At 46.8% G+C, this 57,671-nt stretch carries 62 protein-coding genes and 1 other RNA gene (2 of these 63 cut by a window edge); 36 read left to right on the forward strand and 27 right to left on the reverse strand.

The features are described 5' to 3' along the window. A protein-coding gene (locus VJ249_10780) for a hypothetical protein (protein ID HKZ95044.1) crosses the window boundary here: on the forward strand, positions 1–126 show its 3' portion. The gene continues 93 nt to the left of window position 1, outside the view; the window shows 126 of its 219 coding nt (coding positions 94–219); the start codon falls outside the window, past its left edge; it ends in the stop codon at positions 124–126. Positions 127–185: 59 nt separating this feature from the next. Here the strand turns inward: VJ249_10780 and VJ249_10785 are convergent, their stop codons facing one another. Both VJ249_10785 and VJ249_10790 read right to left on the reverse strand, forming a co-directional pair. Then, positions 186–506 carry a hypothetical protein gene (locus VJ249_10785; protein HKZ95045.1) on the reverse strand — a complete coding sequence of 107 codons (321 nt, stop codon included), beginning with the start codon at positions 504–506 and terminating at the stop codon, positions 186–188. Between the two features lie 538 nt (positions 507–1,044). Further along, positions 1,045–1,842, reverse strand: coding sequence for a class I SAM-dependent methyltransferase (locus VJ249_10790; protein HKZ95046.1), 798 nt, complete (start codon positions 1,840–1,842; stop codon positions 1,045–1,047). Between the two features lie 142 nt (positions 1,843–1,984). Between VJ249_10790 and VJ249_10795 the strand changes: the two genes are divergently transcribed. The 4 genes from VJ249_10795 to VJ249_10810 all read left to right on the forward strand — a co-directional run bounded on the left by VJ249_10795 (position 1,985) and on the right by VJ249_10810 (position 8,005). Continuing rightward, positions 1,985–2,971 (forward strand): hypothetical protein, encoded by a 987-nt coding sequence (locus tag VJ249_10795; GenBank protein ID HKZ95047.1) that lies wholly within the window; start codon positions 1,985–1,987, stop codon positions 2,969–2,971. A 277-nt stretch (positions 2,972–3,248) separates the two neighbouring features. Further along, positions 3,249–6,167: a DEAD/DEAH box helicase gene (locus VJ249_10800; GenBank protein HKZ95048.1), complete on the forward strand. Its 2,919-nt coding sequence runs from the start codon at positions 3,249–3,251 to the stop codon at positions 6,165–6,167. 29 nt (positions 6,168–6,196) lie between these two features. Then, the gene (locus VJ249_10805; protein ID HKZ95049.1) at positions 6,197–7,363 is read left to right on the forward strand and encodes an MFS transporter; all 1,167 of its coding nucleotides are present in this window, start codon (positions 6,197–6,199) and stop codon (positions 7,361–7,363) included. A 24-nt stretch (positions 7,364–7,387) separates the two neighbouring features. Then, positions 7,388–8,005, forward strand: a complete 618-nt coding sequence (locus VJ249_10810) for a DUF1028 domain-containing protein (protein HKZ95050.1) — start codon at positions 7,388–7,390, stop codon at positions 8,003–8,005. On the opposite strand, the gene VJ249_10815 is transcribed toward VJ249_10810, so the two are convergent. Further along, on the reverse strand, positions 7,976–8,455 hold the full coding sequence (locus VJ249_10815) for a winged helix-turn-helix transcriptional regulator (protein HKZ95051.1): 480 nt from the start codon (positions 8,453–8,455) through the stop codon (positions 7,976–7,978). The genes VJ249_10810 and VJ249_10815 overlap by 30 nt on opposite strands. A 148-nt stretch (positions 8,456–8,603) precedes the next feature. Here VJ249_10815 and VJ249_10820 point away from each other — a divergent pair, with 148 nt between their 5' ends. Both VJ249_10820 and VJ249_10825 read left to right on the forward strand, forming a co-directional pair. Then, positions 8,604–8,909, forward strand: coding sequence for a winged helix-turn-helix domain-containing protein (locus VJ249_10820; GenBank protein ID HKZ95052.1), 306 nt, complete (start codon positions 8,604–8,606; stop codon positions 8,907–8,909). A gap of 211 nt (positions 8,910–9,120) precedes the next feature. Then, positions 9,121–9,807: a hypothetical protein gene (locus VJ249_10825; GenBank protein ID HKZ95053.1), complete on the forward strand. Its 687-nt coding sequence runs from the start codon at positions 9,121–9,123 to the stop codon at positions 9,805–9,807. 10 nt (positions 9,808–9,817) lie between these two features. Here the strand turns inward: VJ249_10825 and VJ249_10830 are convergent, their stop codons facing one another. Further along, the gene (locus tag VJ249_10830; protein HKZ95054.1) at positions 9,818–10,417 is read right to left on the reverse strand and encodes a hypothetical protein; all 600 of its coding nucleotides are present in this window, start codon (positions 10,415–10,417) and stop codon (positions 9,818–9,820) included. Further along, the gene (locus VJ249_10835; protein ID HKZ95055.1) at positions 10,393–11,211 is read right to left on the reverse strand and encodes a hypothetical protein; all 819 of its coding nucleotides are present in this window, start codon (positions 11,209–11,211) and stop codon (positions 10,393–10,395) included. Before VJ249_10835 ends, VJ249_10830 begins: the two co-directional genes overlap by 25 nt. A 288-nt stretch (positions 11,212–11,499) precedes the next feature. Here VJ249_10835 and VJ249_10840 point away from each other — a divergent pair, with 288 nt between their 5' ends. From VJ249_10840 to VJ249_10865, 6 genes are all read left to right on the forward strand, one after another. Further along, positions 11,500–11,688 carry a ribbon-helix-helix domain-containing protein gene (locus tag VJ249_10840; GenBank protein HKZ95056.1) on the forward strand — a complete coding sequence of 63 codons (189 nt, stop codon included), beginning with the start codon at positions 11,500–11,502 and terminating at the stop codon, positions 11,686–11,688. A 1-nt stretch (position 11,689) separates the two neighbouring features. Continuing rightward, complete coding sequence (locus tag VJ249_10845) at positions 11,690–12,412, forward strand: polyprenol monophosphomannose synthase (protein ID HKZ95057.1); 723 nt, start codon at positions 11,690–11,692, stop codon at positions 12,410–12,412. A 151-nt stretch (positions 12,413–12,563) separates the two neighbouring features. Then, the gene (locus tag VJ249_10850) at positions 12,564–15,731 is read left to right on the forward strand and encodes a 6-pyruvoyl-tetrahydropterin synthase-related protein (GenBank protein HKZ95058.1); all 3,168 of its coding nucleotides are present in this window, start codon (positions 12,564–12,566) and stop codon (positions 15,729–15,731) included. An 86-nt stretch (positions 15,732–15,817) separates the two neighbouring features. Then, positions 15,818–16,594 carry a glycosyltransferase gene (locus VJ249_10855; protein HKZ95059.1) on the forward strand — a complete coding sequence of 259 codons (777 nt, stop codon included), beginning with the start codon at positions 15,818–15,820 and terminating at the stop codon, positions 16,592–16,594. A 31-nt stretch (positions 16,595–16,625) separates the two neighbouring features. Continuing rightward, the gene (locus tag VJ249_10860) at positions 16,626–17,309 is read left to right on the forward strand and encodes a hypothetical protein (protein HKZ95060.1); all 684 of its coding nucleotides are present in this window, start codon (positions 16,626–16,628) and stop codon (positions 17,307–17,309) included. A 2-nt stretch (positions 17,310–17,311) separates the two neighbouring features. After that, a complete protein-coding gene (locus tag VJ249_10865) occupies positions 17,312–18,166 on the forward strand; it encodes a DUF362 domain-containing protein (protein ID HKZ95061.1) in 855 nt (284 codons plus the stop codon). Positions 18,167–18,201: 35 nt separating this feature from the next. Here VJ249_10865 and VJ249_10870 read toward each other — a convergent pair whose 3' ends face one another. Together VJ249_10870 and VJ249_10875 are read right to left on the reverse strand one after the other, a co-directional pair. After that, positions 18,202–19,326 (reverse strand): radical SAM protein, encoded by a 1,125-nt coding sequence (locus VJ249_10870; protein ID HKZ95062.1) that lies wholly within the window; start codon positions 19,324–19,326, stop codon positions 18,202–18,204. Continuing rightward, entirely contained in the window at positions 19,323–20,261 is a 939-nt protein-coding gene (locus tag VJ249_10875; GenBank protein HKZ95063.1) for a glycosyltransferase, read from the reverse strand. Before VJ249_10875 ends, VJ249_10870 begins: the two co-directional genes overlap by 4 nt. A 252-nt stretch (positions 20,262–20,513) precedes the next feature. On the opposite strand from VJ249_10875, the gene gmd reads away from it, so the two are divergent. Next, the gene (gmd, locus tag VJ249_10880) at positions 20,514–21,557 is read left to right on the forward strand and encodes a GDP-mannose 4,6-dehydratase (GenBank protein HKZ95064.1); all 1,044 of its coding nucleotides are present in this window, start codon (positions 20,514–20,516) and stop codon (positions 21,555–21,557) included. A 1-nt stretch (position 21,558) separates the two neighbouring features. Then, complete coding sequence (locus VJ249_10885; GenBank protein HKZ95065.1) at positions 21,559–22,551, forward strand: GDP-L-fucose synthase; 993 nt, start codon at positions 21,559–21,561, stop codon at positions 22,549–22,551. A gap of 70 nt (positions 22,552–22,621) precedes the next feature. On the opposite strand, the gene VJ249_10890 is transcribed toward VJ249_10885, so the two are convergent. After that, complete coding sequence (locus tag VJ249_10890) at positions 22,622–23,299, reverse strand: hypothetical protein (protein HKZ95066.1); 678 nt, start codon at positions 23,297–23,299, stop codon at positions 22,622–22,624. 648 nt (positions 23,300–23,947) lie between these two features. Here VJ249_10890 and VJ249_10895 point away from each other — a divergent pair. The 3 genes from VJ249_10895 (at position 23,948) to VJ249_10905 (ending at position 27,141) form a co-directional block, all read left to right on the forward strand. Then, positions 23,948–25,162: an acyl-CoA dehydrogenase family protein gene (locus VJ249_10895; protein HKZ95067.1), complete on the forward strand. Its 1,215-nt coding sequence runs from the start codon at positions 23,948–23,950 to the stop codon at positions 25,160–25,162. Positions 25,163–25,286: 124 nt separating this feature from the next. Then, positions 25,287–26,624, forward strand: a complete 1,338-nt coding sequence (locus tag VJ249_10900) for a dihydroorotase family protein (protein ID HKZ95068.1) — start codon at positions 25,287–25,289, stop codon at positions 26,622–26,624. 1 nt (position 26,625) lies between these two features. Then, on the forward strand, positions 26,626–27,141 hold the full coding sequence (locus VJ249_10905; protein ID HKZ95069.1) for a Mut7-C RNAse domain-containing protein: 516 nt from the start codon (positions 26,626–26,628) through the stop codon (positions 27,139–27,141). Here the strand turns inward: VJ249_10905 and VJ249_10910 are convergent. From VJ249_10910 to thsB, 3 genes are read right to left on the reverse strand one after another with little or no spacing between them, the layout of a single operon-like run. Further along, positions 27,133–27,336, reverse strand: coding sequence for a hypothetical protein (locus VJ249_10910; GenBank protein ID HKZ95070.1), 204 nt, complete (start codon positions 27,334–27,336; stop codon positions 27,133–27,135). The genes VJ249_10905 and VJ249_10910 overlap by 9 nt on opposite strands. A 41-nt stretch (positions 27,337–27,377) precedes the next feature. Beyond that, positions 27,378–27,650 (reverse strand): DNA-directed RNA polymerase subunit K, encoded by a 273-nt coding sequence (locus VJ249_10915; protein HKZ95071.1) that lies wholly within the window; start codon positions 27,648–27,650, stop codon positions 27,378–27,380. Further along, complete coding sequence (thsB, locus tag VJ249_10920) at positions 27,634–29,292, reverse strand: thermosome subunit beta (GenBank protein ID HKZ95072.1); 1,659 nt, start codon at positions 29,290–29,292, stop codon at positions 27,634–27,636. Before thsB ends, VJ249_10915 begins: the two co-directional genes overlap by 17 nt. Positions 29,293–29,446: 154 nt before the next feature. On the opposite strand from thsB, the gene VJ249_10925 reads away from it, so the two are divergent. Continuing rightward, positions 29,447–29,887 carry a zinc ribbon domain-containing protein gene (locus VJ249_10925; protein ID HKZ95073.1) on the forward strand — a complete coding sequence of 147 codons (441 nt, stop codon included), beginning with the start codon at positions 29,447–29,449 and terminating at the stop codon, positions 29,885–29,887. Here VJ249_10925 and VJ249_10930 read toward each other — a convergent pair. Continuing rightward, a complete protein-coding gene (locus tag VJ249_10930; protein HKZ95074.1) occupies positions 29,884–30,999 on the reverse strand; it encodes a GH3 auxin-responsive promoter family protein in 1,116 nt (371 codons plus the stop codon). The two genes, VJ249_10925 and VJ249_10930, sit on opposite strands and share 4 nt — an antisense overlap. 138 nt (positions 31,000–31,137) lie before the next feature. Between VJ249_10930 and VJ249_10935 the strand changes: the two genes are divergently transcribed. The 4 genes from VJ249_10935 to VJ249_10950 all read left to right on the forward strand — a co-directional run bounded on the left by VJ249_10935 (position 31,138) and on the right by VJ249_10950 (position 34,261). Further along, positions 31,138–31,941 (forward strand): electron transfer flavoprotein subunit beta/FixA family protein, encoded by an 804-nt coding sequence (locus VJ249_10935; protein HKZ95075.1) that lies wholly within the window; start codon positions 31,138–31,140, stop codon positions 31,939–31,941. Further along, complete coding sequence (locus VJ249_10940) at positions 31,941–32,918, forward strand: electron transfer flavoprotein subunit alpha/FixB family protein (protein ID HKZ95076.1); 978 nt, start codon at positions 31,941–31,943, stop codon at positions 32,916–32,918. The genes VJ249_10935 and VJ249_10940 overlap by 1 nt, the downstream gene beginning before the upstream one ends. A gap of 297 nt (positions 32,919–33,215) precedes the next feature. After that, on the forward strand, positions 33,216–33,836 hold the full coding sequence (locus VJ249_10945; protein ID HKZ95077.1) for an HD domain-containing protein: 621 nt from the start codon (positions 33,216–33,218) through the stop codon (positions 33,834–33,836). A 26-nt stretch (positions 33,837–33,862) separates the two neighbouring features. Beyond that, a complete protein-coding gene (locus VJ249_10950; protein ID HKZ95078.1) occupies positions 33,863–34,261 on the forward strand; it encodes a low molecular weight phosphatase family protein in 399 nt (132 codons plus the stop codon). Here the strand turns inward: VJ249_10950 and VJ249_10955 are convergent. The 3 genes from VJ249_10955 to VJ249_10965 form a co-directional block, all read right to left on the reverse strand. Continuing rightward, positions 34,248–34,643, reverse strand: a complete 396-nt coding sequence (locus VJ249_10955) for a hypothetical protein (protein HKZ95079.1) — start codon at positions 34,641–34,643, stop codon at positions 34,248–34,250. The two genes, VJ249_10950 and VJ249_10955, sit on opposite strands and share 14 nt — an antisense overlap. 244 nt (positions 34,644–34,887) lie before the next feature. Continuing rightward, on the reverse strand, positions 34,888–35,103 hold the full coding sequence (locus VJ249_10960) for a hypothetical protein (protein HKZ95080.1): 216 nt from the start codon (positions 35,101–35,103) through the stop codon (positions 34,888–34,890). Positions 35,104–35,187: 84 nt separating this feature from the next. Continuing rightward, the gene (locus VJ249_10965; protein ID HKZ95081.1) at positions 35,188–35,613 is read right to left on the reverse strand and encodes a DUF2284 domain-containing protein; all 426 of its coding nucleotides are present in this window, start codon (positions 35,611–35,613) and stop codon (positions 35,188–35,190) included. 638 nt (positions 35,614–36,251) lie between these two features. Between VJ249_10965 and albA the strand changes: the two genes are divergently transcribed. The 5 genes from albA (at position 36,252) to VJ249_10990 (ending at position 39,259) form a co-directional block, all read left to right on the forward strand. Next, on the forward strand, positions 36,252–36,539 hold the full coding sequence (gene albA / locus VJ249_10970; protein HKZ95082.1) for a DNA-binding protein Alba: 288 nt from the start codon (positions 36,252–36,254) through the stop codon (positions 36,537–36,539). A gap of 12 nt (positions 36,540–36,551) precedes the next feature. Then, positions 36,552–37,208: a hypothetical protein gene (locus tag VJ249_10975; protein ID HKZ95083.1), complete on the forward strand. Its 657-nt coding sequence runs from the start codon at positions 36,552–36,554 to the stop codon at positions 37,206–37,208. 58 nt (positions 37,209–37,266) lie between these two features. Then, the gene (locus VJ249_10980; protein ID HKZ95084.1) at positions 37,267–37,497 is read left to right on the forward strand and encodes a hypothetical protein; all 231 of its coding nucleotides are present in this window, start codon (positions 37,267–37,269) and stop codon (positions 37,495–37,497) included. Between the two features lie 921 nt (positions 37,498–38,418). Then, entirely contained in the window at positions 38,419–38,565 is a 147-nt protein-coding gene (locus VJ249_10985; GenBank protein ID HKZ95085.1) for a CxxC-x17-CxxC domain-containing protein, read from the forward strand. A 322-nt stretch (positions 38,566–38,887) separates the two neighbouring features. Next, positions 38,888–39,259, forward strand: a complete 372-nt coding sequence (locus VJ249_10990; protein ID HKZ95086.1) for a YkgJ family cysteine cluster protein — start codon at positions 38,888–38,890, stop codon at positions 39,257–39,259. Positions 39,260–39,460: 201 nt separating this feature from the next. On the opposite strand, the gene VJ249_10995 is transcribed toward VJ249_10990, so the two are convergent. From VJ249_10995 to VJ249_11020, 6 genes are all read right to left on the reverse strand, one after another. Then, positions 39,461–39,688 (reverse strand): TRAM domain-containing protein, encoded by a 228-nt coding sequence (locus tag VJ249_10995; GenBank protein HKZ95087.1) that lies wholly within the window; start codon positions 39,686–39,688, stop codon positions 39,461–39,463. A gap of 198 nt (positions 39,689–39,886) precedes the next feature. Next, on the reverse strand, positions 39,887–40,156 hold the full coding sequence (locus VJ249_11000) for a 50S ribosomal protein L35ae (protein ID HKZ95088.1): 270 nt from the start codon (positions 40,154–40,156) through the stop codon (positions 39,887–39,889). 88 nt (positions 40,157–40,244) lie between these two features. Further along, positions 40,245–41,099, reverse strand: coding sequence for a UbiA family prenyltransferase (locus VJ249_11005; GenBank protein ID HKZ95089.1), 855 nt, complete (start codon positions 41,097–41,099; stop codon positions 40,245–40,247). Positions 41,100–41,222: 123 nt separating this feature from the next. After that, entirely contained in the window at positions 41,223–42,446 is a 1,224-nt protein-coding gene (locus VJ249_11010; GenBank protein ID HKZ95090.1) for a 2-hydroxyacyl-CoA dehydratase family protein, read from the reverse strand. After that, positions 42,446–43,567: a 2-hydroxyacyl-CoA dehydratase family protein gene (locus VJ249_11015; protein ID HKZ95091.1), complete on the reverse strand. Its 1,122-nt coding sequence runs from the start codon at positions 43,565–43,567 to the stop codon at positions 42,446–42,448. Before VJ249_11015 ends, VJ249_11010 begins: the two co-directional genes overlap by 1 nt. 6 nt (positions 43,568–43,573) lie before the next feature. Next, positions 43,574–44,530 (reverse strand): 2-dehydropantoate 2-reductase, encoded by a 957-nt coding sequence (locus VJ249_11020; GenBank protein ID HKZ95092.1) that lies wholly within the window; start codon positions 44,528–44,530, stop codon positions 43,574–43,576. A 132-nt stretch (positions 44,531–44,662) separates the two neighbouring features. Here VJ249_11020 and VJ249_11025 point away from each other — a divergent pair, with 132 nt between their 5' ends. Then, positions 44,663–45,805: an acyl-CoA dehydrogenase family protein gene (locus VJ249_11025; GenBank protein ID HKZ95093.1), complete on the forward strand. Its 1,143-nt coding sequence runs from the start codon at positions 44,663–44,665 to the stop codon at positions 45,803–45,805. A gap of 17 nt (positions 45,806–45,822) precedes the next feature. Here the strand turns inward: VJ249_11025 and VJ249_11030 are convergent, their stop codons facing one another. Continuing rightward, positions 45,823–46,824, reverse strand: coding sequence for a DUF72 domain-containing protein (locus VJ249_11030; GenBank protein HKZ95094.1), 1,002 nt, complete (start codon positions 46,822–46,824; stop codon positions 45,823–45,825). 124 nt (positions 46,825–46,948) lie between these two features. Here VJ249_11030 and VJ249_11035 point away from each other — a divergent pair, with 124 nt between their 5' ends. From VJ249_11035 to VJ249_11045, 3 genes are all read left to right on the forward strand, one after another. Continuing rightward, positions 46,949–49,021: an ABC transporter substrate-binding protein gene (locus VJ249_11035; protein ID HKZ95095.1), complete on the forward strand. Its 2,073-nt coding sequence runs from the start codon at positions 46,949–46,951 to the stop codon at positions 49,019–49,021. A 208-nt stretch (positions 49,022–49,229) separates the two neighbouring features. Next, positions 49,230–49,577: a hypothetical protein gene (locus VJ249_11040; protein HKZ95096.1), complete on the forward strand. Its 348-nt coding sequence runs from the start codon at positions 49,230–49,232 to the stop codon at positions 49,575–49,577. 156 nt (positions 49,578–49,733) lie between these two features. Further along, positions 49,734–50,237 carry a hypothetical protein gene (locus VJ249_11045; protein HKZ95097.1) on the forward strand — a complete coding sequence of 168 codons (504 nt, stop codon included), beginning with the start codon at positions 49,734–49,736 and terminating at the stop codon, positions 50,235–50,237. A 122-nt stretch (positions 50,238–50,359) separates the two neighbouring features. On the opposite strand, the gene VJ249_11050 is transcribed toward VJ249_11045, so the two are convergent. Together VJ249_11050 and VJ249_11055 are read right to left on the reverse strand one after the other, a co-directional pair. Then, a complete protein-coding gene (locus tag VJ249_11050; GenBank protein HKZ95098.1) occupies positions 50,360–50,881 on the reverse strand; it encodes an Lrp/AsnC family transcriptional regulator in 522 nt (173 codons plus the stop codon). Positions 50,882–51,107: 226 nt separating this feature from the next. Further along, a complete protein-coding gene (locus tag VJ249_11055; GenBank protein HKZ95099.1) occupies positions 51,108–51,281 on the reverse strand; it encodes a hypothetical protein in 174 nt (57 codons plus the stop codon). A gap of 302 nt (positions 51,282–51,583) precedes the next feature. Between VJ249_11055 and VJ249_11060 the strand changes: the two genes are divergently transcribed. Continuing rightward, entirely contained in the window at positions 51,584–52,885 is a 1,302-nt protein-coding gene (locus tag VJ249_11060; protein ID HKZ95100.1) for a hypothetical protein, read from the forward strand. A 148-nt stretch (positions 52,886–53,033) separates the two neighbouring features. Here the strand turns inward: VJ249_11060 and VJ249_11065 are convergent, their stop codons facing one another. Next, a complete protein-coding gene (locus VJ249_11065) occupies positions 53,034–53,258 on the reverse strand; it encodes a hypothetical protein (protein ID HKZ95101.1) in 225 nt (74 codons plus the stop codon). A gap of 403 nt (positions 53,259–53,661) precedes the next feature. Here VJ249_11065 and VJ249_11070 point away from each other — a divergent pair, with 403 nt between their 5' ends. Beyond that, positions 53,662–54,417 carry a hypothetical protein gene (locus tag VJ249_11070; protein ID HKZ95102.1) on the forward strand — a complete coding sequence of 252 codons (756 nt, stop codon included), beginning with the start codon at positions 53,662–53,664 and terminating at the stop codon, positions 54,415–54,417. Between the two features lie 161 nt (positions 54,418–54,578). Here VJ249_11070 and VJ249_11075 read toward each other — a convergent pair whose 3' ends face one another. Beyond that, positions 54,579–55,235, reverse strand: a complete 657-nt coding sequence (locus VJ249_11075; protein ID HKZ95103.1) for a hypothetical protein — start codon at positions 55,233–55,235, stop codon at positions 54,579–54,581. A gap of 259 nt (positions 55,236–55,494) precedes the next feature. Between VJ249_11075 and VJ249_11080 the strand changes: the two genes are divergently transcribed. Then, positions 55,495–55,749 (forward strand): hypothetical protein, encoded by a 255-nt coding sequence (locus tag VJ249_11080; protein HKZ95104.1) that lies wholly within the window; start codon positions 55,495–55,497, stop codon positions 55,747–55,749. Between the two features lie 627 nt (positions 55,750–56,376). On the opposite strand, the gene rnpB is transcribed toward VJ249_11080, so the two are convergent. After that, positions 56,377–56,681: RNase P RNA component (rnpB, locus tag VJ249_11085), an RNA gene on the reverse strand. 137 nt (positions 56,682–56,818) lie between these two features. On the opposite strand from rnpB, the gene VJ249_11090 reads away from it, so the two are divergent. Continuing rightward, a protein-coding gene (locus VJ249_11090; GenBank protein HKZ95105.1) for an FtsX-like permease family protein crosses the window boundary here: on the forward strand, positions 56,819–57,671 show its start. It continues 1,991 nt past the right edge of the window; the window shows 853 of its 2,844 coding nt (coding positions 1–853); it begins with the start codon at positions 56,819–56,821; its stop codon lies beyond the right edge, outside the window.

Consider the following 57,671-nt stretch of genomic DNA (forward strand, 5'->3'; position numbering starts at 1 on the left):
TGGCTTAGTGCTGTGGTGTTTCCTACGCTTGGGCTGGAGTGGATTTTCAGTGGCATTGCTGGTGCGTTCATTACTTTGGGTCTCGTGACTGCTTGGGCGTACATTAGTGGTCCTGGCGATACGTAAGAGCTAGGGTTCCTGTAATTTCACCATATTTTCTTTTCTCTTTGTTTAGCTGTGGCTCGTTAGTATGAGTGCAGAAAATTTTTTTGCGGTGGAAGTTCTACTTTTCTGTTTGCTTTGTAGTTTCTGTTTTGGTTTTTGATTGGTGTTTTGGGCTCAGTGGAACTTGCGGCTGGGTCTAATAGTTGCTGCTTGAGGTCGTTGACTGGTAAGTTGCTCGTTGTTTTGCCCACCTTAGCAAGTATGAATGTGTGTTTCTGGTTTAGGTAGGCTATGCCTGCTCCGTGTCCGCCCACAGGCGTGGGTTCACCAGGTTCCTGTTCGCTTTCAAGTATGTTTAGGACTTGTATGACTTGCGTGATAGGGATGGGTTGGTTTCCCATGTAGGCGAATATACCGCACATACGGGTAAGGTTGCATGATGATTCTTTTAACTCTGTGGCTGAAGGCTGAATGTGGTGTTTGTATGCGTTGCGGGAAGAGTAATTTCAAAAGAAGAAGGGAACAATCGCTTAGCGCCTTCTTCTACTTTGTGTCTAGTTGTTGTTGACCATGCGAGCGTAGACTGTTTGTGGCGGGTTTCTGTTCAGATGTTGTTAACTTCGGCTTAGAACAAGTAATAATACCGTGCTGGTTTCTGTTCAGAAGTAGTAGTCTGCGTCGCCTGTCTGTTGACTACTTCTTTGTTGGGAGGCGGCGGGGCTGTGTGCTTGTTGAAGTTGACTTGCGCTATAGTGTCATCATCAACTTATGTTTGCAGGTTTGCAGGTTGTGCGGCTGTGTGGATGTTAGTGTTGACGATGCGTTGGAAACGCTGTACAAGGATTTGGCTGAAAGCAGGTTTCAAACAGGTCAAGGGGGGTCGAAGAAAGGGAATATGCCGCGACGTGGCAGTGAAGTGAGTGCCCAGGTTGTCATTGGCTATTGTGCATATCGTGGTTTTCTTGTCTTGAAGATGATGGTGTATGGAACCTTGCTCCATATGTCGTAATATTTCGAGTAATATTCTGCTGCGTATGGAATCTTTTTTCGCTCCTTTTCGCTCATTATGTCAACATTGTAGGGTTCGGGCTCTAGAATTCTCTCGACACTGAAGCCAGTGTTAACGAGCAGGTCGAAATAGTCTTGGAGGGTTCTTTGGCCTGTGTTGAATTTGGCTGTCCTCTTCTCAGCTCGCCATTTCCATTGGCGTTTTCTTCGGTCAAAATAGTTGCCGACCGCCCACATTCTTTTTCTCCCGTAGCGGACAACTCGACCTCTGTGAGCAATGGGATGAACAACAGCGAAAATGAACAAACCCGATTTCCTCAGCACTCTAAATGTTTCTTGAAATGCCCTCAGAAAATCGTCGATGTAATCGATGGCAAATGAGGAGAGGACAATGTCAAAGCTTTCATCCATGAACGCACTGAGATCTTCCATGTTGCCTACGTAGAAGGCAACGTTAACTCGTTCTTTCTTCGCAAGTTTTCGAGCGTGTTTGATCTGCTCTTCTGAGATGTCGAGACCGACGGGTTTCGCGCCCCACTTGGCGAGAACTATTGAATTCTGTCCTCCACCGCAACCGATCTCCAAGATGTTCTTGCCCTTAACGTTTCCAAGCAATTTAAGCTCAGACTCGCCGGGAGAAATCGGTCCGTAATGCACATCTTCAAGCGACATCGTGGTCTTCGCCTGATAACTTTGGGAGATGATGTTCCAGCCGTTTCGAGCTGACATTTTTGTTTCGCCTGATGAACACCTAATGTTCAGTGGTGACTTTCTTCTCTGTTAAGCGTTTTTCGACTGATTGAAGTATGGTTGCGGGTTCCCTTTAAGTGAGAGCTGAGAGTACATTTCGAACCGGTTGGGTGAGGCTACGATGAAGGAGCTTAAGTTGATTGAGGATTTGGCTTGTCGTATTCTGCGGGATGATTGTGATCCTGTGGTTCGTTTTCGTTTGCTGCGTGATGTTTTGAAGGTGTCTCGTGGCTCGGGTGAGCTTGTTGATGCTCGCCGAGGGATGTTGAGGAGTCGGTGGGTTCTTGAGCTTAAGGGTGAGCAGAGGGCGGATGGAAGCTGGGGTAGGTTTCATTCTGCGATGAAGAGTAAGGGGAAAATCGTGACTACTGAAGCCGCGGTTGAGCGAGGTTTAGCTTTGGGTTTGGGAGCGTCTGATTCCGTTCTTTGTGCCACTGTAGGTTATCTTTCGCGTTTGCTTGAGGGTTCGGTTGATTTTCCTGATCCTGCTGAGCGCAATAGCCGATGGGCTACGGGTACGCAGTTGTTTGCTTCTTCAACCTTTGCTAGGATATGTCCGACTTTGGCTATACTTGATGAACCGTGGGATTTGTGGGCTGAAATTGCGGAGCGCACGTTTACTTCAGGAAAGTATGATGCAGAAGCGGAGATTCGGGCACATCAGATGTTGACTGGAGCGTCTGTTAAAGACAGCTATCTAGTGCTTAATAATCGGTATCAATTGGCTCTGCTTGGATCAAGAGCGAGTAAGTTGTTAAAATCGCTTGAGAAAGCGTTGGTTGATTGGGTATGGCACAAAGAGGATGGCGTTGGCTACTTGGAGATTCCCTTGTCAAACCTTCCTCAACGGTTTACAGCGGGAATGCTGGATAGGCTTTTCACATCACTTGAAACACTTTCCTATTTTCCAAGCTGGCGTAAACATGCGGGGAACGTGATTGATTGGTTGTGGACAAACAGAAACAAAGAAGGTCTCTGGGACTTTGGACCCCGAGCAAGCATGTCAGTCCACCTTCCGCTTTCAGAAAGCTGGCGAAAGAGCAAAAAGCGACAACATGACTGGTCAACACGCGTTCTCGCATTACTCAGAAACTACTATGGTGCCTAGAGCGTTTCCCAGTTCATAGGAAATGCCAGAGATGCCACGGATATGGACAGCCAGAGTCATTCACAGATAGGAGGTAAGATGCTCCAATATCCTTGATCATTCATGTGGGGTCGTAGTCTAGCTTGGTCGAGGATCCCAGCTTGGGTCATTGAAGCGCGCAACTCGAACCGTAATCAGCATCACCAGTTGAAAGTTGCAGAGCTTACCAAGGACCTCCAGTAACTGTTTAATAGATTGCTTTAAAGTTATTTGAAGACTGTTTGAGTGAGTCCCTGAATTGATTAATGGGATGGAAGACTCCAGCGCCTATGAGTTGCTTTTGAAACCCGTACGTGAGGCTTTAGAAGAATTAGGTTTCGCTCAGCCCACTGAGCCTCAGGTTAAAGCCATCCCAGCTATTCTAAACGGCGAAAACGTCCTATTGATCGCGCCTACAGGCAGCGGCAAAACCGAAGCTGTTCTTCTACCCATATTCTCCAATTTCATGCAGCAAGAGGACAAGCATGGCATATCAATCGTCTACGTGACGCCACTAAGGGCTTTAAACCGCGACATGGTCAAGCGACTATCCTACTGGGCAACCAAGCTCGGCATAACAATCGAAGTGCGCCACGGCGACACCGAAATCAAAATCCGAAGACGCCAAGCCTTGTGCCCACCCAACATGCTGGTCACTGCACCTGAAACAATGCAAGCCATTCTCCCCGGCGAACGAATGCAGCAACACCTCAGCCACGTCCGCTACGTAGTCGTCGACGAAGTCCACGAACTTGCAGAAGACAAACGAGGAGTCCAGCTAACTATTGCCTTAGAACGTTTATTCGAACTGACCAAACACGAGTTTCAACGCGTCGGCTTATCCGCAACCGTGGGCAACCCAGAAAAAGTAGCTCAATTCATCGCCGGCGCCAACAGACCCATCAAAGTAATCGAAGTTCCCCTACCAAAAGGCTACCACTATAGTGTCGAGTATCCACTTCCAGAAGACGCAGACTACGATTTGGCTCAAAAACTTCACACGGCACCAGAGGCAGCAGCTCGCATCAGACGCATACTCGACCTCGTGAAACAGCACAACTCCACGCTTATCTTCGTAAACAGTCGAGCAAACGCCGAAGTCTTAGGACACAAGTTCACTCAGCTGGAACGCAACGACATCGCCGTGCATCATGGTTCACTGTCAAAAGAAATCCGAGCCTCAATCGAAGACGAATTCAAGGCGAAGGCGCTCAAAGCCATCGTCTGCACCAGTACATTGGAGTTGGGCATAGACATAGGACACGTCGACCTAGTCATACAATACTTGTCGCCGCGGCAAGTCAGCAGCCTCATCCAACGCGTGGGACGCAGCGGACACAAACTTGACCTAGTTTCCAAAGGCATCATCATTACAGCGTTTCCAGACGACACACTAGAGGCAGTCACAGCCGTGAAAAGAGCCTACAAAGGACAACTCGAGCCCCTAATCATTCACGAAGGAGCCTTGGAAGTGCTCGCCCATCAAATCGTAGGCATCGTAATGGACAAAAGGCAAGTCACAGTCGACGAAGCACTCGACATCATAAGACGTGCCTATCCATACCAAAACCTCACGCGCGAGAAATTTTTAGAAGTCGCCCAATACCTACATAGGCTAAGAGAGGTCTGGCTAGAAGGCAACACATTGAAGCGCAGCCGCAGAACACGCGAATACTACCACCAAAACCTATCTATGATACCCGACGAGAGACGCTACCCCATCGTAGACGTGCTCTCAGACCGCACCATAGGCACAGTCGGAGACGAATTCATGGCATTGAGAGCACGCCTAGGCTTAAACATAATCATACGCGGCAAAGTATGGCGCATAGTCCAAATAGAAGACGAAACAGGCACAGTCTACGTCGTACCCGCAGAAGACCCATTCGCAGCATTGCCAGGATGGGACGGAGAAATCCTACCCGTACCATACAGCTTGGCGCAAGAAGCAGGAAAACTACGAGAAGAAATAACACAAGAACTCAAGAAAGGAAACAAACCAGAAAAGGTCGCAGAAAAACTCGCCAAAGAACTCTCAACAAACAAATCCACCATGCTCAAACCTGCCGAAGAAATACAGGACCAGTTGAAGGAAGGCGCTCCAGTCCCAACTCACAATCACATTCTTATCGAAGCCTTCGATAAATGGATCATAGTTCACGCTTGCTACGGTGAGATTGTTAACCGAACCTTAGGCGCCATATTCGACGCAGTTCTATCCGATCAGGAACTTATAACAGGCTGGTGGAACGATGGCTACCGCATCTTAATCGAAGCACCACGCAAAATCGAACCAAAAGAACTTGACAAACTACCGCACGTCTTGTTTGAACTATCCTCTGAGGAAATGGAGAAAGCTTTCAACGAATACCTCAAGGCACGTTTCCCATTCTCGTACAAAATGAAATTTGTAGCCGAACGCTTCGGCGCCCTACCGCGAGGCAAAACAATGGGACCAGAACGCTTGTCTGAGCTGCCAAGCAGATTCGCCAAAACGCCCATTTACGAGGAAACCATGCGCGAAGCCATGCAAGAAAAAGTAGACATCCCCACAGTCGAAAACATAATGCAAAGCATCAAACAGGGAAAAACCAAGATTTCAACACTGCTACGCCTTCAAAAGCCCACACCCCTAGGCTACCGCATCTTAGCGAAGTATGTTGAAGTCCCAGAACTCATGGCTCCAGAACGCGTTTTACTCAGCAACATAGAACGCATGAAACAAACAATCCTAACCCGACGACCATCACAGCTCTGCTTCAACTGCGGCGCTCATACAGAAGAAAGGCGCCTCCGAGAACTTCCAGACAAACTCGCATGCAAGAAATGCGGCTCCGGATTACTCGCAGACCTGCATCCGATTCAAGATCCAAAAATGCTCATCGACATACTCAAACGAAGACTGAAAGGAAAAGAAATAACGCCCGAAGAACTGGAACAACTGACACATGCCAGACGAACCGCTGACCTAGTTCTAAGCCACGGCAAAAAAGCCCTAGTCGCCTTCCAAGTCAAAGGCGTCGGACCCGAAACCGCCTTCCGCATCCTATCCAAAATGCACCCCAACGAAGACGACTTTTACATGGACCTACTGAAAGCAAAGATTCAATTCTTACGCACAAGACCGTACTGGGAAGACAAACAAGAAAAGTCTAGACGGAGAGAGGAGGACACCTGACACAGAAAGACAGAGGACTACTGGCTCTACTGGGCGCGGCACACAGCCTCAACCACTCACTCTTCCTAATCGCCCCACCACTACTGCTCATCATAATGAAAGACCTGAACACAACCAACCTACTAGTCCTCGGCACAATTGGCACAATAACATCGCTAATCTACGGCGTAGGCTCCCTAGTCGGAGGACCACTCGCCGACAAAATAAGCGAAACAAAAATCATCGCCCTCGCCCTCGCCTTGGCAGGCGCATCCACATTTGTCCTCATATTCGCTAGGGATGTACTGATCTACAGCCTAGCCATGTTCCTTATGGCTGCGTGGGCAAGCCTCTACCACCCCACAGCCAACTCACTAATCTCCAAAGTTTATCATGGGCAGATGGGCGAAGCCATGGGCATCCACGGAGTAGGAGGCACGGTGGGCATCATGTTCACGCCAATCTTAGCCTTCGCCATAGGCATAGCTGTAGACTGGCGCATCTCCTTCATCATCTTCGGCATATTCTGCATACTAATAGGACTCATCATCTCAAGAAACCCAACCCAAACCAGAAGCACTGAATCTAAACTCGGAGTCCTCGGAGTTTTCAAGATACCCGGACTGTTGACAATCCTCGTATTCAACGTGTTCATAGGCTTATACATGAAAGGCATCGAACTATTCCTTCCAGCATATCTTACATTCAAGCCATTCGCCGCCTTAGGCGAGGAAAACGCCAGCCTCTGGGCAGCCACAGCCACAACCCTAGTGTTAGCCAGCGGCGTGCCCGGACAATGGCTGGGCGGAAGAGCAGCCGACCGCGTCGGCTCCAAAAAAGTCCTCATCACAGTCTCAGCAGGAATAACAGCTGCACTTTTGCTCTTGCTGTTCACTCCACCCGCCTTCGCGTTCATTGGCGTCGCAGCCTTCATCATTCTTTACGGATTGTCTTTCTATGGACACCAACCAGCGCTGAACTCGCTAACAGGGCTAATAACTCCGCCAGAAAGGCGAGGCGCAGTCTACGGCATATTCTTCTTCACCAGTTTCGGCTTGGGCTCACTTTCCCAAGCTGTAACAGGTTACTTGATGTATAGTTATCCGAGCAACCCAGAGTATTCATTTTACCTCCTCACAATAATCGCGGTAATAGCGCTCGTTCTTTCAACCCTTATCCCAGATAGAAGACAAAAACAAGACAAAGTAGCCATGTGAGGAGCAGTCACTCTGACGTTTTCTATTGTCGCCCGAGATCCTAAGACTTTAGCCCTAGGCGCAGCCGCGTCCACCGCGATTCCAGCCGTTGGGAGCACAGTTCCACATGTAGAGGTCAATGTGGGCGCCATCGCAACCCAAGCTCAAACCAACATATCTTACGGAATTGAGGGGTTGAAACTTCTGAAACAAGGTCTGCTGCCTCAAGAAGCTCTGGACGCCATGTTGACGAAGGATAAAGACAGAGAGAAAAGACAAGTCATAATGCTAGATGCTCAGGGAAGAGCCGCCGCTTTCACGGGCAATGAAACCGAAGACTGGAAAGGACACCACATCGGAACAAACCACGTTGCAGCAGGAAACTTGCTCGCAGGCGCCCAAGTCGTAGAAGCCATGACCGCTGCTTTTGAAAACCAGAAAGCCAACCTAGCGGAACGACTGCTAAAAGCATTAGAAGCAGGACAGCAGGCAGGCGGAGACAAAAGAGGACGCATGTCAGCCGCACTGAAAGTGGCAGACCCAGGATGGAAGAACACGAGCCGTCCAATAATAGACCTTAGAGTAGACGCTCATCCGGAACCAGTCAAAGAACTTCGCAGAGTTTACACGGTCTCAAGGAGCTATTTCGATATTCCTGAATGAAAACGGCTTGGGCATCTTCGCCTTCAAAGACACCAAAAAGCTTTCCATCTCCCTAATCTTGTGCGCCCACTGAACACGCAAATCGGAAACAAAATCCGTGTAATCCGTAAAGTCTCTGTGCACCGAAACCATCATGCAGTTTTTTCCATGCAAACCTTCGCCGCCAGCGGCGAAAAGAATCTTGCTGTTGTGACCCACCCACTTGTTGGCACGTTCACCAAGAGCCACATCTAACCCGCCTGTCTTAGGGTCATACTGGTCGATGTCAAAGAACGTGAACGCTGTTATCTCGAAGCCCAGCTTAGTCATGTTTGGAATAGCCGTGTAGTCAAGTATGTAACTGTCTCGTTCCAAACGTTTTCTCATTCGAGTCAGTGTAGGCTGCGAAACACCCAATATCTTAGCCAGGTCTCTGTCGCTTCTCTTAGAATTCTTAACTAATTCCTGCAAAAGCTGCATAATCCTATCTTGAGGCATGGCATGAATTAATGATTCAACGCGGATTTAAGCGTTTTCTTCAAACCATCTCCATAGCCCGTTTCCATGATGTTAACGTTTATTATCTTATCTAAGATTGTTTCTCAAGAGTGTCTAGTAAATGAGTACTAGCAATAACGGCGATATCAAGAGACGAGATCGCCACGACATTGTTGTTGAAATTCTGAAAACAGCTGTAGAAGGCAGGATCAAGACCCACATCATGTACAAGGCAAAGCTAAGCTACGCTCAACTAAACGAGTACCTTCCAATGCTGATCGAAAGAGGATTCTTGGAAAACACGTCTATCAGGCACAAAAGAGTGTTGAAGAGAGTTTACAAAACCACTGAGAAGGGGCAGAGATTTCTGGAAAACTTTGACTCGATTAAGAAACTGTGGTCTTATCCAACTAACTCTTCCGTTTAGCAAGTTGATCCAAGTCCACTTCAGCAACGTTGCGGCAGCGCCAAAGACAAATAGCTTTTGTCACGACTGTGATCTTCTCACCCAGCGTATAAGCTGAAAACGTTACCAAACTCATAGAGCAAGATGTCCAGCTTGGCTCGACAATAACATTTAAAGCCTTCAACATCCAATGCGTTGAAACAAGACATCGGGAAAGCATGGAGAACGTCAGATGAAGAAGCATTTGCTCACCGTTTTCATCGCCATCCTGATCGCGTCCACTGTCATTTCGGCTTACGCAGAAACAACAACAAACATCAGAGCTGACGACAGTCTGTCAGTGACCTTCGAATTCAGGAATCTTGATGAGGCGGTGTATGAGCAGGCGAAGACGCAGTTTGCAGTTGACACAATTCCAAAGATAATTGCCAGCAATCTGGAGAAGGGAAACCAGTCTGTGCGATGGGGTCTCCCTGCCACGCCATTAACGTTTGAGAATGCCAATCGGACTATTCGCAACTCCTTCTTCCTAGGCGGTTCAGCCCTTGCAACCTTCACCGTCAACAAGACGGAGCTGAAGCGCATGTATGAAGTCAAAACGGATTGGAGAAAATTCAAGGTTAATCTAACGGGCAGTTTCTCCGTTGACTTTGCGCAACACGCAGCCAAACCTGTGGCAGAGTGGCAGAAACTTAATGCGACCACGTTTTACTTTGAGAATAGAGGAACAGGTGCAGGGGACATCGTTTTCTACCTAGTGTTGCCTGCGTCAGCTTCCCGAGTTCGAGGTTCAGGAGACACTGTGTTTTATGATGTGCCACCGTATCTTGAAGACCAACTGCTGTACAGCCCTTTTCCAGTTCTAGGCGCTTTGGCTGTGGCTTTAGCCATTATTCTGCTTTACAGAAAAATCCGCTAGAAAGTGTGCTTTAGGCTTGTTGCTGTTTCTTTTCGGGTTCAACGGCTAAGAGTAGGTCGACTAGGGCTTTTTCGTCTATTTCGGCGCGGGTTCTCCAGTCTAAGTATAGCTGTCTGTTTTCGTCTTGCGTCAAATAGCCTGCTCGGATGCTGCGGTCTAGGTTGATGTCAACGCGCCAGCCCGGCAACTTGTCACGTAGTAGGTCTTCCACTTCGTCTCGTGGCGCCTGACCTTTCTTTGAGATTATGTAGGCTATGGCTATGGCTAAGCCGGCTACGTCGTCTATTCGCCAACCGCTCAATTTCGTCTCTTTGGGGGTTAAGCCGCCTCGTAACGTTATGAAGAAGCGAGCCCGATCCAGTTGTTCCAAGGTTGGCTTGTCAGCGGGTTTCTCGCCTTCGAAGACTGTTTTGACTTGCAGGTCCAGTTTTTCGAGGTAGGCGTCAAAGAGCCCAAGCACTTTGGGGTAGTCTGAGCCCAATCGTTTTCGGAGTTCCCAGCCTTTGACGCCGGGTCGTCTATGTCGTTTGTAGAAGAGCAGGTGCGTGGCTCGTTTCAGCTTGCGTTGGTATGATCCCTTTTTGGTCATGCGTGTTTGTTGTTTTTCCAACGTTTCCACTCCTCGTGGCTTACTGAAACTGGGATTGAGATTACCTGTTTTTTTCCTACTAATGAGCGTGGTGTGCTGAATGGTATGATGTAGATTTCTTCCTCTAGCTTGTGCACTTCGAATGTGGCGTAGCCGTATGTGACTAGGAAACTGGTCATGTAGGCTCGTTGGGATGTTTCTTCGTAGCTGTCTGCGCCCACGAAGCTCCAGTACTCGATTTTCTCGTTCCCGCCGGCTTTCTGCTTTAGTTCATGCCACAGTGTTTCCAGTTCCTCGGTGAATGCTTGTTCAGTGATTATTCTTTGGGCGATGAGGTCGCTGCGCGTGGCTGAGCCGAGCTCGGTTTTGGAAGCCTCGGTTTTTGTCCATCGCTGGTCTAGTGGAAGCAATCCTTGCCAGTATTTGATGGCTTCATGTAGGCTGTGGGGTGAAATCTGCTCTAATTCGACTATGGGGTGCCACGCGTTGAGGAAGAGGCTGGCTAATCGTTCTCGGCTTAGTTTGCGCAGTTTCTCCTCGATTAGGAAAGGGTCTGTGTACAGAGAAGTTGACCTGTGCTTGACCCAGTCGCTTTGCAGCTTGATAACAGACGCCATGCGGTTGACGGCTTCCGAGTCCAAGCTGTACTCGTCCATTGATTCCCATTCTGGAAAAAAATCATGCACAACAGCGATCAAGTCGTCGACGTTGACCATGAAGGGGTCTAATCCTCGCTCCTCAACAGACTTGCACTGGTCGATTATGCGTTGTAGGCGTTCTGCGCCCAGTTTTTTCCTTTGTTTTTTCGATGACAAGGAGGCGAATTCCTTTGGCTCATTTCATTGGTGCGAGGGATAAAAACGTAATGGCTTAGCTGGGATGCTGTTCTACTTTGTTGATCAAGCTGTTCTAATCAGTAGTATAAAATATGGTTGTAGCGCAATGCTCTTTGGCGATGTAGGAATGAGCAAGAGAATCAGGAAACAGTCGTCTCTATTCAATTTCATAGAGGACTGCGGGTTCTTTTTTCAGTTTGATTTGCGCAACAGTTATAAACTATCAGCACAGTTAAATCTAAAAAATGTTAGGAAAAATTGTGAATTGTGCTTACGGAGTATGAATGGAGCTTGGTTAGGCCTGATGAGCGGAGGAAGAAAGCTAGGATATCGATTGCCATTGACCGAGAGTTTCTGGTATGGATTGATGGAATGATAAAGAAGGGAGTTTTTGCCAACCGCAGCCACGCCATACACCGAGCCCTACTTAAACTCAAAGAGGAGGGCACAAAGTAGAATGTCAGTCGCCATCATGCTCCCAACATACAACGAAGCAGAAAACATAGAAACCCTTGTTCGAGAAATTGAAGGTTTGAAGCTCGATTTGACACTTCTCGTTATTGACGATTCGAGCAACGATGGAACTGCGAACATAGCTAGGAAGCTTCAGGAAGAGTTCGGGAATATTAGTCTGATTTCCAGACCTGAAAAACTAGGTCTCGGAACAGCTATAACAGCTGGGTTCCATCATATTCTGAGCCAGAACGAGCCGCCTAGCCACATTATTGCCATGGACGCTGACTACTCTCATAACCCGCGGGATATTCCTAGGCTCGTCGCTGCAGCTAAGAGAGGCTACGACCTTGTCATTGGCAGCAGGTATGTCGACGGGGGAAAGGTAGTTGGATCGCGTTCAACCCGAAGAATAATCAGTAGACTCGCTAACCTAATTGCTACAGTAACTATAGGTGCGCGAATGTATGATTGCACGAGTGGTTTCAGATGCTATTCATTGAACTATGTGAAGGACGTCATGCACAATCTGCACAGTCAGACTTACGAGATTCAGATAGAGACCCTTAGACAAGCTAAGATGAATAGGTTCATGGTTAAGGAAATCCCGATAACCTTTGTTGACCGAAAGAAAGGTAAATCCAAATTGACCACCAATGAAATCCAAGGATTCTTGACCTACATCACAAAAAGTGTACTGGGCAGATTAGCATCGCTGATGAGGTGAGACACCGCTTTCGCCGATTCAAGAACAAGCGACAACCTGACTTTCACGCAACCTTCTTTAGAATGTGATTTCGCAGAATGGTTATATCATAGTAGAGCCATCTGGCAAGAACGTGTAGAATAATGAGCCTTGTTCTGTAGTGGGCGTTCCAATGAAAATTCCTCGTAAATTCCTGTTCGACATCCTCCTCATAGTGACTTACATTGTCTTGTTTAGTTTGCCCTTGAACATCTTTGGGGGTTTTTTTGGTTATTATAGCAACTTTCCCAAAGGAGACGACGCTCAAACACATGCTGCTTTAACGCTTTTCGTTTCCAAGAACTGGCCGCAGATCAACTGGTACCCATACTGGTATTCAGGGGTGCCAATATTTCTGAGTTATCACCCGCTCGTCTACTTTTTCTGGGGTATCTTTACAGAAGCAACAACTCTCCCGGTAACTTCGACACTTTTCCTCTTCACTGCACTGTCCTACAGCCTGACCGCAATCGCTTTGTACGTACTAGTTCACAAGATCACGTCAAATCGTTATTCGGCGTTCTTGAGCCCAATCTTGTTGACGACTTCTGGAGGATTCATTAGCCCGCTGCTCGCAGGAGGAATCTACACTAGACTATTTGCTACCATGTTTTGGATGTTCTCGTTGCTTTCTCTGTTCTGTTTAATGAAGAACCCAAGCGAAAAAAAGTTTTTCATAATCACGGTTTTACTTCTGGCAGCGACAATCACTTCAAATCTTCTCATTGGACTGTTTTCCGTGTTGACTGCGGTGCTTGTTATTATTTATTGTTCCCACACGATCAAGGGGGGAATTGCGTTAATGCTGAAAATCTTCATTCCTGTCCTGATGCTTTCAGCTTTCTTTTATTTACCCTTCTTTGCCTTTTCTTTCAATAGGTTTTTCTCATTCTCCGTGGGCGGAGGGCACTATTCGATTCCTCAGCCGCTAATTTATCTAGGGGCAGGAGCTACTGTTCCCCTCCTATTGCTCTTTATTGCAGCCTTGTTACGCAGACACATGAGAATTGAGTACGACTTTCTCACCAAGCGTTTTTCGAGAGTACTCATTGCGCTGATGGTATTCCTCTTCTTCTACGGATTTACAGTGTTGCCTCCGAACATAAGATTCGCTGCAACTTATGATAGCACATACTTCCTGTCTATTTACATCTCAATCTATTGTGGGATTGTTTTCGGAGGAATTTTCAACGAAATCGCGAAGGGATCCACGATCTTAGAAACCTTTGAAAAACGATCTAAATCAAGACTCCTAAAGATAAGATCGCTGGGAAGACATCGACTCCACCTTATCATACTGTTTTTAGCTTTGATTCTCCCTCTTTCTTACTATCCCTTGTTAATGCAGACTGTGGTTGACCCTGGAGCTTCTTCATGGGATTATCCAGCGTTCATAGCGGATCAAATAGTCAAGATTAACCCTAGCGAGGATAATTTCCGATTCTCAACCGATTGGATTCACGTCATGCGGTGGTTCAACTATCGCTACGATTTGCCCCAGACAGAAGGCGTTCAGTCGATGGCGGTTCTATATCCACAATGGAACAGGTGGTTTCAAGAAGCAGTTTTCACGAATCCCAACAACTGGATCGAAACAAACTTCCTCCTTGATTGGTATGGAGTCAGGTGGTTTCTTGCAAGCAGGGTGGTGCATTCCTCGGGTGGAGGCGATTTTTTCAAGCGCTACGGATTGACGGAGAAGTTTCTCAACAGACCAGAATATTACTCTGTCAGATCGTCTGTCGAAATTCCTTCAGAGAGTTATTGGAGTGGCCCAGCTTACTTCTTTGAATACGAGGAAGCTACTCCCGTGTTGTCAGAGAGTAGCGCAATTACCGCGCTTGTGCTTGCAGGGAACGATCAGTATGATGAAGTTTTTCGTTCGCTTTCTCCATCCGGATATGACAGCCGTTACGTGATTCCTGTAAGAGGATCTGTCTACATTGATGATTATACCTCGGAGGATTTAATGAGATTCGATGTAGTCGTGCTTTCCAGTTTCACTTATCGTGAAGCGGACAAAGCTAGAACATTGCTCAAAGAATACGTGGAAGGTGGAGGCGGCCTCATTATCGAAACAGGAAACATTGACACGTATGTACTAGAGGGTTTAAACCCAGTAAACCAAACTAAAGAAATCTTCAGCCAAGACTGGAATTTCACATACGTTTCAACTTCTGTCTCCAATTGGGTTGATTTCAGTTATTTTGCGGCGCCAAGTGAATATTGGGTTGCGTCCAAGGACATTCAGCCTTGGGCTTCAACAATAGTCATGAACAGTGGCTATCCAACGGTTGTTTTTGGGTCGTATAGTAAGGGACGAGTGATCTATGATGGCCTGAGAGTATCACATCACGCGTCGTTATCTGATAATCAGATGGAATCTTTCTTTTTCTCAAAACTGATCGAGCTAGCTGCCGCCGCAGGAGAAAAAGCCGTACAGAGACAAGTCGTAAGCTCAAAGTCTGTTGAGGGCTGGATAATATATCTAGGCGGTAGAGAAACGCGGGGAACGCTGAGCACTTCGGGCAACATCACTAGGGAAGGCCACAGCACGCTTGAACTTGGATACGGGTTCAACACCTCGGTGGCCGGCGGGGAGTATATTGAATACAGGTATGCTCCGCGTGAATCTTGGGATTGGACAGACATGAAGTTTTTGTCCCTCTGGGTTCACGGAGATAATTCAACGAATCAGCTCAAGATCGCCATTCTTTCCCCGGACTGGAGCAATAGTTTTCAGACAACGCTAATACTAAATTGGGTGGGCTGGAGGAAGATCATAGTTCCGTTGACCGCGTTTGGCATTGCAGGCAAGTCTAAACTTACCAATGTTAATGAAGTCTCCTTTGTTATTGAAGAGACTAGGGCATATAACCAAACATGGAGCCGCATAAATCTCGACGATATTAGCATCGTTCAACTCAAGGGAATTGAAAACAATGCAGACCTACACTTCACGAACCCCAACCCTGAGCTTCTCAAACTCACAGTAAATCGCGGTTCAGGAGTGCTTTTCAAGGAATCATTCTTCCAGAACTGGGTTGCGCAATTGACAGATAGGAATGGTGTAACCCGCAACTTGGTCATATACAGAGCTGGGCCAGATTTCATGTACGTATCTGTACCGGATGGCACAGAATTTCCAGCTGAGCTGGTCTTTGAGTACAGGGTTGGCTTAATCGAGAAAGCAAGTTATGTGGCTTCGTTTTTCACACTTGTAGCATTGATTATCTATGGACTTTCGGGGCGATTGCACAGACTGTCAGATTTTGTCCGGAAATTCCCGAAAAGATTATGAGTTTCGCAAGAAAAATGACAATGACTATAAAAGCAGAAGCGAAATGTAGAATCAAGAACTGCTCTGTGGAAAATGGAGAACCAACAGTGAAAAACAAAGACGGCTACTTGATTTCGGTCATAATTCCAACGTTGAATGAGGAACGGTTCATAGGCAATCTCTTCAAATCGCTGGAAAGACAAACGTACAAGAGCTTCGAAATAATAGTAGTCGACGGTGGCAGCAGTGACAGAACCCTTAAGATCGCAAAAGAATACAACGTCAAGACGATAGTTAAACCCAAAACTCCTGAATACGAATCCAGAAACATAGGTGCACGCACAGCTAAAGGACAGATACTGCTCTTCACAAGCGCCGATATAGTTTTTCCGAAAGGCACCTTGTCTGACATTCTCGAGCAGTTCGCCCAAGACCGTGCTTTGAGCGCGATTTGTGGTTCTGGCATCATGTACGACGCCCCCACGTGGGCACGAATTGAGTATGATACTTATTACGGACTGTTACATGTTTGGGCTAGAGTAACCAGAGATTTCCATGGTAGCACAAACTTAATGGCCGTGCGAAAAAAAGACTTTGATGAAATGCAGGGCTTCAAGAAGAGGTTCGACTCAGACGGCAACTTCCTAAATCAGCTTGGAAAAGAGAAAAAAGTAAGGCTTACTTCGACCAAAATCATGGTCTCTGGACGAAGAGCTACTAGAATGGGATTCTTCGAGTTCAACAATCATTTTCTGCACTTGATCGACATTTTCCTTCCATTCCTGAGAGAAACCAAGCTAATGAACTCCCTCAAAAGCGCTGCGAAAGACAAAAGGCTAGAAGCACTTAACTCAGCACCACAGGACGAAAGCAAATCGCAATAATGAGGGTCGTGCTCGCGTATTGAGTACTGCCTTGAAATCAGAAGTCATGCGAAGGGTGTCTTCAGCTTCCCAGTTGAAGCCGTACAGAGGAATAGGCGAGTTATGGCGCATGGCGAGCCAGTACACGGTTCTGAGAAAGTGGGAACGGAAATATCGTTTCAGATCTGCATGCGAGGTGCCTTATCAAAATTATGTCTGGGGTGTTGACGGAATCGCTTTAGACTGCCATCATAGATCCTATAGAAAGTTCAGTGACATGCCATCAAAATTCGACCTTGTCTGGAACTTTTGTGTCATTCAACAAAGCCCCGAAATAATATACCGGATGATCCGAAATTCAAACAGGTATGTAGCCTCCTTTGTTCCCAATTCACTGAACATTGGGCGAACGTTACATGGTCTTTATCACTTCGTTCACAGGACCGAGTGCACACACCCAGACAGAGGCGACAGGAGCTTGATGACTCTTGAGGGCCTAAAACAGCTTTTTAAGCAAGCAGGGGTTAAGATTTTGGAAGCAGGATATTGTGACATGCCACCTCAACCCGACTGGGTCATATCCCTCAAGAACTTTTTCCAGCCCGCAGACTTGGAAACCACGTATCAACCATCAACAACTATGCAAATCCTTGAAAGAGTCTTTTGGTTTGACCAAGCTAATCCTTTGCCAAGAAAAATATGGGCCCATCACCCCTACGTTTTCGGAGGCATCTAGAAATGCATAAAGTAGCGATGATCAAAGCGAAAGGAAACAGAAGAGAAGCCATAGTCCAAGCGGTTGATTTGCTAGGCGGAATGGAACGCTTCATAGAAAAGGGAGAAACTGTGGCGATCAAGCCTAACTTATGCAACAGCAAGTACAAATATCCCGTAACATCCTCCGTGGAAGCTGCTTTGGCTATTCTGGATCTTGTTAGGCCATTAACATCTGAAATTTTGATAATCGAATCGCCGAATGCCTCAATGAACCCCGAGCTAAAATACACTGCCTTAGGATATGATCAACTAGAAGGAATCAAACTCATCAATCTACATAAGAACCTGCTTGTTAAAGGAAAGGATTTTGACAAGTTAATCAACTTGTGCAATCTGAAAACAAGCGAAGTCGCTACGATAACCTGCGGGCTCAAGAACATCTTCGGATGCTACCCTCAAAGAACCAAAGCAAAGATGCATCCGCAAATAGCCCAAGCAATTGTCGATATAAACCAACGATATCCTTCCGACCTCATAGTTATTGACGCACTGACTGCTATGGAGGGTCAAGGACCCTTGTTCGGCACGCCAGTAGAAATGGGCTTGATAATCGCTGGCGACAATGTTGTTGCAACTGATTTTGTGGCTTGTAAGACAATGGAAATAGAACCATCTGAAGTAGAGCATCTGATGCTCGCGATGAAGTGCGGTTTAGGCGACATCAACAACCTAGAGCTCATTGGTGAAAGCATCGAATCTGTGAAGAGGAAATTCAAGAAGGCAGATCCGGAACCACTTGTCCGCCGACTGAAGCATTTCATCTCTGGCTATGAAACGCCTTCGAAAATCCTTGCCAAAGTTAGACAGGTTTCCTGAACATAGCGCGGAATCGGTGGCCTCGCTTTCCGAAATCAGTAAAGAATCATGTTCTTGATGACCTTTAGCGCAGAGGTGAAATTGCACAATATATTCGTGTAGTGAGCATTCGCCAGAGGACACGCGCAGTTTTTTCCTCTAATGTAGTTTCTAATGTCTTGTGCCCTTTGGGAGAACCAGACTTGGCGAAAGTCGTAGTTATTTTCGCGTAGATTTCCCATTGAGTGATCATACGCTAGGATACAGCACGGCCATACGTCCCCAAAAACCGAGATTTGGCACGAGGCGTAACCAGCGTAGCAAGAGACCACTTGTCGGCGTTTTTTCAACACTTCCGCGGCGAGTTCGTAATACGCAAGGCGGAAAGCTCTGGTTGTCCGCGAAACCGAGTCATTAAAGGAACCTCGATCATGCTTCATTTTCTGACTAAGCTCGTGAACAAATGCAGCATATTCCGCTGAGCTTGGCGTAATGTTCTCGCTCTTGTTAAGGAGTTCCGATCTATTCTCTGCAACCTCCGTTATGTAAGAATCGCAGCCAAGGCTTCTTGCGTACTCATAGACGTCGAAAAGCCTGCTTATGCTATGCTTGGACACTACACTATGAATTCCGACGTGCAAGTTGGGAAATTCTGATTTCAACTGCCTTAGGCGACCATAAGTGTCGCTAAACTTGTCGAAGTTGCCTGGGACTTCGCGAATTCTGTCGTGTTCCTCTTTCAACCCGTCTAGTGACAGGTTCACGATTAGGGAAGGAAAGTCGCATCTTTCGAGTATCCTTTTGGTCTTGTCTTCGATCACTTCAGGGAGCAAGGAGTTGGTTGGAATGTTGACTATGCTGGGTTCACAGTGTTCGCTGAGGGATTCACATATTTGCGGAAGATCCGGCCTAAGATAGGGTTCTCCGCCGCTTAAAGTTGCCCAAAAAACCGAATTTCCAAGAGAAGAGAAGACTTTGTCAAACTCGCTGGTTTTGAGTTCTTTCTCCTTGAGCTGAGGCTGATCGTGGTAGAGCCTCCAGATAAGACACGTTTTGCAGTGGCTGTTGCAGAGATTCGTGACGCTAAACGTAACGTTTACGGGCAACGTGCGGGGTTTACCAAATCCATGATGTGAACGGTAACCGACAACTGCAGGAAACAGAGAAAGCCTCGACTTCAAACTTTTTCCACGCTTTCCGCACACACAGTTTTCGTGCTCTTAAGGGTTTCCCAAACAAAAGGAATCTTCCCGCGGCTGACATCGTAACGGGCGAGCAAGTAAGAAAGAATCTCTATGCCAGTGAACAACACAAGCACATGGAGATTCCTAAAGCTGAACCTAAAACTCTTAACCAGTGTTGACAGAATCTTACGAAAATCTGAAGTTGAAACAGTGAAGCCTTCCATTTTCTTGATATGCAAGTGGCCCGCCCATATTCTCCTGCGGTGCTTGATTATTTCAATGAATTTGTCAGGGCATCGAATATACACGACTGCATCCGGAACGTAGCCAATCTTGTATCCTTGGCGTCGAATGAGCATCTCAATGTAAGGTTCATCTGTGGCAAGATTTGCCGGAATTCTGTTCACCAAGGATGATCGTATAGCGCAGAGTTCGCCCGACATCTTGACAGATTCGCACGTTGAAATCATGTGATGCAGGTCCCATATGAGTTTCACAATCTTTCCACTAAGTCCAACCGATTTGCCAAAGGGTATTGGTCTTCCAGTTACAGCCCCAACATTAGATGTGTAAAGTGCTTTCACCAGTCTATTTATACTGCCAGCATCAGGAATTGCATCTGCATTTGTGAGGATCAGCGCCTCTGACCCGGAAGCACGCTCAAAGATGAGGTTTAGAGCCTGGGCCTTTCCCCCTCTTTCTATCTGGGTGATTACTTTCACACGCTGGTCTGCTTCTTGAAACTTGCCAACGATATGAGGTGTAGAATCGGTGCAACCTGAACAAGCGACGATGATTTCGCAGTTTGGTAGAAGATCCTGTTGTGCCAGCAAATTCTTGAGAAGGAGGCCTATGTTTTTCTCCTCGTTATATGCGCAAACTCCTATGCAAACCTTTCTCTGAGGAGCCACTCTTCTCTTAAGCGTGGTCAACAATTAGCTGTTACCTCAAGTTTTTTGAATGCTCTCCTCGTTGACACAGATCACCATGACGACACATGAATCAACCTTCGGCGATAATAAGAATTACGTAACGTTCTTCCCCAATAATGACGGCACAAATCGCCTATTGCTATGCTGCCGTGCGCACCTCCAAGGGCATATAATATCGTAAAGGAAGCGCTGCAGACCTTGTAGAAAAGCAAAAGAAGGCTGGAACCTTACGACTAGTATAGGCGACAAGCTTTGAAAAAGGCCCTAATTACAGGGATAACCGGGCAAGATGGTTCATATCTTGCCGAGCTTCTGCTTTCCAAGGGTTACGAAGTGCATGGAATCATCAGAAGAGCTAGTACCTTCAATACGTCAAGGATAGAGCACATCTATACAGATCCCCACGATTTGCAGGCACGGCTTTTCCTCCATTACGGTGACCTTTCCGACTCAGAGCAAATCTCGAATATAATCTATAACACAAAGCCGGACGAAGTTTACCATCTTGGGGCGCAGAGTCATGTTCGAGTAAGTTTTGATATACCAGAATACACGGGAAATGTCACAGCTGTGGGCACTACTAGGATCTTGGAGGCAATAAAAAGAAGCGGAAATAGCATCAAACTATACCAAGCATCAAGCAGCGAAATGTTTGGCGACTCTCCACCCCCTCAGAACGAAGAAACGCCCTTCAAACCGAGGAGTCCCTATGCAATTGCTAAGCTGTATGCTTACTGGATGACAGCGAATTATAGAGAAGGTCACAAACTGTTTGCATGCAATGGAGTCCTGTTTAACCATGAGTCACCCAGAAGGGGCGAGACTTTCGTCACCAGAAAGATAACAAGAGCGATAGCAAACATTCTGGCACGGAGGCAGAAAATTCTCTACTTGGGCAATTTAGAGGCGAAACGCGATTGGGGATACGCACCAGAGTATGTTGAGACAATGTGGAAGATTCTTCAGCTTGATAAGCCTCAGGATTTCGTGGTAGGAACAGGCGAGGCACATTCTGTGAGAGAGTTCGCTGAAAAAGCCTTCGCATACGCGGGTCTTGACTATGAAAAACACGTGGAAATCGATCCAAGATATTTCAGGCCTACAGAAACTGAGGAGTTGCTAGCCGACCCTAAGAAGGCCCGAGAGAAGCTAGATTGGAAACCAAAGATCAAGTTTGACAACTTGACGAAGATAATGGTCGACGCTGACATGCGAAAGGTTGGCTTGGAGCCTCATGGAGAAGGAGACAGAGTTCTCGAAAGAATCTTTTCAAACAGATGGTGGAAGGTAGATTAGATTGGAATTTTGGTCTAACAAGAACATACTTGTCACAGGCGGAGCTGGGTTCCTAGGATCGTTCATAGTGGAGAAGTTGATAAGGGAGAGAAACGTGACTCCACAGCGGATTCGAGTGCCCCGAAGCAAGCACGTGGACTTGAGAAAATGGGAAAACTGCATGAAAGCAGTTGACGGTATGGATATTGTCATTCATTTAGCAGCTCGGGTAGGCGGCATCGGATTCAACAAGAAATACCCTGCCACCCTCTTCTTCGACAATGCAATGATTGGGATTCAACTAATGGAGGCCGCTAGGCAAGCAGGAGTGAAGAAGTTTGTGGCGAACGGAACTGTGTGCGCATATCCAAAGTACACTCCAATTCCATTTCGAGAGGAAAACTTGTGGGGCGGCTATCCCGAAGAGACAAACGCCCCCTACGGAATTGCCAAAAAGATTCTGCTAGTTCAAGCTCAAGCTTACAGAGAACAATATGGCTTCAATGCTATCTATCTTTTGCCAGTCAACCTGTATGGACCCAAAGACAGTTTTGATCCTGAACGTTCCCACGTGATTCCAGCATTGATAAAGAAGATGGTTGACGCAATAGGGCAAGGAAAAGAGGAAATAGTTGTCTGGGGAACGGGCAAGGCGTCCAGAGAGTTCCTATACGTGGAAGATGCAGCTGAGGGAATACTTCTAGCAACTGAGAAATACAACAAGCCCGATCCTGTGAATCTGGGTTCAGGCAAAGAAATCACAATTAAACAGCTTGTAAGTCTAATAGCTGAGCTTACTGGCTACACTGGAAAGATTACGTGGGATACCTCAAAACCTGACGGACAACCGCGCAGGTCACTTGAAACAAGCAAAGCGAGAGAAGAATTCGGATTTGAGGCAAAAACTGACTTCAAAGAAGGGCTTAGAAGAACAATTGAATGGTACAAAAGCATACACACGCATTCACCGTTCCCGCACGCTCATGATGAGAGCATGATGAAAAAACACACCTGACGAATGTGCGATCAAGTGGACTGATCAAGGAAACAATCAGATCTCAAGGGCAGAACGAGTACTCAATAAGCTACAATATCAATGGGTAGATTTCTTTTGTTACGTATTCTGTGTATTTGTTTTTGTCTGTTAGGTTGAAGACTGTGACTGATGCGTCTCTGGTTATGCCTACAACGTAGCCGTATTCTCTAGCCCGTGCCACAATATACCATAGGTTGCCGTGTTTACTGTACTCATCAAACAACGACGTGCCCACCAAATCTGGGCCATAAAGCGACAACTTCTCCACATTCGGAATATCCACATTATCGAAGAACGTGATCTTCGTATCCTCAGGATTCCTAGTGTGAAAACCCTTAATCGTCTCAGGCGAAATCCGAGCCTGAACCACACCTCCCACCTTCTCAAAAACAATGTCACTAAGCTTATTAGCAATGAAGTTGGCAACCCGCTTCTTCTCAACCACGGTTAACATTATCTGCTTCTTGAACTGACTGAAACTGAACATGGCTTCAACCGTTTTGGGCAACGGCACAACCTTACCCCTATGAAACACATGAAGCACAAAATCATGAGAATAAACGCCCACAACATTGCCCTCCTTGGCTACGAGATTCATCACTTCAGTCACCAAAGTGAACTTGTAATCGCTCTCCACAAAATCCTCCTCCACGCGGAAACCCTTCAACCTAGACGCAATGTCCGCCAACGACGCTGACTCAGCAACTTTGAACACTTTGCCAGCCACAACCACGACAAATCCCTCATGAAACGCAGTTTCACACGCTCCTCACTCTACATCCCAAGATGCACATAAACCTTACACGCACTCACCACCCCACAACTCAGACAAAGAAGTAGTAGTCAACAAACACGCGGCGCAGACTACTACTTCTGAACACAGCCACCTCGGTATTATTACTGATTCTAAGCCGAAGTTAATAACATCTGAAAAAGAAACCGCCACAACATGCCGGGCGTTGATGTCACTAGGAACAGTCTTACGACGATGTCCACACAGCCTTCAGCAGCTAAACGCACCCGCAACATGGTAGAAGAAGGCATAAGGGGCTTACCTCCTTCTTCTTCTGAAATTCGTTTTCCCGCAGAGCAACCTATCAACATACGCAAACGTCACGCTAACCAACATTAAACGTCACGCAAACCAACATTGAAAGCCACGCTAAAACACCAGCCAACAGCCCCAGACACACCAATCAGAACAAACAACAGAACCCAAAACACAAACAGAAAAGCCCAACTTTCACCACAAAAAAAATTTTCTGCACCTATACTAACCCCAAGAACCCAGCCACAGCCCCTAATCGACAAATCTTATATGCACACATCAACAAAAACAGCTTCCCTCAAAACAAAAAAAAGGAATGAAAACAACATGATAGATTTCAGCTACACCGAAGAACAACAACTCTTCCGCAAAGCAGTCCACGAATGGAGCATGAAACACCTCAACCTCGAAGCAGTCAGAAAAATGGACAAAACCGGACAAATGCCACAAGGCCTAGTCAAAGAAATGGCCGACCTAGGCCTACTCATAATGACCGCGCCTGAGGAACACGGAGGCACAGGCGCCGACTGGATCACAACCTGCATCGCAGCCGAAGAACTAGGCTACGCAGACATAAGCTGCGCCATACCCGTATTCTGGCTAGTACAATCAAGCTGGGGCTACGTAGTCGACAAATACGCCTCAGAAGACGTTAGAAACGCAGTAATCAGACCCGCCATCAAAGGAGACGCATTCATAGGCATAGCCACAACAGAATCCGGCGGAGGCTCAGACGTAGCCGGCTTCAAATCCGTAGCCAAAAAAGACGGCGACAACTGGATAATCAACGGCGAAAAAATGTACATCAGCGGCACCGAAGAAGTCCAAAAACTCGGCGGCGGCTACTGGATAACCGCCCGAACCTCACCCGCACCACCAGGAGCACCACACAAAGGCTTAACAGGATTCTACATACCAATCAACGCGCCCGGCGTAGAGGTCACCAAACGCTTCGACGACGTAGGCAGAATGGGCATCTCAACTGGTGGCTTCAGCATGAAAAACGTCAAAATCCCAGACACCTACCGACTGAGCAAAGAGGACGAAGGATTCTACCCCACAATGGAAGGATTCGACCTCGCACGAATACTCATCGGCGCCGTATGCGTAGGCGTCGCCCAGAGAGTTCTGGAAATCGGCATGGACTACATCAAACAACGCAAAGCATTCGGAAGCCCCATAGGCAAATTCGAAGGCATACAGTTCGAGTTAGCCGACGACTGGACCGAACTCGAAGCCAGCAGAGCACTGCTCTACCGCACAGCATGGATGATCAACGAACGATACAAAGGCAAAATGTCACCACTCGAAGTAGTCAAATACATCTCAGCATGCAAACTGAAAATCCCACCGTTCGCAATGCACGCTGCGGAACACGCAATGGTTTGGATGGGAGCCTACGGCTACTCGCAGGAATGCCCCTTAGACATGGCGTGGCGCGGCGTAATGTCCTACGTCATCGGCGCAGAAGGAGCCTTGAATATTCAGCGCATAGTCATAGGCAGAGAACTACTCGGAAAAGAATTCATACCATACAAGTAGGCTTTCTCACACCTTTCTTTTTTCTTGTCATCGCAGTCAGCTTAGACACTAGACTTAAGTGGAAAAATCACATTCACCTTTGTGAAAGGGAAAGCATCAAACCTAGGAGCAGACCGCGTTGCCAGTGGACACAGTTCTCTACAACGCCAAAATCCCTATGAACGGAGACTTGGTTGAAGCAGGCATAGCCATCGACCACGATCGAATAGTCAAAATAGCCAAGAAAACGAATCTGCCCAAAGCATCCAAAAGCATTGATCTGAAAGGAAAAGTTGCACTCCCGGGACTCATCGATTCACATGTTCATCTCAGAGATCAAGAGATGGCATACCGAGAAGATTTTACGACCGGAACAAGCGCGGCAGCCGCCGGCGGCGTCACCACAGTCATAGACATGCCAAACAACCGCCCAATAACAATGAGCCCCGAGACTTTGACCGCGAGGATGCAACTTGCCGACACTCGCATACTCGTAAACGTGGCTTTCAACTCAGCGTTTCCAACACAACCGTCAGAGATTCCCCAAATCGTGGAAACTGGAGCAGTAGGATTCAAACTATACATGCTCCAGCAAATAGGCGGAGTCAACATCGATGACGACGACACACTCCTCAACGCATTCAAAACAACACGCAGAGCTAAAACCCTAGTTGCGGTTCACGCAGAAGACAAAACGATAATTGAGCAAGCCCAAAAGAAACTCAGAGAGCAAGGACGAAAAGATGTGGAAGCCTTTCTGCAAGCACACCCAACCGAGGCAGAGGAAAAGGCAACAAAAAGAGTCATAGAGCTATCTAAGAAATCAGACGCTCACGTGCACTTTTGCCACGTCAGCTCGCTGCTTGCCATGAAAGCTGTCATAGGCGCCAAAAAACTCGGATACAACGCGACCTGTGAAGTCACGCCGCATCACCTCCTGCTAACTTCTAAGCATTTGCGAAAGTATGGAAGGCTCGCTGTTGAGATACCACCGTTGAGGCGAAACAGCGACGTGGCTTATCTCTGGCGGCAATTACACAAAGGTTTAGTAGACACTATCGCTTCGGATCACGCGCCTCATTCGTTAGAGGAAAAAGAGGCAGAATCGGTTTGGGATGTGAAACCAGGCATCGCGGGCTTAGAAACCATGCTTCCGCTACTACTCACACAAGTAAACAGGAGACAACTGACTATACAGCAGCTTGTCCGCTTAACGTGCAGAAACCCAGCTGAGATATACCGCATCAAAGATCGAGGAACCTTAGCCGAGGGGTCATTTGCAGACATCATTGTCGTTGATCTCAAGAAAGAACATCACGTGGATGCATCAACTTTCCTTTCAAAAGCCAAGTTTTCGCCCTTCGATGGCTGGAAGGTTAAAGGAGCACCAGTAAAAACCTTTGTCAACGGGCAACTTGTCATGGACAAGGGTGAAATTGTGGCGAGACCAAGTTGCGGACAGGTCATTAGACGAGTAGTTTAAGATGACTGAAGCAAAGCCGCATGACGAGAGACCCCTTCTGAAATTCGTGACAGATGGTATGTTGGGGAAGTTGACCCGTTGGCTTCGCATGCTCGGGCATGACGTTGAATACGTCGGCTCTATAGATGACAAAGACCTAATGGCCAGGGCTAAGAAGGAAAGCCGAATTCTGCTAACACGCGATCTGGAGCTTTACAGACAGGCAATAACGAAAGGTGCCGAAGCATTTCTCATAGAAAGCCCAAACCAGACTGCAAGCTTGGCCAGCCTAGCAAGAAGATTCGGATTCAAACTTGAAGTTGACGCAAAGGTTTCTCGCTGCCCCAAATGCAACGGTGAGTTGTGTGTCGTCTCCAAATCCAACATCGCAGTGAAGATTCCAGCTACGACTTCCTCAAACTACGATGAGTTTTGGCAATGTCAGAACTGTGGACAAGTATTCTGGCGTGGCGCTCATTGGCAGAAAATAGAAAAAACTTTGGCTGAGGCTAAGAAGACTCTGGCAACACTAACCTGACAGCCCGGGTTTCTGCCTCAAGTACAAGTAGAGCATCACCGACGCGAATGCAGGAATATAGAAGATGCAGATTTCCAAGATAACATCGTTGAAAAATCGACCGACAAAAAATTGGATGAAGAACACGAAGGCTGCGGCGAGAACGACGATTATGGCGGCTGCACGCCAAGTCTTGAGTTCTTCTTTGCGTTGCAAGTTATTTCTTCTCAGAAAAAGGGAAAGTGCGTTATGCGGCTTTAGTGCAGCAACCACTTGAGCGGAATGTCTTGGTGTGTTCCATCGGGCAAGGTTCGGCGAAGGGTTATTGGAAGGACGCCTGTTTCAAGCTCTTTGATCGCGATATCAATGGGGTTGGATGCACCTTGAGAAGGCACAACCAAGACGGGAGCGCCCATAGCGATCTGGAGGGCTCTAGCTCCGACTATGCGAGCTCTCTCAAAGCGGGTTAGCTTAGGCGGGCCAACCCAGATTGCTTTGTCGTCGGTTGTGATGCTAGAACTCTCCAGCACCTTCAGCGCCCATGCCCATACCGCCCGGAGGTCCCTTTGGTGGCATTGGCGGCGTCTTCATCTTTCCAGATGCGATTATGTCGTCGATTTTCAGTATCATTGTGGCAGCTTCGGTTGCAGATTTGATTATCTGTTTCTTGACTGCTAAGGGTTCGAAGACTCCGACTTTCTCCATGTTCCGCGCCTTGCCTTCCAAAACGTCGACTCCAGCCCAGATTTCGCCTTTCTCATGTCGAGCCCGCAGCTCCGATATAATGTCAATCGGATCTAGTCCAGCGTTTTCTGAAAGCGTCAAGGGTATTGATTCCATTGCATCGGCATAAGATGTGACCGCAAGCTGCTCTCTTCCTGGCAATGTCTGCGCATAATCTCTCAGCGCTTTGGCAACTTCAAGTTCTGGAGAGCCTCCTCCAGCAACGACTTTAGGCTCTCGGACAACGTCTCGCGCTACGCATAGGGCGTCGTGTATGGATCGTTCGGCTTCTGCTACGATTCTTTCGGTTCCGCCTCTTATGAGGATAGCCACTGACTTCGGATTCTTGCAGCCTTCAATGAATGTCATTTTGTCGTCGCCGATCTTGCGCTCTTCAACTACCTCAGCGTAACCTAGGTCTTTCTCAGTCATGTCATCTAAGTTGGTGATTACTTTCCCACCTGTTGCTTTCGCCAGCTTCTCCATGTCAGACTTCTTGACTCGTCTCACCGCCAGAATCCCCTTTCGAGCTAGGAAGTGCTGAACGAGGTCGTCGATGCCCTTCTGCGCAACGATGACGTTTGCGCCTGTTTTGGCCACTTTTCCAACCATATCCTTTAGCATGGTCTCTTCTTGCTGTAGAAAAGCTTCCATTTGCTCTGGGCTTTCAATGTTGATTTTGGCGTCGAACTCGGTTTTCTCAATCTCCATTGCCGTGTCCAAAAGCGCGATTTTGGCTTTTTCGACGCGCTTGGGCATGCCTGGATGAACTACTTCCTTGTCTACAACTATGCCATTGATGAGTTTGGTTTCAGTCATGGATTCGCCGGGTTTTTTCTCAACCATTATGTCGTCGATGTCGACTTTGTAGTCCTTGTCGGCTTTCTCAGCGACGTGTAAGACTGCTTGTGAAGCGATGTCTGCCAGTTGTTCTTTGTGGTCGGCTACGAGTTTGCTTGCCATTGCTGTTACAGCTACTCTTTTCAACCATTGGCGGTCACTGGATTTGACGGGTATTGCTGTTTTTTCGAGAACCTCGAGGGCTTTTTCTGCTGCTTTTCGGTAGCCGTCTATGATGACGGTTGGGTGAACGTTTTTGTCGATAAGATCTTCCGCCTTGCCCAATAGTTCGCCTGCGATGATTACGGCGCTGGTTGTGCCGTCGCCTACTTCATCGTCTTGTGTTTTGGCCACTTCTACCATCATTTTGGCTGCGGGATGCTGAATGTCCATCTCGCTTAGGATGGTTCTTCCGTCGCTGGTTATTGTGACGTCGCCGAAGCTGTCGACGAGCATTTTGTCCATGCCTTTGGGTCCTAGAGCGCTTTTTACTGATTCAGCCACGATTTTGGCTGCCATTATGTTGGCGTGTTGGGCTTCTCTGCCTCTGGAGCGTGATGCGCCTTCCCGTAGTATTAGAACGGGTGTTCCAGCTAGTTCTGATGACAATGTCTAATTAATCCTCCTTAAACTTTCGAACAGTAGAAAACAACGTTCAGATATAAGTTTTTCTTTAGAATCATCGAGAAAAACGCTCAGGACTCCGTCGGGAACGATGCCCATGTGCATGTTTTAAATACTGTCTCTTTCAAATAGAGTGTCAGTGAGGAATGGAATATTGGCAAACTGCTCTAAATGTGGCGCGAAAGTCACTGAAGCGATGAGTTTCTGTCCGAACTGCGGGTCGCCTCTGAAGGCAGTGGCTCCACCGGCTCCAGCACCTGCTCCTGCGCCTGCTCCAGCTCCGCAGCCGAGGCGTGAGGAAAAGCAGGAGAAGCACGAGAAGCGTGAGAAAGGGGAGAAAGGTGAAAAGTCTGAGAAGGGCGAGAAGGGTGAAAAACATGAGAAGCAGGCTTATGGACCCATTGTGCCAATTATTGGTGGCGCGATTCTCGTGGTTTTAGGCTTGTTGTTCTACATTAACATGACTACGACCATAACACCTGTGATTTGGGCTTATTTCTTTGTGATAATAGGCATCGTTATCATTCTGGTAGCGATTTACGCAACGATGACGGCGTCGAGAAGGAATCCGCCGACCTAGATTAGCCAGCTCCACAGCAGTCTGTACAGTCTATGTTCGAGGAGAGTTAGGAAGGTTCGTCTTCCGAAGATGCGGAAGTAGTTTTTGCCCATTGATTCGATCATGTCGCCGATGTCGTATCGGGGAAACATGCATGATGAGATTATGAGTTTGCCCCATTCGCCTCTTTTCAGTTCGTGAAGCATTTTTGTGCCCTTGCTGGTTTCGACTTCGAAGTAGTATTTGTCATAGTTGGGTGAAATGTAGGGTAAGTCGTCGAGTTGCTGTGCGAAGACGCCTTCGGTGGCGCTGTAGATTTCCACAATTGGCACTTCGCCGAAATACTTTCGGAGCATTGGCGCGTAGCGGAACTGGATTTTTCTTACGCTGGTGCAGAATAGGGCGCGCAGGTTCCAGAGTTCGCGTGGCTTTTTTCCGTGTTTACGTTTGATGTACCGTGCCCATGAGAGAATTACGGGTGTGACGCCCATAGTTGCTACGATGTTTTCGGGCGAAGCTTTTTGGTATACAAGTTCAAATCTTCGTTCCCAGTCGTGTTTGGTTATGCCGGGTCCAAGCGCGTCGATGTCTTCCTGTCTTGGGGTGAGGCTGGCTTGGTTGAGCATTGGGTTTAGTCGGGCGTAGGTTCCTGAGCTGTAGCCGTAGGAGACTGTTTGCCCCGCTGAGTCGATGGTTGCCACAGCTGATGGGAAGTTGAGATTCAAGATTTTGCCGGTTAGGATTGCGGTGTCGTTTTTTCTTATGGCGTAGTTGATGAAGGCTCTGGCTCCGCATGACAGGATGAGTTCGAGGTGAGTTTGGGTGGCTGGCAGCACTTTGGATCGTCCAGTTGAGCCTCTGGTCATGACCCAAGTTAAGGGTGGTTCCGGCAAGATTACGCGGTAGTCGGCGCTTCGAACGCTTTCCAGATATGGACTTAGTCCTTTGTAGTCGATTGTTGGGAAGTGTTTTCTGAAGTCTTCCGTGCTTGATAGTTTGTCTGCGCCTCTGCTGATTCCATACTGCGTTGTCTCGTATCGTTTAAGTAAGTCTAAGAGTGTTTGTTGTTGTGATTCTGCTGGGTTTTTGAGTGATTCGTACCACGGCGTGACTATGCCCTTTAGAAATTCCATGTTCGTTTTTTCCTGAGGCGCGTTGACAATCCATCATATGGCTTGTTGTTTGGTTTTATAGGTTTCTGGTTCAGGTTTTGGGAAAGATTTATGAACGGTTGTTTGAATGCTTAGAGTCTACGTTCAGAGGAATCGAGCATGGTCAGGATAATCGTGTGCGTGAAACAAGCGATAGACGTGTCTCAGATTAAGGTGGATACGGCTACGCGGCGTTTGATAACTGTTGATGCGCCTAAGAAAATCAGCGACTTCGACAAGAATGCGTTGGAGGAGGCTGTTCGGTTGAAGGAGAAGTTGGGCGGCGAAGTCGTGACTGTGACTCTTGGACCTGAGGATGCCAAGACCACTGTTCGTGAGGCGTTGGCTATGGGCGCTGACAAAGCCTATGTCGTGAGTGATCCGATGTTTGAGGGTGGCGACACGATGGCGACTAGTTACGTGTTGGCTGAGGCGGTGAAGAAGATTGGGCAGTTTGATCTTGTTTTGTGTGGTGAGGCTTCGGTTGATAGTTTTTCTGCGCAGGTTGGTCCGCGTTTGGCGGATCGCTTAGGTCTCCCGGTTGTAATGTATGTGAAGAAGCTCACGTTGGAAGGCGACACTGTAACGGTTGAACGGAACCTTGAGGACAGTTATGAAACGATCAAGGCAAAGACGCCTGTTCTGTTAGCGGTGACGAAGGAGTTGAATGAGCCTCGCATTCCGTCGTTGATGGCGATTATGAAGGCGTCCAGGAAGGAGGTTGTTCTGTGGAAAGCCACTGACTTGAATGTTCAAGCGGAGAAGGTAGGTCAGGCGGGTTCGGCGATCAAGATTGTGTCTGTTTTGGCGCCTAAAGTGGAGCGCAAGAAAACTGTGATTAAAGGTGAAACTGCGGCTGAGACTGCTGAGAAGTTGGCTAAGGCGCTTATTCAAGATGGTGTGGTTAAGCAGGTGAAGGCGTGATGAGCGAGTTTCATGGTGTTTGGGTTTATTCAGAAAACATGAATTTGATGTTGGAGATGTTGACGAAGGCCACTGAGCTGGCGGCTAAGTTGAAGACTGAAGCAGGCGCGTTACTTATTGGTCATGATGTTAGAGCGCAGGCAACTCAGCTCGTGAATTCTGGTGCTGACAAGGTGTTTGTGGTCGACCACGCTGCGCTTAAGGTTTTCAATTCTGAGACGTATCTGAGTGCGCTGACTACGGCTGTAAAGGAACGGAAGCCTGAGATCATTCTGTTCGGATCGACACGTAAGGGCAAGGAGCTGGCTGCAAGGTTGGCTACTCGACTTGAAACGGGTTGCGTGCCAGACTGCACTAACGTGAGTGTGGATGAGCAGGGTAGTTTGGTTAGCGAGCGAGTGGTTTATGGTGGTAACGGCTCGGCTACGCATGTGTTTCTGACTAAGCCAGCGATCGCGTGCGTGCCTCCGCGAACTTTCGAGAAGCATGCGCCGACGGACAAGAAGGGTGAGATCGTGGATGTGAGTGTTTCGCAGTTTGATGCGCCGCGAACGGAGACGGTTGAGGTGAAGCCTTTGGAGGCTGGTGGTGGCAAGCTTGAGGAAGCTAAAGTGGTCATCGTTGGTGGTCGTGGTATTGAGAAGAAGGAGGATTTCAGAATACTGGAAAGCTTGAGCTATGCTTTGGGTGGGCAAGTGGGTTATACTAGGCCGTTGGCTGAGGATCGCAAGTGGTTTAAGGGCGATTGGATCGGCTTGTCTGGGATTAAGATCAAACCTGTGTTGTACATTGGCGCGGGTATTTCTGGGGTTATTCAGCATGTGGCGGGGATTAGGGATTCACAGGTTATTGTGGCTATTAACAAGGATGAGCAGGCGCCGATTTTTGAAATGGCGGATTACATTGTCGTGGGCGACTTGTACGAGATCATTCCCGCTTTAGAAGCGGCGTTGAAGAAGCTGTTACCTCAGAGCTGACTGTGGTTCCGGGCTGAGCCGATTACATATTGAAGCTGCATGGATGTCAATGTTGGTTATGTCCTAGTCTTATCGTCATGATCCACGCTGATAGCGCTGCGGGAAGAGTAATTTCAAAAGAAGAAGGCAACTATCGCTTAGCGCCTTCTTCTACCACGTTGAGGCTGTGGGTGTGCGGGCGTCGTCGTCAAACTGAACCTAGTGACATCATCAAGCTATGGGTCGCGAAATGTGGAAGTTGTTAAGTATGATTTGGATTCAAAAACTTCCTGTGTGAGCTGGCGCTGAGGTGGGAGCATGAACGCTAGGCAACGCAATGTTATTGAACGGTATGCGAGGGAGCAGATGGCTAAGTTGGGCTTGCATGGTTGGCCTCATGTTAAGCGAGTTCAGTGTCTTTGTAAGCAGTTGGCAAAATCTGTGAAAGAGGCTGATCTTGAGGTTTTGGAGGTCGCTGCTTTGCTACATGATGTTGGCAAGCATGTTGAGAAAGCGAACAATGCAATGGATCATGGCGGAGTCAGCGCTGAGATGGCTGAGAAGTTCTTGAAATCGATTAAGTTCGATGATGTAAAGGTGGATGCGGTTTGTCATGCAATTCGGGTTCATACTCATGGTGAGGAGCCGCGTTCTGTTGAGGCGAGGGTTCTGCATGACGCTGACTTTTTGGATAAGATGGGCGCTGTGGGTGTGGCTACACTGTTTATCAAAGCATGTTTAACCGACACAACGATTGAGGAGACAGCTGAGTTTTGGAAGCACCCGTCCAGAGAGTCTTACGTTGGACTCCACGCCCTTTGGCTCCAAAAACCTTACTTCTACACCAGAAAGGCTAGAAACTTGGCTAGAGGAAGAAACAAGATCGTCAAGGCCTTCTTCAAACAACTGGAGCGGGAAATAGAGATGGCAGATGCCTAAGGCTACTTTGGAGACTGACGAACTGCATGAAGGTCTTGTTTGTTTGCGCTGGGAATGCACATCGCAGTCCGTTGGCAGAGGCGTTATTGAAGAAGTTGAGACCGGATTGGGATGTAGAGTCGGCGGGCGTACACACTGCAATTCCAATTTCAGAAGACGTAAAAGCATTCTTGGCAAGGGAAGACGCTGAACAGCATCTTAAGAATGCTCCAGAAGACTTGGGCAGCAAGCACCTCAGCAGGTTTGATGTCATTGTAGCTATGGAACAAAGGCACAGGTACGCGGTGTTAAGCATGTGCTCCGAATGTATAGACCGAGTTGTTGTGTGGAATATTAGCGATCCTTACTTTATGTCGCATGATGACGCCGTGAAAGTCTATGAGCAGATCAAACACAAAGTAAGAGAATTGGCTATGCGCATCTGACGCTCAAGGCGTTAGCTAGTTTTTTCAGGTCTTGGTGGGTCATCCATTCTGTTTTGAGGTATTCACATATCTGTTGGTCGTTTAGCCCGAGTCTTCTAGCTTCTCTCACTGCGTGTTGGTAGGCTTCGATTTCAGTGGGTCTGTCGGCGTAGTCGTACTCGACGTCGAAGAGCTGTTTTCCCTCCCTAAACTGTCTAACGTGAACTAGTTCATGAATTAAGTCGAGGTGTATGTCGGTTTTGTCACCGCCGTTCAAATAGCGAGCGCTGACCATGAGACTTCCGTCTTCAGTGTTAATCCACATGTACCCTGGTGCCCATGTGAACTCGACCTTAAGATTCTGAAGTATCTCTTCCGTCTGTTCGCCGAAGATCTGACGCACAGCCTCAACTTTTTCAAAACCCTTGAAGTAATCAGTAAAGTAGTGCTTCGCGGCTCTAAATCTTAGCAGCTTGAATATGCTGGGCGCCCTTTCTATTTGCAGTGCTGTGACAGTGCGTAAAATAGCGATTAATAGTTGTTCGCGCCAATGAGTCGTCTCTGATTCCCTTCAAATGCTATTAACTTCGGCTTGAGTCTAGTAGTTACAACTTCCAACCATAAGCTGCTATTCTGTGTGCCCACTTTCAACGCTTCGCCAATGCTTTCTTCAGCGCAGACACAAAGGCGACTTCATCTTCAGCCAATCTCTTCTTGACTTCTCTCCACGTAGCTGGGCAACTCTTGTATTCCACACCAACAATGTTGTGTACAAGCTTGTCAATCTCACGTCTATTCTCGCTTGTCACTTCTAATCCAGCCTTCTTGAAAACCTCACCAAGATGTCTAAGATAACAGGTCACAGAGGCTCACCAGACACGCACATACACACATGTCTAATTTGTTCGTTGTGGTTTCAACATTCAAACTGGTGTCTCTCAGAAGTTTTAATCGATCAGAACCAGCCCATTCCATACTGTGTTGTTTTTCGGCGGGATCTTGAATGGTAGCCCAGCGTTTGCCGCTGTCTGAAACGCCTCAATTCCAACAGCTTCCATCGAGGGCCTTGCTTGGAATGGATGTCTACATGGTTCCCGCGAGCTTACAGTCACACATTCTGAGCACAGCTTGCATGATCCTGCAATGAACCCTACCGCGAAACGGTGACCAAGCTCGAACGCCTTTGCTTCCATCTTGCAGACTATTCGATGCAGCCTCAATTTAACTGGATCGAGGTACTTTCTGTAGCTTTTGAGAAAAATGTCGCTCTTGTACAGTGCGGCAACGTTGTCTGCCTTCTTTATTTCCTCTCTCATTTCAACTGGTATTGGAGATTCAATTTGAACTAGAATTGCATGCTTGTATTTGGCCAAGCATTGAATGAAACAACATTCGTGGCCCCAAGCTTCTTTGCCATTTTGCACAGGGATTCAGCATGTGTCTCGAATTCGGACATCAACGACCACCATACATTGAAAAATGTTCAGTGTGGAACGCACATATTTTTTTTCTCATCTGTTGAGCGTCTCCGAGAAGGTTAAGAGTCTTTTTGTTGCTTGCGCTTCCCCTGCCACACCCTATCGAGCCAACACATCGACCTTATGAATGGCTGATCTTAACACACAAAAGGTAAGAGGATTTATGAGGGAATGTCACCATTCTTCTTCAAATTCTTCCTCTTCTGTTTCTTCAGTTTCTTCTGTTTCTTCCTCTTCGAATTTATATGTCATTTACTTTCCGCTCCTTGTTCCGTTCCAAGGGCATACCTATAGAACACGAGGCGCTTATAATCAATTCGATGGAACCCCCTTGGTGTTTCTTTCCTGTTCAACATGTGCTTCGATGGACCATCAGAGCAAGTAGTTCTGACGATCAGTTCAGCCCGACACGATCCTAGTAGATGGTGCCGCTAAGCAATGCTTCATGCATTTTGGCTATTAGAGAAGGTTAGTGGTGTTTAAAAGCGAGGTTCGCATATATCATGGCATTACCTACATGAGGAAGTGAAATTTTGTCCAGAGAACCAAACGTCATATACGTGGGGAGAAAGCCTCCGATGAACTACGCATTAGCGATTATGACAAGCTTCGGCACGCCCAATACAAAGGAAGTCACTTTGAAGGCGAGAGGACAAGCAATAACGACTGTCGTCGACGCTGTCGAAATAACCCGACACAGATTCATGAAAGACCTAAGCATAGGCAAAATCACCATAGGAACCGAAGAATTGCCACCAAGAGAAGGCGAAAGCAGATCAAGTATGGTTTCAACGATAGAAATCACCCTGATACGAACGTAGGAAACAAGTAAAATGCGAAACAAAAGATGGACTACGCGAGGTCGACCCCCAGGTAGGTTTCACTCTTACAATGACATTCGACTTCTCGAGTATCTCGCTCGAATTTCAGTGAAAAACGAAATCGATTCAGGCAAATTTTTCAGTAGTTTTCTTGACGCGTTTCAACACGTAGAAGCTACGTGTGGAGAACTATCGATAGAATGCCGAGAAAAGACACGCGATCACGCAATCTTTCTCATAACCAACACCCAAAAAGTGGTTGCGCAATTTCCCATACCTGTACATATTCTTGCAAAAACCAATCCGCTCAAAGAGTTCACCTTTAGGCCGTCGTTTATGAGAGACTCAGTCCAAGTGGCTAAATCAGACCACTATCAGATTAAAGACTTGAGGGTTGGAATGAAACGCATTAACATAAAGGCACGCGTTCTCGAAATGTCTCAGCCAAGGGTGGTCGCAACCCGTTTTGGTTTCTACGCTAATGTGACAAACGTCCTCGTCACTGACGAAACTGGAACCATTCAATTACCTTTATGGAACAAACAGATAGATGGGATTTCTGCGGGTGACCTCATTCAGGTTGAAAACGCAAATGTTATCGTGTTTCGGGGCGAACGACAGCTAAGGGTCTGTAGAAACGGAAAATTGAGTATTATCAAAGACAGTTAATGTGTACACATTTATGCGGTCGTTCAGAACCGAAACCTAGTGGGGAGAGACTGAGATTTTGTCAAGCGAAATGGAACAAACCAAGAAAGAATCCTTGGTAGAGCGTTATTGGAGACTCAGAGGAGAGGCCGACGAATTATATCAGAGACGAATGAGAGAAATCAAAATCACCGAGGAAATGAGAAAGTCTATACAAAGAGAACTTGATGCTTTGGAAAATGCTATAGAGAGAGCAGACCTTGCCGAGGTTTTGCGGCACAAGTTAGTACTAGAAGTCCTACTGGGATAAGATCCTCGTTGAATACGAATGCTTAGCATAAGCAGCTGTATCTACGCTAGAACTTACAAAATGGGGCAAAGCTGAAATCTCCGAAGGGAACAACATTCTATTGGGCAATGAAGAAATCGAGGTAAATTGACTGGGGACATTTGGATGATTTCTGTACCCCCAACTGAGTCCATTCTAGGTATCTCATTTGATGTGACAGAGTAGAAAGCCTTCTGGTAATCGATTATCTTCGTAATATTAGAGTCTGAAATGGGAATGCGCAACCTATGAAGTATTCACACTTGACTTTCACAGAGCATTACGGTTTCATCTCACTTCTCATGCTTGAATTCAAGGATAAACGTTTTTTTGATAGAAATTTTATCCCCACACACAGATTAAACAGAAAGTGCGTTTGGGTTTGGGGATTAAATTTTGATACAAAAATTTAATTCCCTATTCTGACCATTTCGATATGGTGATTGATTTGGGTATGAGAAGTGCCAAGGATAAACCGATGACCAAGAAGGAAAGAGAGGAGAAAAGAAGGAAACGTAAAGAGAAACGCTTGAAGAAATAGACGTATAGAAGTCCGTAGATTTCTCCATGAGAACACCATTAGACAAAAGAGGGAAAAATCTAAAACACTAACAGAGTCATCGGCATATTAGTTAAAGGAGGGAAATGTATGAAAGCGTTGAGAAAAAAGAATATTAAAAAGAAAAAGAAACATCAGGAGAAAATCGGAAGATAGATAAAAAGAATAACCAGTCATTTAGTTAAGAATTGAGACCAAAAATGTGTGTCTTTGGGTTTGGGATTAATAATTTAAGCACACACACAAGTTTAAATAGGTCATGTGTCAACTGACTTGACAAGCGAGAATTAGAATTCCATGAGAATGCTAGTTTTCCGTTGATTATACATGGAGGTGTAACTGGATTGTCGTATAGAGAAAACCGAGAAACGCACAAGGCCGTATGCGCTGATTGTGGTAAAGAATGTGATGTTCCCTTCAAACCTGACGGGAGCAGACCCGTATACTGCCGAGAATGCTATTCTAAACGAAGACCCCCAAGAAGATATTAAGCTTATTAGCTAAATCTTCGATCCTTTCTTACCCACAGTTTTTTTATCAATCCCATAAGAAGATTGCTCCCTAAATTTTAGCAGCCACCATCGAATAACTGCATGTTTGCATGAGTTAACGTATTCGTGTGTTGGGTAGAAATTCTGTCCCCTCGCGCCCCACGGCAAAAACTATTTGGCTTTAGCAAAGCGCGCGAAACTTACTCGAAGTCCCATCCAAACAATGCCAAGTCAAAATCAGTATATGTAATCTCTCAACAACGCGCACCAAAACAACTATAATCTCGAAACCTTTTCGCTATAGTTGAGGACTAGGGTTCTGGTGCGCTGTTCAAATTGTGGAAAATGCTGTGAAAGAACAGAGATGGAGCTTTCAAACAAGGACATCAAGAGATTGGAGGAAACCGGTTATCGCAGAGAGGAATTTGCAGTTATAGACGATGATGGGATTCGCCTCAGAAACGTTGACGGATGGTGCTATTTCTACAGTCTCGCTGAGCAGATTTGCCGAGTCTATATTAAGAGGCCCTTGGGATGCTGTCTCTATCCGGTGGTGCATCTGGCAAATGAAGGTGCCATAATTGATGAATTATGTCCCATGGGACAGACGATTTCAGAACAAGAGTTGAGAACGAAAGGGAAAATCCTTGACCAACTCTTGAAAAGAATCGATAGTGAAAGAAAGTGTAAATAGAACGCCATTTCTTAATGTGCTCTAGATATGAGCTTTCAGGTGTACGCAGATATCTGCTGAGTGAGGATCTGATGTAGAAAGTGGTGAAGGCTCCTTTTTGCAGTGGTTAGAAACCATTACTGATTTAGAAAATGCTTTGGAAGACTATCCCGCTCTATGGGCGGATAAAAATTGGGCAGGTCGATGTGGAAAAATAGAGTCTTATTTGACTATCTCAGCGTTTGCGGCTCTGCGACCTATTCTCGTAATCCGTATTTTCACGTGGTCTCTCGGCTTTGCGTTGGCAACAAATACCACGAAACCTTGGATTCTGGCTACGCCTTCCCCTTGGCGGCTCGTCTCCGTAATGTCAACTTCGTATTCTTTTCCCATCTCAACTGGGGAAGGCTTAAAGCCCCCACCATAACCGCTTCTTCGCTCATAACTCATAGGACGTCTTCCTCCTTTCACATTTGAGATGATAATGGGCACTTTGAGACTTTAAGTGTTCCGTATCGGGCAACGCCATCTGCTCTATCTCTTTCTTCGCTGATGACCTTTTTCTTACCGAGGTTCTCTTTATCTTACAAGAGGAACTCTACTTCAAACCGCTAGTGTTACTTAGACTGAAAGCAACACAGATTCCATTCAACCGATTATTTCCACTGGGCTTCCCAACGCTTGGCCCGGCACGCCTTTCCTGAAACGAGCCCTGACGAGGCCGTTCTTTCCATGCAACGCCACGATTTTTCCTCGAGCCTTACGTTTTCCAACAGGCCACGCGACCTTTCGACCAATGAGACGCGCTGCCTCGCTAACTGATTCCATGCCGGGAAAACGAAGGATGTATTCTTTGGGCTTCTGGGTTTTCGGCCCCCTCCGACAGCTCACAATTACGCCTTGACTGGTTTTGGACACACAATTCACTTCGCATTCAGTTAATAGGTAACAACTAGGTGCATAAAACTCGTATATACCTTTTTTAAAGCCACGCACCAAATCCCATTCAAAAACCGGCTATTCCCGCAAGTAGTGCGTAAGCCCATAGAACTGTTACCCCGATGATTCCGTATTTTCTTGCAGTTTTCTGTGTGTTGATGACATTTTTGGTCGACGGGTTTTTCAACATATCTGCAAAACGCATTATGATGGGTAGAGAAAGGGGGAAGAGGATAAGAAACAAGAACAAATGCCTGTAGGGAAGCAAACCAAAAGCTGAATAAGCGAATGGCGAGAAACCTGCCGTCAGAAACATAAGCCCAGCGACAATGACACCGTTCTTCCTTCCATACCTTACAACAAAAGTGTGCACTCCTGTCTTGCGGTCTGCTTCATAGTCTCCAACGGCTTGAATAATATGGCCACCACATTGGATCAGCATTAACGGCATGGCGCCCAACATGATTAATGGAATATTGGAGACCAGCTTGTCGGTTAATTCTCCTCCCATTAAGAATGGCAGGAAGCCTGCGCCTATGCCTGAGATCACGAAGTCTGCAACTGGTACGCTTTTCAGTCTGAGTGGGGGAGTGGAATAAGCAGTCCATAGTCCTAAGTAAACGATAAACAACGGGAGAGCCTGCACGTTGGCCATAAACACCAAGACTAAACATGATGTGACCAGTAAGAAGGAGAACATTAGTGTCTTCCTCGGTGTTATTTGTCCAGAGGCAACAGGTAGTTTTGATTTTGCCTCGTTCTCTCGATCCGCTTCGCGGTCAAAGTATTGGTTCAACACGAAGACGCTGGCTGTTGCGAATGAGAAGGCAAAGAGGACTGCAACAGCACGCCAAAGATGAGGCACACCGAAGAGAACACTTCCAAAACCAAAATTGAAAATCCATCCAATCCAGCTCCCCACTCTTGCAACCTCAATATACTGAAACATTTTTGTGCCTTCTAGAACGAAGTTAAAGCTAGGGAAATTTAAGAATTTTGACCCATTTGCCTAGACATTCTTGATTTTCACGTGCTTTTTTTCTTTTTATCTGTTGAGTGTTTCTAGAAAAGTTGCGAATCTTTCTTTTACTTGTGCTTCTCCTGCTATGCGCCAGTCTGACGAGTCTACGTCGATGATGAGGCTTTGCACGCCCAGTTTCTTGTAGATTGTGTCTCGGACGATGGTTTCACCTATCGACATCATGCGGCAACCCCAGTTAGTTGGCAGTATAACGCCGTTGACGTGAAACTCTTTCACCAAATCAAGAATAATGTCAACTCGGCGCTCTATCGTTGAATTGGCCATGTTGGGCAAGTACTTGCGAGCCAAGCTTTCATACGGCTTCTCCGGATCCAGGCTGCCCGTCCACGTGTGCGAAAAGACTTCAGCCACAACCACCGCACCCAAATTGTTCAAGTATTCAAAAATTTTCAGATTGTACCAGAGGGGCAGGTTGTCCCAGACTAGTCGATACCGTTCATTTTCAGCCACGCCTACGCCGTCCTTTACTCGTTCACGCAGTTCATCCCGCAACTGTGTGTAAATATCCACAGCGGCTTGCGAACCCGGCACACACAGCATAAAAAAAACAGCTGAAAAAGCGTCTCGCGCGTCCATGGGGCATGGGATGTTTTTTCTCAGGTTCTGGATCTCTGTCCACAGTTTGCTTGTCCAGTCGGAAAGCGCTAGGGTTTCGCCAAGTTTGTATTTGTCGAATCTTGTGCCAGTCTGCCTTTCTAAGAAGGCGAATAATTCATGCAGTTGCGATTCGTAGTATTCGATGTGCGTCTTATCTATGTGTTCTGAGTCTCTTCCGCCTATGTTGTAAGGCGTGTCTAAAACAAAAAATGGTGCCTTGTAGATTCGACTTGCCACCTGAAACCATTTCATATGAGTGTCGCAGGCAGATGTGGTGGCTACTAGAAAGTCGGGTTTGGGTAAGCCGCCTTCAGGCAATTCTTTCTCGTAGCCGAACACTGAGCCTAAGACACAGCGGGAGTAGGAGCATAAGTCTCTTGAGAAGCCTTCACGCTCAGCTAACTCACACAGTTCAACTGAAACCTGGCGGGCAGCGCAGACGGAAGCGTAGTTTTCAGGCCAGACAGGCACGACGTCCATGGCTTGTAGGGTTTCAACTGGAAAAGTGGATGATATCCATGCGACTGGGCGCTTTTTGGCTTTGGCGAGGTGAGCTTCCTCGTAAGATCTCTTCACGTAATTTCGGTAGAATCCGCTTGTCGCCTTCAGCCTTCTATCCACTGTGCTCATTATTGGACTCCGCCTACCATCTCAACGAACGCTTCGATGCGGGTTTTTAGGCTGGCAAAACCGCTCATGGAATGCTCCCATTCAAGATACAAGACGGGCAAGCCCATGGCTTTCAGTTCATCGCGCAGGTACGGAGCATCAAACATGTGAGTGTCACAGTATTTGATGAGGAACATTATGACGCCGTCAACATCAAACCGTTTGGCCAACTCTGCCACATGTTTGAACCGTTGCTCACGCATGTACATGAACGAAGATGGAACTTTGTCCAAATACCGCCGGGCTATGGCTTTCAAAGGGTCACCGTTGCCCATTTCGACGTCATTCCAGAAGTATCGCGAACCGGTGCACCAGTCATCTGCCACCACTGTGCCACCAACTGACTCGATAAGCCTTACCAACTCCGTATTATCCATAACGCTGCCAGAAACCATCAACCGCAAGCCCTCACGAGGCATGTCGGCACGGCTTTCGACTTCGCTTAGCAAGGCTTTCATGAGCTGGTTATGCTCCGTCTTAGGCATCACCAATCCGGACAGAGCGATTTCCAAGTATTCAGTGCCTGAGAGCAGAGGGGGCTTTTTCATTTTAAGGTCGTAAATCTGTCTCAGAAGATTTCGATTCTCATTGTAGACAGCAACTGCCTCCTTCAACGAGTCTTCGGAAATCTGCGACTTGAGGACTTGCTCCAGCCATTCTTTGAACTTCACGACTTGTTGATAGTAGAATTGATGCGCGCTTTCCGTGTTAGTGTGCGGCATGTTAATCAGATAAAGGTTGGGAACCTTGGAGTAGTTAACCCACATGTCAAAGGTTTTCTCTCGGTTATCACAACTCGTGGACTCAACGAAAGCGTCAAGATAATCGAATTCTCCACGTAGCGCTGCATTAAAGCAACTACGGGCAAAAGAGCAACTGTTACTCGGCATGTAAGCGTCAGCTAAGTTCGTTTCGCCCAGACTGCCACAAACCATTACGGGCAAAGCGCCAGATGCGTAGATGACCTCTTCAGGCGTGTACGTGCACGTCCAACCAACGACACCGCCGCCTCGGCTCTTCCATTGCCTCGCTGCTTCATGTCGGTTTGAGAGTATTCGACGGAATGGTTGCAGGGCTTCCATGATGAATCAGCGTTTAAGATATTGATTCTCTATCGCCTTGAGCAAATCGGTGAACATCAAGTTAACCGGTGTAGGCACATTGTACTTCTGTCCGTAACGGGCTATGGCGCCACTCATGAAGTCCACTTCAGTTGGACGCTTGTTCTCCACGTCGATCAGCATCGAGGGTTTGTGAGCGCCGCCCTTCTCCAAATACGCCGTGAACTTGGCTAATGCGTCTGAGCCGAAGTCACACGCATCGGCTCGGGCAGCTTTCAAGCCTTCCTCGAGCACTTGAAGGGCGAGCTTGCGGCTGTGCGGATATTCCATAGCCTCCTTCATGGTTTGCCCGGTGACAGCGCATATGGAGCAGAGAGCAGCGTTTAGGATGGCTTTCTCCCACACGTCTTTCTTGATGTTAGGTGCTTCCTCAGTTTTAAGTCCGGCTGCGGTGAGCATGTCTGCGATTTTCTTGGTGGTTTCATCCGTTGTATAGTTGCCGTTGTGAAGGGCGCCAACATAATTGGGGGGCTGGAACCAGTTCATCATAACGTGTCCGGGGTGCACCAAGTTTCCAGCGTAATTGATGACCACTCGATAAGCCGTGTCGGTGCCAAGCTGTTCCGCGATGACCTGCTCGTTGCCTAATCCGTTTTGAAAGCTGACAACCTTCAATTTAGGCGAGCAGATCTGTTTGATCTCTGGCAAAACATCCTTCAAATAACACGCTTTGGTCACGATAAAAACTATCTCAGGATCAAACTCGGCGAGGTGAGGTATAGACTCGGCGATTTTGTCAATTTTGGCTGTTAACTGTGTTATTCCGCCTACGGTGATGCCGTCTTGCTTCACCTTCTGTCTTATGTGCGGCATAGCATCCTGCACTACAACGTTGACTTTGCCATTTGCCAGATGCGCAGCCAGTATAGAGCCAACGGGACCTAAGCCGATGACCGCCACGGTTGACTTCTCAGTCGACATCATTTTTCTTCTCCAATCACTTCCAAGGATTCACATAGCAGGAATATCAAGTTAGAATAGAACATGCTGAAACAACCCTTTTAAGCGTTCCCGATTACAAAACCCTCAACCCAACATGAAAAGGACACGGCGCGCATGGACTTCTCTTTCACGCCCGAACTCGAAATGCTAAGGAAAGCCATGCAAGACTTCGCCAAACGAGAACTACTGCCCAGAGCACAGCAACTTGACGAATCAGGCGAGTTTCCAAGAGACATAATCAAGAAAATCGCTGACCTAGGAGTTATCGGCATAGTTTTTCCACCTGAATACGGGGGCTCGAACATGGGACACCTTGCCCGAATGATAAGCATAGAAGAGCTGTCACGAGCCTACGCCTCAATCGGACTATTCCTCCAAGCGTCCCCTCTGGGCTTGTGGGTTCTACTGCATTTTGGAACAGAAGAACAGAAGAAAAAGTACATTCCGCCCGTCATAAGTGGAGAACAAATAATGTGCATGGCAGTCACCGAGCCTTCAGGCGGCTCAGACCCGTCAGCAATTGGCACAAAAGCAAAACTCGAAGGCAACCACTACATCGTAAACGGAAGCAAATGCTTCATAACAAACGGTGGCATAGCCGACACCTGTGTTTTCATGGCTAAGACAGGAGAAGGCGCCAAAGGCTTCAGCGTCTTCGCCGTTGAGAAAGGCACGGCTGGCTTTGAACCGGGCATGCGTGAAATGCACGCTGGCATGCGCTCCATGATCGTATCCGAGCTAGTGTTCAAAAATTGCAGGATACCTAAGGAGAACCTGATAGGCAACGAAGGCGACGGACTAAGAGCCAGCCTGAAAACCGTCGCCGAAATCGGCAGAACAGGCAACACAGGCGTAGCATTAGGAATTGCGAGAGCCGCCTACGAAACAACCCTACAATACGCCAAAGAGAAGCAACTGTACGGCAAACCCATCGCTGAAATTCAAACGATCAAATTCATGCTCGCCGACATGCACATGCAAACCGAAGCAGCAAAACTACTAGCATACCAAGCTGCATGGCTACTCGACCAGGGAAAGACAGGCAGAGACATCGCCAAAGAAATCGCATCGGCAAAGGCTTACTCCAGCGAAGTTGCCAGACGAAACGCCATAAAAGCCATCCAGATTCACGGCGCCTACGGAACCTTGCCAGAGTTCAACCTCATGCGTTATCTACGCGACTCGCTCGAAGCGATTTCAGCGGGCGGAACAAACGAAATAATGCGCACAGTTATTGGCAGAGAAATAACCAAGTGACCCCTGTCTGGCAAGGTTTAGACGAGTCTGCGCAAGGCTTCGATGACCTCGTCAACGCTTTCATAGCTTCTTTCAGGCAGTTTGCAGAGCATTTCTGACGCTCGGATTCGCTCGTCAGATGTCATGTCAAAGAGCTTCCAGCCCTGATGCTCAACAAGCTCCTGCTTGCCGCTTGGAAACTGGGCGTCTTCCTTCAATGCTTCCATCAGTGATGCAAACCCTGTTGAACGAGTAATCATGGGAAACTTGCCTGATTCCTTGTACAACTTGAGTCTGCGCGCGTCCTGATACATTCGCACGAAATGAAAACTGACTACGGCTTTCTTGTGCGTTCCTTTTGAGGCTCGGTCGTCGATGTTCTTCAACTCTTGATCTGTGGGCTGGTAAATATTGTGCGTCCCTTTTCCGAATAAGCGGGCATAAAGAACGTCGCTCTTGTAGGCAGGCGCCTCATCATTGGATAGGTCGACGCTGTGAACCATACTGTGGTTCTGCATGGCTTGCGTGAAATCTGCGCTTAGAGCTTGATTGCTACCTCTTACTTCCATGGCGATTCTAACATCTTTGCGATCGGTAGAGGACATGAACGAGTCTAAAAGGCTAGCGTTTTCCTTGCTGGGCTGAAAAGATGAAGGAGTCTGCAGGTGCAGGATTTCTGCCTTCAACGCTTCACAAATGCTTATCATCTGACTGAAAATCTTGAAGGCGCCTTCGGTTGGTTGAAACTGGAACTTGTGAGTCACATCTCGGTTGCATCTTACTGCAAACTCGAAGTCTGATGGCACTTGTTTTCTCCAATACTCCACGGACTTGAGAGTGGGGATTTGGTAGAAAGTGGAATTAACCTCGACAAACTTGAACAATCGGGAATACGCGACCAAGGGACGAAGCCCTGGCACATGAAAATACGCCCAGCCGCCAGCGCCGATTACATAGTCAGCCAAAGACGCTTTGCCTCTATTTCCATAATGAGAGCGTGAAAATAAAGCATTGTGCGCCTGAACAGCAACCAAACTCAAAGGAAACTCCGGAATAGAAGATTTCTCCACAAATCCTATAACATAACTGCATCAGATACTGATATACTCAGCACATGTTAGCTGAGATTGAAAAGCAGACAGCTTGAAAAGTGAGGAGATATTCATGCTTGACTATAGAAAGATGCTGATAACGTTCTCTTTGATTGCGTTGTTGACCCTAGTAATGTTTCCAACAGACATGGCAAAAGCACAGAGTCAACCATTGTTCAAGGTCACAATAATCGCTCCCGGAGCCGCGAACCTGCTGCGACGTCAATGGGGGCAGATGTTTGCGAATTCTCTGCAGCAGCTTGGAATAAATGCGAACGTCGTGTTTCTTTCATGGTCAGAGGTGTTTGATCGCGTGCTAACGCCCCCTCCAGACATAGTCGGCAAGTCATATGATGAGGGCGGTTACGACATTCTGCTGGTTGGATGGACGCTTGGACTGTTTCCAGAGCCTAGGCAGGCATATTACGGCGGAGACCCAAGATTCTTCGCACCTGAAGGACAGAACTACTATCTATGGAACAACACACGAAGCAACGACCTCTTGGACATGTTCATCACTTCGCTGGATGCTGCCGGGCAGAGCCAAAGTCTACAGCAGTGGCAGTCCTTGTATTTCGATGAAGTTCCAGCCTCTCAGATCTTCTATTCGACCAATCCGGCGCTCGTCACGCCCGAACTCTCAGGATATGACTCGATATACTTCGGTGTGCAGTGCAACCCAGAGTATCTAATGGGCAAGACCTCGGTTGTCTACGCCTCCCTAGGGGACATAGAATCTTTAATTCCGACCCTCTCAAACTCATGGTACGATACAATAGTAATCAGCCCCATTTTCAACGGCCTAGCTCAAGTAAGCAACGCAAATCAAGTCACACCAGCTCTACTTATATCGTGGGCGCCAGACAATAACGGCTTCCATTGGACTTTCAACCTAAGAAACGGCGTCAAATGGCACGACGGACACGATTTCACCACAGACGACGTGGTGTTCTCATTGTGGGCGCTCATGAACGCTGACACTGGCTCTCAATACGTGGGAACCTACCGAAGTGTCTTCGGAGACAGGGTCAAATTCACGTGGCAAGATGGCACCTCGACAACTTTGGGAACAGGTGCGAGAGTAGGTAACATAACCGCGGTAGATTCGAGCACAGTTGAGGCTTGGCTGCCTGCGTTCACAGTTGAGAAGCCCTTCGGATACATCGACCCATACCTCTTAACCCTAGCGAACAACATAATCCCCAAACACATCTTTGAAAAACTCCCTGTTTCACAATGGGCAGACAGCCCCTTCAATACGGGTCAAGGATCTATAACAATAGATGGAACAACGTACACAGGACCCATCGGAACTGGACCATACAAATGGGTGGACTATAACCCAGCAGCTCAACTTGTTCACCTGCAAAAATATGACCAATATTGGAACAAAACTGCGTTAGAAGCTGAAGGACGATTCGCAGTAACCGACTATTACGTAAAATTCATCTACGACAAAACCGAGGCCTTGAACGCCCTAGAAAACAACGAAGTGGACATGCTTGACGTCAACTATCAGATGCAGAACGAGGTGGCAGCAGGCGAAGTTGATCCGTCTTGGGCAACTGTTTTCAACGTTGAGGGTCTGGCAAGACAGGAGGCTGGCTACAACATGCGGCATCCGATTTTTGGTCTTGGCGTGGACACACCGCTGGGCACGTCAGATCCTTCAAGAGCGGCCGAAGCCGCTAGGTATGTCAGAACTGCTTTTGACCATGCCATCCAGAGGCAAGTCATCATCGATAATCTGCTGAACGGTTTCGGAGAGCCCGCTGCCACTCCTATCGCGCCAACACAAACCTACCATGACCAATCCATAACAGCAAGACCGTACGATCTGCCACAAGCCGAAGAATACCTTGAGAGAGCAGGGTTCCCTGTCGGAATTCCAAGAAGCGTCGAGGAATTAAGAACAAAGATAGAAGAACTCGTATTGGAAGACCAAATCGACCAAGGCCCTAGTAACAGCCTTATTGCCAAACTTGATCTTGCCCAAAGAATGATCGACAGAGGAGAAGTCGATAGAGCAAAGGCAGTGTTGGCGAATTTCATAAGGCGTGTTCAGAAAATGTCAGGAATCCACATGACTGCTGAAGCAGCAGACCTCCTGACCAGATCAGCAGAATACATAATGTCCACCCTATGACCTCCCCTTTTTTTCCAGCATGTCTTCAATTGATAAGTAACCAAGGGACGAAGACTAGGCACATCAGAGTGTGCCCAGCCGCCTGTGCCGATGAGGTAATCAATCAAACGCGCGTCGCTTCCCACACATAGGCTTCAGGATTGAACCTTCTGATACGCATGTTTTATTGGGGGAGCCGCTAAATCTTTGAGGGCTAGAGGTCTGCAGCGTGAGGCTCTTTGAGCGGAAGATTTCTGACACAACGATGAGAGGTTTCAACATCGATGAGGTCACCCGATGGATGGACAATGTGGAAACTGTTGAAAAGTTTAAGTATTACTACTATGCGCGCGATGCAAAACGCCCCACAGAGTCCAAGAACTTGACGAATCAACCTGTGGCAGAGGTTCTGTCATTCCTGAGTAGTCATTTCGTGGAATCTCCTGAATCATTCGTTGAGGTTCAAAAGAAAGCATTCAAATCTGGAAGACACCAAGTGATCTTTAAAGCAATTGCAGCTACTGCCACAAGACGTGAGATAACAAAAATTGCAATTTTGGAATACATGAAACAGTGAATATGACTTTCATGAGCTAAAGCATTGTGAGCAGGGTCATTTTACGATTTGAATGAAGCTGTCATCATTGGCGACTCGCGATGAGTTTGGATGATAAATTTTATAAGAATCTACGGTTTTAAGAATATAAGTAGAGTGAGAGGGAGATTTGAAAGAATGAAAACAAAGACTTTAGTGATAGTGCTGCTTCCGGTCTTATTGTCGCTCATGGTTTTCTTGACCCCTGTCCATGCAGATCCCGGTCTTCAACTCGATGCGGCAGAGTCGATTAATCTCTTTAACCCGGTTTTTTCGTGGTGGGAAGAAACCGCCCCGGCTCCTGAATACATGTACAACATATCTGATTGGCAAGATATGAATGGAGACGGCAAGCTTAGCAGTGCATGGGTTGGAAACGCTGACATAGTTAAGCTGAATGGAACTTCGGATCAGTATCAAGTGAGTTATTTGGGTCCTGACACTGGGCAGGCTATTACGCCGAACGATGGCGTTTACGACATGGAACTGTTGTTCATCGGGCCGATGCCGCCGAGAGTTCCAGAGTTTCCCTTAGGGTTCGCCATGGAAATAGCGTTTGCCGCAATTATTGCCTACTTCGTCATGAACAAAGTGGTTCGCAAACCAAACAAGTCCAACAGTGGACTGCAGCAGATGCAATGAAAAGCTTTCACTTGCATCCTTTGGCTACGCCTCTCAACCTCCTTCTTTTCTGGGCGTTAATGTTTCAGTGCTCATCTGAAAAATTAAACGAGAACAAAGAAAACTGAAACAAAATGTCTATACTAGGTTTTCGTGTTCAATGAGGATTCGCCCAGCAGTTCAGCTGCTTGTTCTGCTAGGTATCTCAAAGTTAGGGGTCTAGACATGTATCCTTTCAAGTCAACCAGCAAGGTTTCGTGCTCTAATATGTAAGACCAGTCTCCCACTAGTTCTTTGACGAAGTTAGCGTAGTCTGAGTAAGACCTATGCAATGAAATCATCACTGCCTTTCTCCCACCAGAACCAGACGTACTTGAAGCAAACAGGATGGTAGGATGTTTTTTCATCCATTCTCTCCACTTCTCAACCAACTCGGGTTCACCATGAAATTTGTATCTGCCAACCCAGATCGCCATGATTTCGTATCCGAGTTTTTCAAAGTCTGGTATTATAGTATAGTCTCGAATGATCCCTTTGCTCTCAAGTTGGTGTCGTGTTCTGGTTATAGTTGGTTGTGAGACTCGTAGAACCTTGGATATTTCCCTGTCACTCCTCTTGGAATTTTTCAGTAGTTCAGAGAGAAGTTTCATTTTTATGTGCTTCATCTATGATCAGCCTTCAAATGATTGCATCATTATCTAGATGTTCCGTATTTCACTTTTGCTATCGCTGTTTCATAACGAGTTTGCCAGTAATAATAATGCCCTTGTTAAGCGAGGAGCATGTCTTTCGATGAAAGGATAAGAGTTGCCCAGGTTGGGACGAAGTCTATCCAAACAAGGTAATCTTAGGTCAAGATCGCGCCTTGGAAACTCACAGGAAAAATAGGGACTATGCACGATCCCGACTCTCGACGAGTTGGTCTAGAAGAGCGCCAAACCTGCAAGAGTCGCACAAGCCGTCTTGTCCAGCTGGTTTTTTTCGACATTTTTCACATTTTTCTTGTGCTTCTTTCTCGCCAAACAAGCCTCTCGCTCTAAGCATTGAACGAATAAGCTTGCTCATTCAACTCACTGATTGAACAACACGGACAATAGGTATTTCAAGGTAATGATAGAAAGCTCTATGCCTTCAAATGAATCTTCGCGTTGACGTGTAACAGTCTCCAGTTGCATGACTCTTAATGTGTTTCTCTCTAGTCGGTTCAACGAGGACTTGTCTCCAAGAGCTTGAAAAGCTTCGGTACAGAGAATCATTTTACCCGTTTGGGTAGGGCAGGTCAACGTTGGATTGTTTGTGAAGGAGTAAGACGCCCCGGAAAGGCTTGGTCTTAATTAGGTTAGTCGTGCATAAGTGGAGGAATTGCTGTGGTCAATTGGGGTCTGTGGATGAATCCTTTTGTCGGACGAGTTGGAGGTCGCCTGCGATTTGAGGGCGTTGACGTACATGATCTGTGTGAAAGCTTAGGAACTCCGTTGTTTCTCATTTCTGAAAACTTGTTGAGAGGTAGATTTAGACGATTCCGAGATGAGTTTCAAAAGCGGTATCCAAACGTGGCTGTGGCATACTCGTACAAGACAAACTATCTGCCCAGTGTGTGTTCCGTTCTCAATAGTGAAGGGGCATGGGCTGAGGTAGTTTCTTTGCTTGAGCTGCGTATCGCAGAGATGATTGGCGTGGATCCTCTGAAGATTGTTTTCAATGGTCCGTCTAAATCGGATGATGAGCTTCTTAGAGCCTTGGAGCTGGGCATACGGGTTCTGAACGTTGATTCTGTTAGTGAGCTTCGGAGAATAATCAGCTTGGTGCGTAATACTGGTCTTAGGGTAAATGTGGGTTTCAGGCTTTCTTATCCTGGAAGGGATCCTTCGAGGAATAAGTTTGGTATTACAGCTGAGCAGATACTTGATGCTTGCAGCATTATTGCCAAGGAAAAAGAGATACGATATGTAGGATTGCAGATGCACATTGGAACGGAGGTCACGCAGGTTGACAAGTATGAGAGGGCGATAGGGCTCTTGACAGATCTGGCGTCATCCATCCATAGAAGATTCGGATTACAGACAGAAATCATTGATCTAGGAGGAGGATTTGCATTCAGAGAAGTCGCGCCGTACTCGCACAAAGGTCGCTGGTCGCCCCCGTCGTTTTCCGAATATGCTTCCAGAATATGCTCGAAATTGCTACGTGCGTCAACGGAAAAACTGCCCGACCCTCCCACACTTGTTCTTGAACCTGGAAGAGCATTAGTCGGACCGACAACATTACTGGCAACGAAGGTAATTGCCACAAAGCAGGTCTCAGGCATAAAATGGGTTGTGACTGATGCTGGGCTCAACTTGATTCCTGAGGCGGAACTCAACCGACACAGGGTTGTGCCAGCAGTGTTGAGGAAGGGAGAATCTGAGAAAGTCAGTGTCGCGGGACCTTTGTGTGTGTATGAGGATGTCATAAGGTACGGAGTCGAGATGCCTCCGATCAAGGAAGGAGACGTATTAGCAGTTCTCGATGTAGGCGCCTACAGCATATCGTTGTCTTGGCAGTTCATCAAGTTGAGAGGCGGGGTGTGCCTTCTTCATAATGGGGAATACGAGACCATTCGAAGACCTGAGACAGTGGAAGATGTTCTTAAACTGGACGTTATACCACACCGCCTAACGAGCCCCTAAGAAAGATGCTCAGCCGCCCGTGCCGAACAAGTAATCAACCAAGCATGCCGCTTCTCACACTGCGGGTTCACAGTTTAACTTCTTATACGTTACGGCTAGATTCGTGTTCTTATGCGCCTTACATGTTTTTGTAGTGGAACCCGTAAATCTATGACGGCTGGAGGCGGGAAGCCTGAAGCTCTTTGACAGAAAAACCGCAGACACAACCCGGGGAGGTCTCAACCTCGACGAAATCGCAGCATGGCGGCACGATGTTGAAAAAATCGACGAATTCAAATATTATTACTATGCACTTGGAGCAAAAAAGCCCACCGAATCCCAGAATGAGAAAGGTCAACCCGTAAGAGAAGTCTTGGACTTTTTGAACACTCATTTCACGGAATCTGTTGACTCTTTCGTAGAAGTTCAGAAGAAAGCGTTCAAATCTGGAAGACACCAAGTAATCGTGAGAAAAATCACGGTCACAGCCTCAACACGAGAAATAACGAGATTGCAGTTTTGAACAACACCATTCAAAGACTTCTTTCTTAATGGAAGAGATTTCTAATCTGTGTCTGACTTTCAAATTGTCATAATGAAGCAAAATAAAAGGCTGTTTTTTGTAGTAGGTTTATTAGCCAACGAAAGTTGAACCTAATGCTACACCTAAATGAAATAAGTATCCAAGAATTATTGGAGAGGAAAAGATGAGACGTCTGAATGTATATAAGTCAATAATGGTTGAATGCCCTAAATGTCATCGTGGTAGATCTCTAACTCATCAGGAGGTTGAAGCGGTGGCGAAAAGTGAACTTCTAAAATGTATATGTGGGCATAGATTTAGTTTTGATGAAGGGGTTAGTCAGGTGATAAGCTCTACGAATGTTTTCACTAAAATGGAATTTGTTAGTAACTTTTCACAATATGGTACAGCAAAAATAACCGTTGGTGAATTGGAAAGGGTAGTTTTCGAAGAACCTTTTACGGAAATCCATAAAGTCTTTCTGACACCTTATAAATATCTAGTGCATGTTGAACCTATAGGTTTAATGCCAGATTCTTTCGACATAATCAGCTCAAAACCCAAGAAAGTTAGCCAACTTATTCCTGATAAGGTAGAAATGAGTTGGCTTGCTTATGGAAATAGTAAAGACATTCAGATTCCCTTTTGGCAAAAACTTCTTTCAAATGCGAAAAATTATGAAGTGAACAGGGATTTCAGAATGGCGATAATAGAGTGCGAAACAGCTTTTGAAATATACATCGACAACATCCTCGTTCACCAATTTAGAGATAAACTAAGCAACAGATTTGTGGATGATATTCTAAGAAGAACATCACTGGATGATAAACTCAATATATGGTTTAAGGAAGCAACTGGCAAGCAGTTTTCTGAGCGATTACGTACACAATGGAACGAAAAAGTTAGAAAAATCAGAAATCATATTCTTCATCGAGGGAAAACAGATGTTACAGAGGATGATGCAATAGAAGCATTTGCCACAGCATTCAAAATATTTGAAAAATATTCATCATTTTTGAAAAGTGCTTAAGCAGAACTATTCTGTGATGATTCCTATGTATGAATCCTTAGATACCTCAAAATGTGAGAAATGTGACAGAACAATAGCAGAACCTAAAGAAACTAATAATGATTCATAAAGGAGTTTTACTTCCCCCGTTAAGCCAAGTGGCTACGAACTGTTTCTGTTTATTAGTCTTTCAATAGGCCATTACGTTTAAGCTCTTCCCATCTTCTTTTGTGTAACGACCTATTTAAAAGAGATTTTTCTATTTCCAGTGGTTGTATTCCAAACTTTGTATTCAACCGCCTATCAAAGAAGTTGTTTTCATCAGACGTTTCTATGAAGTAACTTTTCTTCTTCTTGCCTGCTTCTCCAGAGATTCTATCTTTCATCCCCTTTTTCATTTCTTGCAGTGTAAGAACGAAAATATGCTTTGGTTCAGCATCGTTTTTGGTTGCCGCTAATAGGACGCAATAATCAAACTTACTATTTTTGAATTGACTTCCCTTTGAACCAAAACCCCATCCCCAATATGGAATCTTACCCCTTGTATCAAAGTAGTAATCACCGTCTCTATGGTGTAACATGCCCCACTTTACTTCCACCTTCTTCTGAGTTTCATAAAGGACGATATCCGAACTTGTAGGTCGCGAGACACCTTTCAACTCATTTCTTTTCTTCCCTATTATTGGCTCATGTTCCCGCAATTCGCTTGCGACAAATAACTCGCCGTACTTGCTACCAATTGCTGAGTGGATGTTCCACTGTTTATCAAACGACATACATACCAATTCCCTTAGAAGGTTTACTGCCTTTTTCAGATCATTATCAAACGGGGTAGCCATTGTATTCTCTTCCTTGTGAAGTATCATGAACGTGTGGAACGTTTCTCCTTAAATTATTAATGCAGGTTGAGAACAAAAACATATAATTGAAGCAGAGGGAACGCACCGTTGGGCTCTGGAAATTCCACCAAGTGCAGAGGAAGTTTCGTGTGGAACCTGCGCATTTTTTGGCAAGCTCGCCCTCTGTCCAAGAAGGGAAAGATATGCTGGCGCAACGACATGTAGACTCTACGAGAAAGAAAGCGAAGAGACTTCGCCCATGTTTCCGTTTCTGCCTGACACTGGAATGAGACAGTCGGGACAAGAGATCGAAGAGACTCTTGGACCAAGTCTCCTGTGGTATTTGGTTCCGTTCTTTTTTGGGATACTTGGGGGCATCGTGGCTTACGTTGCAGTAAAAGATAGAGATGAAGGAATGGCTTTTGGGCTTCTGGTATTCGGACTAATCTGGACAGTCGTGGAAGTTATCTTATATTATGCAGCAGTCGCTTACTACCTAAACATCCTATTCTAGAAAACACGGCTCATTCTGAGAGATAGCTCACCCACCCCTTCAATACAGAAGTAGTAGTCATCGTACACGCGGCGCAGACTACTACTTCTAAACTTGTACAGGCTCGGTGTTATTACTTGTTCTAAGCGGAAATTAATAACACATGAAACAGAAACCACTCTTCCGTTCAACATGATCCATCATTCCAGAAGTTGTTGTAACAAAGCACTACGCAGGTCAACAACAGCTTCAACTCAGCCACAGCCCACCATGGCGCACCACAACCATTCATAAACGTTGATGTCACCAAGAACACACTGACGACGACATCCATACAGCTTTCAGAAGAATAACACTCGCAACAAAGGGTAGAAGACGGGCTTAGGCAACCCTCTCCTTCTTCTTGTACACAGTCTTTCACAGCAACTGCCGCAACCGCACAACATACGCAAACACCACGCATACCAACATTAAACGTCACGCATAGCAACATAGAACGTCACCATAAAACACCAGTCAACAGCCCCAGAAACACCATACAGAAACCTGAACAGCGCCACAGACACAAACTGGAAAGTGGAACTTTCACGCTGAAAAAAATTTTCCAGACTCATACTAACCCTACTCCTAAAACAACATAGTGGATTGGTGTGCTGGTCGTAACCCGCCTTTTGTTCAACGACGGCATTCAGCTAAACGGGCTACCCGCGCCTCGCGCAGACAGCTCCCAGGCGTCTATTTGCCCTTTCACCTCGCAGGACAGCCGTTTCACCGTTCCACACTCAACTCCTCAGCAACTCAGCGTTGCATCATCGTACAAGCGCTAAGCGGGACGTATCGTTTCTGCGCCGTAGCCAGAGCTCTCACCCTGCGCCCTACGCGAGCGCTGCGACGTCTGCGTGGTGGGCGGAGTTTCCTCACACTGAAAGTGCGACAGCCGTCCGCCAGCTCACCAACCCAAAATATGAATGAGGCTACGCTGTGAGATAAGAATTTTGATTCTCCAACATACTGTTCTAGAGCATAGATTTAAGAGAAAAACCCGCGCCATACAACTATTTGCTGGATCATGTTAAAGCAGGCTTATTGAATGCCAATCTCCTACGTGATCAAACGGCTCGTTCGCTCTTGGCAACTATACATAGCCCTTCTCCTAGGCGTCCTCTTGGCTTCAACCTTCTTCGCAGGAGTCAACGTAGGAGCCGACACAGCAGCAAAACAAGCATTAGACCAAGCGTTGGCAAAAGTCCCAGTGGACTTCTACATAAACGGCTATCAAACACTATCATCCCGAAACGCCACAACTCTACTCGGGAACGTGTCTGCAACTGAGGGCGTCATCCAAGCCGAGGTAATCTCTAAGGTATACGCCAATATACGTCTGCCAAACGAAGACTACTACCACACAGCTCGACTCGTCGGCATACAACCAAACTCACAAGTCTACCAAGGCTGGGCAGAACATCCCTCTTCAATTGCTGAAAACGAAACCTACGTCCTAGCCAACTCAGGCTTAGCCAAAACACTGAAGCAAGGAGACACAATTCAAGTCAACATGACAATGCCATTTTACCAACCTGATTCTCCAGAGCCAAAGGCAGTCAGCTATACTCTCAACCTCACAGTTGCAGGTTTCGCCGAGCTCGACGACAGAGCGTCAGCGCTTGTGCAAGGCCAATATTTTGCCTACGATTTCAGCTTCTTCATGATGGGTCCGGGAAATCCGGCTGTCATTCCCAGCTACATCGAGGATTTGTTGATAGTTGACTGGGAAAAAACCATGGTTAGATTCGTAGACTTGTTTCACGAAATTTCTCAATTCTTTTTCGAAACCGACATTCTCATGTATGTTGATCGCGGCGCGGTGATCAGCATCTGGGACATACCTGGCTCTTTGAACAGGCTTGAGACTCTGAGACGCAAGATTGAGCAACAGGTCAGCA

This window comes from Candidatus Bathyarchaeia archaeon (assembly GCA_035283685.1).
GTDB lineage: Archaea > Thermoproteota > Bathyarchaeia > Bathyarchaeales > Bathyarchaeaceae > DATETJ01.

What these genes read in the sequence shown, in the direction of transcription:
- VJ249_10785 (HKZ95045.1), bottom strand. Translation starts at nt 506, where the DNA reads ATGGGAAACCAACCCATCCCTATCACGCAAGTCATACAAGTCCTAAAC.
- VJ249_10790 (HKZ95046.1), bottom strand. Translation starts at nt 1,842, where the DNA reads ATGTCAGCTCGAAACGGCTGGAACATCATCTCCCAAAGTTATCAGGCG.
- VJ249_10795 (HKZ95047.1), top strand. Translation starts at nt 1,985, where the DNA reads ATGAAGGAGCTTAAGTTGATTGAGGATTTGGCTTGTCGTATTCTGCGG.
- VJ249_10820 (HKZ95052.1), top strand. Translation starts at nt 8,604, where the DNA reads ATGAGTACTAGCAATAACGGCGATATCAAGAGACGAGATCGCCACGAC.
- VJ249_10825 (HKZ95053.1), top strand. Translation starts at nt 9,121, where the DNA reads ATGAAGAAGCATTTGCTCACCGTTTTCATCGCCATCCTGATCGCGTCC.
- VJ249_10845 (HKZ95057.1), top strand. Translation starts at nt 11,690, where the DNA reads ATGTCAGTCGCCATCATGCTCCCAACATACAACGAAGCAGAAAACATA.
- VJ249_10850 (HKZ95058.1), top strand. Translation starts at nt 12,564, where the DNA reads ATGAAAATTCCTCGTAAATTCCTGTTCGACATCCTCCTCATAGTGACT.
- VJ249_10865 (HKZ95061.1), top strand. Translation starts at nt 17,312, where the DNA reads ATGCATAAAGTAGCGATGATCAAAGCGAAAGGAAACAGAAGAGAAGCC.
- VJ249_10895 (HKZ95067.1), top strand. Translation starts at nt 23,948, where the DNA reads ATGATAGATTTCAGCTACACCGAAGAACAACAACTCTTCCGCAAAGCA.
- VJ249_10905 (HKZ95069.1), top strand. Translation starts at nt 26,626, where the DNA reads ATGACTGAAGCAAAGCCGCATGACGAGAGACCCCTTCTGAAATTCGTG.
- VJ249_10930 (HKZ95074.1), bottom strand. Translation starts at nt 30,999, where the DNA reads ATGGAATTTCTAAAGGGCATAGTCACGCCGTGGTACGAATCACTCAAA.
- VJ249_10935 (HKZ95075.1), top strand. Translation starts at nt 31,138, where the DNA reads ATGGTCAGGATAATCGTGTGCGTGAAACAAGCGATAGACGTGTCTCAG.
- VJ249_10940 (HKZ95076.1), top strand. Translation starts at nt 31,941, where the DNA reads ATGAGCGAGTTTCATGGTGTTTGGGTTTATTCAGAAAACATGAATTTG.
- VJ249_10945 (HKZ95077.1), top strand. Translation starts at nt 33,216, where the DNA reads ATGAACGCTAGGCAACGCAATGTTATTGAACGGTATGCGAGGGAGCAG.
- VJ249_10950 (HKZ95078.1), top strand. Translation starts at nt 33,863, where the DNA reads ATGAAGGTCTTGTTTGTTTGCGCTGGGAATGCACATCGCAGTCCGTTG.
- VJ249_10975 (HKZ95083.1), top strand. Translation starts at nt 36,552, where the DNA reads ATGCGAAACAAAAGATGGACTACGCGAGGTCGACCCCCAGGTAGGTTT.
- VJ249_10995 (HKZ95087.1), bottom strand. Translation starts at nt 39,688, where the DNA reads ATGAGTTATGAGCGAAGAAGCGGTTATGGTGGGGGCTTTAAGCCTTCC.
- VJ249_11010 (HKZ95090.1), bottom strand. Translation starts at nt 42,446, where the DNA reads ATGAGCACAGTGGATAGAAGGCTGAAGGCGACAAGCGGATTCTACCGA.
- VJ249_11015 (HKZ95091.1), bottom strand. Translation starts at nt 43,567, where the DNA reads ATGGAAGCCCTGCAACCATTCCGTCGAATACTCTCAAACCGACATGAA.
- VJ249_11020 (HKZ95092.1), bottom strand. Translation starts at nt 44,530, where the DNA reads ATGATGTCGACTGAGAAGTCAACCGTGGCGGTCATCGGCTTAGGTCCC.
- VJ249_11025 (HKZ95093.1), top strand. Translation starts at nt 44,663, where the DNA reads ATGGACTTCTCTTTCACGCCCGAACTCGAAATGCTAAGGAAAGCCATG.
- VJ249_11035 (HKZ95095.1), top strand. Translation starts at nt 46,949, where the DNA reads ATGCTTGACTATAGAAAGATGCTGATAACGTTCTCTTTGATTGCGTTG.
- VJ249_11045 (HKZ95097.1), top strand. Translation starts at nt 49,734, where the DNA reads ATGAAAACAAAGACTTTAGTGATAGTGCTGCTTCCGGTCTTATTGTCG.
- VJ249_11050 (HKZ95098.1), bottom strand. Translation starts at nt 50,881, where the DNA reads ATGAAGCACATAAAAATGAAACTTCTCTCTGAACTACTGAAAAATTCC.
- VJ249_11055 (HKZ95099.1), bottom strand. Translation starts at nt 51,281, where the DNA reads ATGAGCAAGCTTATTCGTTCAATGCTTAGAGCGAGAGGCTTGTTTGGC.
- VJ249_11065 (HKZ95101.1), bottom strand. Translation starts at nt 53,258, where the DNA reads ATGAGTGTTCAAAAAGTCCAAGACTTCTCTTACGGGTTGACCTTTCTC.
- VJ249_11075 (HKZ95103.1), bottom strand. Translation starts at nt 55,235, where the DNA reads ATGGCTACCCCGTTTGATAATGATCTGAAAAAGGCAGTAAACCTTCTA.
- VJ249_11080 (HKZ95104.1), top strand. Translation starts at nt 55,495, where the DNA reads ATGTTTCCGTTTCTGCCTGACACTGGAATGAGACAGTCGGGACAAGAG.